Genomic DNA, 49,412 nt, shown 5'->3' on the forward strand with positions numbered 1-49,412 from the left:
AAGTACAACTAACAACTCCATCGACCGAATATTATTTAAATAATAATAGTATAATTGTAAGAGTTAATGATATAAATTTTGCTGTTCTACCTTTTGGGTCTCCCCTAAATCCTACTTATGGTTTAGTGGCAAGTACTGCTCCAGCAAATTATTATTCTTCTATTGAAGGTCTCTCTGGTCAAGCATTAAAATTAGGTTTACAAAATATTATTGCTAATCCAGCCGTAGTTCGTGCGCATGTATATGGCGATATATACGATATTTTAAATAAATCCGATCAAAATCCGGCAAATAGCAATCAAGTTTGGTTGATGTATGTAGAACAGCCACGTTCAAAAATTGATGCACAAGAGGGTAATAGTATAATTGGAAAATGGAATAGAGAACATATTTTTCCTCAATCTCGTGGTGGTTTCGCTGATGCTACTAGTGGTTTTCCTGCGGGAATAAATAATTGGACTACCACAGGCCCCGATGTAATTGCTACTGGTCATGGTGATGCACATCATATTAGAGCTGAAGACGGTCAAGAAAACACTTCAAGAGGGAATAAAAATTATGGAATTGATTATAAAGGACCAACTGGAAATAAAGGCACTTGGCGCGGTGATGTTGCTAGAGCATTATTTTATATGGCAGTTCGTTATAATGGATTGAGTGTTGTAAATGGAAATCCTTCTGTTAGTAGCATTGGTGAGATTGGTGATTTAGCCACTTTGTTAGATTGGAATCGATTTGAAAAAGTTGATGATTTTGAAATGAATAGAAATAACTACATTTATACTTGGCAAGTAAACAGAAACCCATTTATTGATTATCCTAGTCTAGCCGATTATATTTGGGGACCAAATGTTGGACAACCGTGGTCTTCATCATTATCAACAAATGTTTTTAATGATTTAAATATTGCAATTTTTCCAAATCCTGCAAAAGACTATTTAATGGTTTCGGGTTTAAAAAACGAAGGCACTATCGAAATTTATTCTGTCACAGGTTCATTACTATTAAGAAACCCAATACTTGATAGTACCAGATTAAATTTAAACTTAACTTCAGGAATGTATTTAGCAAAAATAACCTCTGAGGGTAAATCAGTTTTAAAGAAAATTATCATAAAATAATTCTATTTATTAAATGAACACAAACCATTGGAATCCTATTTTTCTGATGGTTTTCTTTTATTAGTTTTGAGTATGAAAATTACATTACCTATAAAACCAAATTCATTCAAAAATACTTTTTGCGTTTTTAAAGAAGTCCCTCTAATAGAGATTGAAAATATAAAAAGTAATTTTATAAGTTCATCTGGAAGCACTTACTATTATACTGAATTAGGAATGTACAGATTGTCCAATCATTGGGGAAGACTTGCCAATAGTAAGTGGCGTTTAGAATCTTTAGAGATAGAGAATCAATCAAAAACTAAACTAGGGTTTGCATTGTGGGAGGATTTCTATCCTGACAACTCAAAAGAGGAATTGTATTATATTACAACCGATTTTAAAACTAAAACGGTTAACTACCAACACAAAAATAATCCTTTATATGATAACAAAGCAGTACTCCGAAACAGTTTTGAAACTACTAAAAAGATAAAGCAAATTCGTAATCTTCTCAATTTAACCTCTTGGGCAAAACATTTTGAATATTACGATTTAGAAGTTTTACAAGAAAAAATAATAACAGATTTGATGTTTACTAATAAACCTTTAGAGGAAATAAAAAGAGATTTAAGATGAGTAGAAATAACGAAAAGAACATCAAAAAGCACAATGATAAATTGCACAAAGAGCAAGATAAAGCTAAAAAAGCAATCGTTGTCAGAAAAGAAAAATTGAAAGAAATTGTAAAAAAATTCAATGAAAATAACATATCAAAAAACAACTAAATTAAGAATATATGAAAAGTAATAAATTTATTGTTTTAAAAGAAAGTGTACAAGAAATAATAGATCTAATAGCCCTAAAAAATAATAAAGAAGCTAATAATAGATTAGTAGAAGTAAGCGAATTACTAGATGAACTTCTCGATTTTTCTGAAGAAGATGAAGATTTAATGCAAATAAGTCGCTATCAGGTTTTGCTGAATCAATTGCATCAAAAAATTAATTTTGGCGATTAGTAAAACAAATTCTTCTTCTTATATTATTTACCTCCGTAATTCTGTAATAAAGCATTGCATTTATGATGTTTTATTATTACAAAATAAATCTTTGTAACTTTACCGTTTTATTTACAATTTATGATTTTACAAGATACAATTGTTGCCTTAGCCTCACCATCTGGTGCTGGAGCAATTGCCGTAATTCGAGTTTCGGGTTTTGAGTCTATAACTATTGGGGCATTGATATTTCAATCAATTTCTGGGAAAGACTTAAACAAACAAAAAACACATACTTTACATCTAGGACATATTGTTGATGAAAATAAAGTCGTCGATCAAGTTTTAATTTCTATTTTTAAAGGCACTCAATCCTATACCGGTGAAAACACAATCGAAATTTCATGTCACGGTTCAACATATATTCAACAGCAAATCATTCAGTTATTGCTTAGAAAAGGATGTAGAATGGCGCAAGCGGGAGAATTTACATTACGTTCGTTCCTAAATGGAAAAATGGACTTATCTCAAGCTGAAGCAGTAGCCGATTTAATTTCATCCGATAACGAAGCGTCCCACCAAATTGCTATGCAACAAATGCGAGGTGGTTTCTCTAATGAAATTGCCAAACTGCGTGAAGAACTTCTCAATTTTGCTTCACTTATTGAATTGGAACTAGATTTTGCTGAAGAAGATGTCGAATTTGCTGATCGTACACAATTCGCAGCATTATTAAACAGGATTGAGTTTGTTTTAAAACGATTAATCGATTCTTTTGCTGTTGGTAACGTGATTAAAAACGGAATTCCTGTAGCGATTGTTGGTGAACCCAATGTAGGCAAATCGACTTTATTGAACGCATTATTAAACGAAGAACGAGCTATAGTATCTGAAATTGCAGGAACCACTCGTGATACTATTGAAGACGAATTGGTTATTGGAGGGATTGGTTTTCGATTTATTGATACTGCAGGAATTAGAGAGACCAAAGATATTATAGAAAGTATTGGAATTAAAAAAACTTTTGAAAAAATAGAACAAGCTCAAGTGATTTTATTTTTAATTGATAGTTTACAATTGATAATTGATAATGAGAATACTGTAAAAATTGAAATCGAAAAAATTAAAAATCAGTTTCCTCAAAAACCATTAATTGTTGTTACAAACAAGATCGATAAATTAAATTCTGAACAAAGAATTCTATTTGACAACCAATTATCAATTATCAATTATCCTTTATTAATCGAAATTTCAGCAAAAGAAAAACAAGGAATAGATGACCTTAAAAATCAATTACTGTCTTTTGTAAATACTGGAGCACTTCGCAATAATGAAACTATTGTAACCAACACGCGACATTATGATTCTTTATTAAAAGCTTTGGACGAAATTCAAAAAGTAAAATTTGGCCTACAATCTGATTTGCCTTCTGATTTAATGGCAATCGATATCAAACAAGCGCTTTATTATTTTGGTGAAATCACTGGAGAAGTAACAAATGATGAGCTTTTAGGAAATATTTTTGCAAATTTCTGCATCGGAAAGTAATTACCTTTTATTCAGGATACACTACTTCCCCATCCCACTGTATAAAACCACCTAATAAATTATAAGCGTTTTCAAAACCCAACTCGTTCATAATGTCACAGGCTTTTGCGCTTCGTACGCCAGACCTACAATACACATAATAATTTTTAGATTTATCTAACGATTCTATTTCATTAATAAAATATTGACCTTTATTAATATCAATCATAATAGCATTTTCAATAATCCCGTCGTTGCACTCATCTTCTGTTCTGACGTCTAATACAATGGCGTTTTCATCATTTTCTAGTTGCTCTGTCCAATCTTGTTGAGTCAAATTCATAATTTTTATTTTTAATCAAAAATAGTATTTTTAGCCTAATGATTTTTATGAAATTTTTTAATTATCATTTTTAACAAAAAAATAACGTAATATTTGTATATACAAATATAATTACTACTACATTTGTATATACAAATTTAATACTTTCAAAAATGAAAATTGAAGATGTTATAAAATCAAATGTCGAAATGGAAGTTTCTAAAAAAGTAGTTTTAAATATTATCTACACTCAAAATGTCATTAATGACCATTTTAATGACATTTTCAAGCCCTATGATTTGTCAGGAGAACAATACAATGTTTTACGTATTTTAAGAGGACAAAAAGGGTGTCCAGCAAATATGTGTCTGATTCAAGAGCGAATGCTAGCTAAAACCAGCAACACTACTCGACTTGTAGATAAATTGCTTTTGAAAGAATTAGTTACAAGAGAAGTTTGTCCAGAAAATCGAAGAAAAATTGAAGTTCAAATAACCCAAAAGGGTTTAGATGTTTTATCAGAATTAGATCCAAAAATAACTAAAAATGAAAATAAATTCTCTAATAACTTATCAAATACTGAATTGGAACAATTAAACGAATTACTAGAAAAATTTAGAACAAAAAATTAATATAATAATACACTATGAATACATTTCTCGAAAACCAAAACTGGCGTTATGCAACTAAAAAATTCGACGCTACAAAAAAAATCTCAACTGAAGATTTAAACACATTAAAAGAAGCAATAAGGCTTTCCTCCTCTTCCTATGGAATGCAGCCTTATAAAATTCTTATTATAGAAAATCCTGAATTAAGAGCTCAATTACAAGCAGCCGCATGGGGACAAAGTCAAATAGTAGATGCATCACATCTTATTGTTTTTGCCAACATTACTAATTTTGGAAATGACGATATTGATGCCGTTCTGAATATTTTTACAACTCAAAGAGCTCTTCCTGCAAACGCATTAGAAGGATATGGTGGTTTCATAAAATCAAAAATAGCTTCACTTCCTGAAGAAGTTAAAAACGTTTGGACTGCAAAGCAAACCTATTTAGCTTTAGGGAATCTTTTGAATGCTGCCGCAGAATTAAAAATTGACGTTACGCCTATGGAGGGTTTTGAACCTTCAGCGGTTAATGAAATCTTAGGTTTAGAAAAACTAGGACTTAATGCAGCATTGCTTGCAACAATTGGATATCGTCATGAAGAAGATGAAACACAACATTACAAAAAAGTACGAAAATCAAACGAAGATTTATTTATCACTCTATAATTAATACAAACACTTTAAAATTAAAAAAAATGAAAAATTTAAAAACAATTGCCATTGCTATTTTAGTAGCATTTTCAACAGTAACAGCAACTGCACAAACAAAAAATGTTGATGTTGCGAAAAGCACTATTAACTGGGTTGGAAAAAAAGTAACTGGAAAACATGAAGGAACAGTAAATATTAAAGAAGGCTCTTTAATTTTTAAAAACAAAAAACTAACAGGAGGTAACTTTATTGTTGATATGACTTCACTTGAAGCAACAGATTTAAAAGTTGGAGAAGGAAAAGAAAAATTAGAAGGTCACTTAAAATCAGACGATTTTTTTGGAACCGACAAATTTGCAACTTCTAAATTAGTTTTTAAAACAGTTAAGCCTAATGGTAAAAATTCATATACTGTAACTGGCGATTTAACTATTAAAAGCACAACAAATCCTGTTACTTTTACAATAACCATAAAAGGTAATACTGCTTCAACTAGCCTAAAAATTGATCGTACTAAATTTGATGTTAAATACGGTTCTGGAAGTTTCTTTGACAATTTAGGTGATAAAGCTATTTCAGATAATTTTGATTTGAATGTTGCTTTGCAATTCTAAAAAAAATTACATAGAAACCGTTCCGACACCTATCGGGACGGTTTTTTTATTACAATTATCTTCTAAATTCCAGCCACCGATTTTATCTCATCAATAATTCTAATCGCTAAATCATCTGCTTTTTGTTGCGTAGCAGCTTCTGTATAAATTCGGATAATAGGTTCTGTATTTGATTTTCGTAAATGCACCCAGTTTTCTGAAAAATCAATTTTAACTCCATCAATTGTTGTGATATCTTCATTTTTATATTTCTCAGTCATAGCACCAAGAATAGCGTCAACATCAATTTGAGGAGTTAATTCTATTTTGTTTTTGCTCATATAATATTCTGGATATGAAGCTCGCAAAGCAGAAACACTCACTTTTTTGTATGCCAAATGCGTTAAAAACAAAGCAACGCCTACTAAGCTATCTCGACCATAATGCAATTCTGGATAAATAATTCCCCCATTTCCTTCTCCACCAATAATAGCGTTGTTCTTTTTCATTAATTCAACAACGTTTACCTCGCCCACTGCACTAGCCTGATAATTTCCGTTATGATTGTTTGTAACATCTCGCAAAGCTCGAGAAGATGACATATTAGAAACGGTATTTCCTGGAGTTCTGCTCAAAACATAATCGGCACAAGCCACTAAAGTATATTCTTCACCAAACATTTCGCCGTCTTCGCAAATAAAAGCCAAACGATCTACATCAGGATCAACTACAACACCTAGATGAGCTTTTTCTTTAACGACTAATTCTGAAATGTCGGTTAAATGTTCTTTTAAAGGTTCTGGATTATGCGGAAAATGTCCGTTAGGTTCGCAGTATAATTTTACAACCTCAACACCCATCAATTCTAATAATTTTGGGATAATAATTCCGCCTGACGAGTTTACTCCATCAACAACTACTTTAAACTTAGCTGATTTCACTGCCTCAATATCTACTAATGGTAAATTAAGGACTTCATCAATATGAATATCCATATAGGCATCGTTTATGGTAATTTCGCCTAAATTATCAACATCTGAGAAATCAAAAGCTTCTTTTTCGGCAATTTCAAGAATTTTTTCACCTTCGGCACCACTTAAAAATTCTCCTTTTTCATTCAATAATTTTAATGCATTCCATTGTTTCGGATTGTGAGATGCAGTAAGAATAATACCCCCATCGGCATTTTCTAAAGGAACTGCGACTTCTACCGTTGGTGTAGTAGAAAGGCCTAAATCTATAACATCAATACCTAAACCAATTAACGTATTTACAACTAAATTATGAATCATTGGTCCAGAAATACGAGCATCACGACCAATAACTACGGATAACTTTTCTTTTTTAGAATAGTCTTTCAACCATGTTCCATATGCTGAAGCAAATTTTACGGCATCAACTGGTGTAAGGTTGTCCCCTACTTTACCGCCTATAGTTCCTCGAATTCCAGATATTGATTTTATTAAAGTCATCGTAAATAGTTTAAATGTTGTACTGTAAATTTTCAAATTGCTCACAAATATAATAATTGAAGCACAAAAAAAGTCTTTTGATATTTAAAATTGTTAAATTAGTCGAATGAACTTTCTTGCACATATTTATCTTTCTGGCGAAAATGATTTGGTTCAAATAGGCAATTTTATGGCTGATGGTATTCGAGGAAAACATTTTGAAACTTTTCCTAAAGATATTCAAAAAGGAATTTTCCTGCATCGTTCTATAGATACTTATACAGATGCCCATCCTATTTTTAGAAAAAGCACCAAGCGATTGCACGAAAAATACCATCATTATTCAGGGGTTATTGTTGACGTTTTTTACGATCATTTTTTAGCGAAAAATTTTCATAACTATTCTGATGAGACGTTAGAATATTTTGCAACTCGTTTTTATCAATCTTTACAAAATAATTATGAAATTCTAACCGATAAAACCAAAGGAATGATGACCTATATGATTCAGCAAAATTGGTTGGTAAGTTATCAAACTGTTGAAGGTATCGAACGAATTTTAACCCAAATGGATAATCGAATTAAAAACAATTCAAATATTCGCTTTTCTGTTCATGAACTAAGGCAATTTTACGCTGAATTTGAAGAAGAGTTTACCTTCTTTTTTGAAGAGTTGCGTAATTTTTCAAATCAGAAATTACTTTCGTTATGAGAAAAATAACATTCGTTTATTTCTGCTTCCTATTTGCATTAGTACATAAAACGGAAGCTCAATTGGGTTTAATAGCTTCAAAAGCAATGGTGGTTTCTGCACGTGAAGAAGCCTCTCAAATTGGTGTTGAAATCATGAAAAAAGGAGGCAATGCTTTTGATGCCATGGTTGCTACTGAATTAGCTCTTGCTGTAGCTTACCCAGTTGCTGGAAATATTGGAGGTGGAGGATTTATGGTTTTTAGAATGGCTAATGGTGAAATTGGTTCATTAGATTATCGTGAGAAAGCTCCGTTAAAAGCTTCAAAAGATATGTATTTAGACATAAATGGTAATGTAATTTCAAAATTAAGTGTTAGTGGAGCATTATCTATTGGAGTTCCTGGAACCATTGCCGGGGTTTTTGCCATTCATGAAAAATACGGTAAACTTTCGATGGAGGAAATTATAAAACCTGTTATTTTCTTAGCAAAAAAAGGAGTTGTAATAACAACAAAACAAGAAAAATACATTCAAAATTCAATTGATGAAATACGAAAAATTAGCGGAAACGAAACTCTAATGTCTAACAACTTTAAAACTGGCGATACTATAAAACAACTTGCATTAGCAGAAACCTTAACTCGGATAATGAAAAATGGAAAGGACGAATTTTATAAAGGAAAAACAGCAGAAAAAATAGTTGCATTTATCAATAAAAATGGTGGAATTATTTCGATGGAAGATTTATCAAAATATGAAGTAAAATGGAGAACTCCTGTAACTTTCAAATACAAAGATTTAAAAATTATTTCTATGGCTCCACCTTCGAGTGGTGGGATAACACTTCGGCAAATTATGAAAATGATTGAGCCTTATTCTATTTCAAAATACGGTCACAATTCTGAAAAAACCATTCAACTTATTACGGAGGCTGAGCGAAGAGCTTATGCAGATAGAAATTATTTTCTTGGCGACCCCGATTTTGTTAAAATACCTAAAAACGAATTGCTTAATAAAGAATATCTAAAACAAAGAATGAAAACATTTAGTTGGGAAAAAGCAACACTTTCTAGCGAAGTTTCACACGGTGAAATAGCATTTTCAGAAAGTGATGAAACAACACATTATTCTATTATAGATTCCGATGGAAATGTAGTTGCCGCAACCACAACTCTAAACGGGGCTTATGGTTCTAAACTATATTCAAACGAATTAGGATTCTTTTTTAATAACGAAATGGATGATTTTAGCGTAAAATCAGGAACTCCAAATTCGTATGGATTAATTGGTGCTAAAGCCAATAGCATTGCTCCTGAAAAAAGAATGTTGAGTTCGATGACTCCAACTATTGTAGAAAAAAAAGGAAAATTGTTTATGGTTGTTGGGTCACCTGGAGGATCTACCATAATTACATCTGTTTTACAAACTATATTAAATGTTTACGAATTTAATATGAACATGCAAGAAGCTGTAAATGCCCCAAGATTTCATCATCAATGGTTACCTGATGAAGTAATTCTTGAACCAAAAGGATTCTCTTCTGAAACCATATCAAATCTTTACAAAAAAGGTTATTTCATAAACGAAAAAACAACACCAGTAATAGGAAAAGTAGATGCAATATTGGTTTTACCAAATAATGAACTTGAAGGAGGGGCTGATTATAGAGGAGATGATAAAGCAGTTGGATTTTAAACTTAATTTGAAATGATTCATTTATAATTTTTATTGGATGTTAATTTTCTTCATAAAAAAATGAAGATTTTAGTAAAAAAGAAGCCTTTAAAAATTGAAATTAAACTCAAATATATAGTAAATTAGCACTTTTGTCAATTACCAATGTTTAGAAAATTAATATACAAATTTGAACAACTTATTGTTTGGGCTCAGAGTAAACTAACGAACAAACAATTCATTTTTTTGTCAAGTGTTTTAGTTGGTATTTCTGCTGCTTTGGCAGTAATTGTACTAAAAACTTTTGCGCATTGGGTTTTCCTATTTGCGACGTCGGTTAATGGAATTCTAAAATTGAGTTTTATAAATAGTCTTTTACCCGTAATTGGTATTTTGCTGACCGTTTTTGTTGTAAAAAGAGTTTTAGGAGGAACACTAGAAAAAGGAACCTCTCAAATTTTATATGCTGTTGCCAAAAAAGCAAGTATTATTCCCAGAAAACAAATGTATGCTCAAATTGTAACCAGCTCCCTAACAGTTGGACTTGGTGGTTCGGCTGGTTTAGAAAGTCCTATTGTAATTACGGGTGCAGCGTTTGGTTCTAATTATGCTCAAAAATATAAATTAAGATATAAAGATAGAACACTGCTAATAGGTTGCGGCGTAGCAGCAGGTATTGCTGCTGCTTTTAATGCGCCAATTGCTGGGGTTTTATTTGCCATAGAAGTTTTATTAGTAGATGTAAGCATTTCTGCTTTTACTCCTATTATGATTGCTGCTGCTACTGGAGCTTTAGTTTCAGTAGTAGCATTAGACGAAACCATTTTATTATCTTTCAAACAGCAACAAACTTTTAATTATCATAACATTCCATATTACATTCTACTTGGTGTTTTTACTGGATTAATTTCTGTATACTATTCAAGAAATCTTCAAAAAGTAGAACATTTTTTTGCTAGAATAAGATTTCAACCCTATAAAAAAGCGCTGTTTGGTGCATCAATTTTAGCAGTTATTATCTTTATTTTTCCAACTCTCTTTGGAGAAGGATATGAAAGTATTAAAACGCTATCCGAAAGCGATCCTGGAAAATTATTAGAGAACACTTTATTTAGTGATTTTAGAAATAATAGTTGGGCGCTTCTCCTTTTTGTAGGTTGTACTATGATGCTAAAAGTTTTTGCTACTGGAATTACAATGGGAAGTGGCGGAAACGGTGGTAACTTTGCTCCCGCCTTATTTCTAGGGTCTTACGTTGGCTTTTTCTTTTCAAAACTTTTAAATGTAGTTGGCTTAACTAAACTCCCTATTAGTAATTTTACAATGGTAGGAATGGCAGGCATTTTGAGCGGATTATTTCATGCACCCCTAACTGCAATTTTTCTTATTGCCGAAATCACCGGAGGTTATGATTTGATGATTCCATTAATGATTGTTTCATCAATTAGCTTTGCTATTTCTAAACGTTTTGAAAAACATTCCTTAGATGTAAAAAACCTAGCTAGAAAAGGAAATGCTTTTACAAGCAATAAAGACAGTAACATTTTATCTACAATTGAAACCGAAAAAATCATACAAACTGATTATCTAACTATTTTACCTGAAGAAAATTTAGAAAAATTAGTAGACTTAATTTCTCATTCTAACCAAGTGGTTTTTGCTGTAATAAATGCACAAAAACAACTACTTGGTGTTATCCATTTTAACGATGTTCGAGAAATTATTTTTAGTAATTTTAAAGTAAAATATACTTCTGTAAAAGAAGTTATGAGCGAACCAAAGGAAATTATTTATCCAATGGACAGTATGGAAACCGTAATGAATAAATTTGAAACTTCTAAAGTTGCTTTTCTTCCAGTACTAAAAAACGGAAAATATTACGGTTTTATTTCAAAATCTATTGCTCTCGAAGCCTATCGAAGTAAATTAAAATCAATGACAATTGATTAATTTTGAAAATAAATTTTTTAATCTTTCCCATTATCCTTTAACAAAATCTTGTTAACCGTTGTGTCAAAAGAACAAATCAAAATGTTAACTTTGCGTTTTGACCAAAATTATGCTAGAAAATAATAATACTATTGAGGTATTAGGAGCGCGAGTTCATAATCTAAAAAATATTGATATCTCTATTCCTAGAGAAAAATTAGTCGTGATTACTGGACTATCAGGTTCCGGCAAATCTTCATTGGCGTTCGATACCATTTATGCAGAAGGACAACGTCGTTATGTGGAAACTTTTTCAGCTTATGCAAGACAATTCCTTGGAGGATTAGAGCGTCCTGATGTAGATAAAATTGATGGCCTTTCGCCTGTAATTGCTATCGAGCAAAAAACGACAAGCAAAAGCCCTCGTTCTACAGTAGGAACTATTACTGAGATTTATGATTTTCTCAGATTACTTTTTGCTCGAGCAGGTGACGCTTACAGTTATAATACGGGTGAAAAAATGGTTTCCTATAGTGATGATCAAATTAAAGAACTCATTACCAAAGATTTCATTGGCAAGCGCATCAATATTTTAGCTCCTATAATTAAAGCTAGGAAAGGACATTATGGGGAATTATTCCAGCAAATTGCGAAGCAAGGATTCTTGAAAGTAAGAATCAATGGTGAAGTCAAAGATATTACAGCAGGCATGAAACTCGATCGTTACAAAACTCATGATATAGAAATTGTGATTGATCGGATAGTGATTGAAGATACTATTGACAATGAAAAAAGACTCACCGAAAGCATTAAAACAGCTATGTATCATGGCGAAAATGTATTGATGATTTTAGATCAGGATAGTAATCAGATTCGGTTTTTTAGTAGAAATTTGATGTGTCCTACAACAGGAATCTCATACCAAAATCCAGAACCAAATTTGTTTTCATTCAACTCCCCAAAAGGAGCTTGTAGCCATTGTAATGGTTTAGGAACAGTAAATGAAATTAATATTAAAAAAATAATTCCTAATCCTAAATTATCTATAAAAGCGGGTGGTTTTGTACCTTTAGGAGAATACAAATCGTCTTGGATCTTCAAGCAATTGGAAATTATTGGCGAAAAATATAACTTTAAATTAGCAGATACTATAGAAACCATTTCTGAGGAAGCAATGGAAATGATTTTGAACGGCGGAAAAGAAAAATTTACAGTAGAGTCTAAAACATTAGGAGTCACTAAAGAATATAAAATTGAATTTGAGGGCATTTCACATTTTATTAAAAATCAACATGATGAAAGCGGTTCTGCTACAATAAAACGTTGGGCAAAGGAATTCATGGATGAAATAAAATGTCCTATTTGTGAAGGTTCCAGATTAAAAAAAGAGGCCTTGTTTTTTAAAATAAACAACAAAAATATTACTGAATTATGTGATTTAGACATTTCAGATTTAACCATTTGGTTTCATGACTTACAAAATCATTTATCTGAAAAACAAAAGATTATAGCAAGCGAGGTCATCAAAGAAATTAAAGATAGATTAAACTTTCTAATGAATGTAGGTTTAGATTATTTGGCTTTAAGCCGAAGCTCAAAATCACTTTCTGGTGGAGAAGCACAACGCATTCGACTGGCTACACAAATTGGTTCACAATTGGTTGGCGTTTTATATATTTTAGATGAACCGAGTATTGGTTTGCATCAAAGAGACAATGAAAAATTGATTCATTCTTTAGAACAATTGCGTGACATTGGAAACTCAGTAATTGTTGTAGAACATGATAAAGATATGATTGAACGAGCTGATTATGTTATTGATATTGGTCCGAAAGCGGGAAAATATGGCGGAGAAATCATCAGCAAAGGAACACCTGCCGAAATCCTAAAAGAACATACTATGACAGCAATGTATCTGAATGGTGAAATGAAAATTGAAATTCCTAAAAAACGACGTATCGGAAACGGAAAATTTCTGAAATTATCTGGAGCAACTGGAAATAACCTTAAAAACGTTTCGATAGAATTACCTCTTGGAAAAATGATTTGCGTTACTGGGGTTTCTGGAAGCGGAAAATCGACTTTAATAAATGAAACACTCTACCCTATTTTAAATGAATTTTATTTTAATGGTGTAAAAAAACCGCAACCCTATAAAAAAATTGAAGGTTTAGAACATATTGATAAAGTTATAGATATCGACCAAAGTCCTATTGGCAGAACACCCCGCTCAAATCCAGCAACATATACCGAAGTTTTTACTGAAATTAGAAACCTATTTACGATGACTTCAGAAAGTATGATTCGTGGCTATAAAGCTGGACGATTTAGTTTTAATGTAAAAGGAGGGCGTTGCGAAACCTGTGAAGGCGCTGGCGTTAGAACTATTGAAATGAATTTTTTACCTGACGTTTATGTAGAATGCGAAACCTGTCAAGGCAAACGTTTTAACAGAGAAACTTTAGAGATTCGATACAAAGGAAAATCAATTTCAGATGTTTTGAATATGACCGTAGATGAAGCTGTTCCATTTTTTGAAAATATTCCTAAAATATACCGTAAAGTTAAAACCATTCAGGATGTTGGTTTAGGCTATATTACTCTAGGACAGCAAAGCACAACACTTTCTGGAGGCGAAGCACAACGAATTAAATTGGCTGGAGAATTATCTAAAAAAGATACTGGAAATACGTTTTATATTTTAGACGAACCCACAACTGGCTTGCATTTCGAAGACATTCGAGTATTGATGGAAGTCATCAATAAATTAGTAGATAAAGGCAATACAATTTTGATTATTGAACATAATATGGATGTAATTAAATTAGCTGATTACATCATAGATATTGGTCTTGAAGGCGGAAAAGGCGGAGGTGAAGTTGTTGCAAAAGGCACTCCTGAGGAACTCATTAAAAATAAGAAAAGCTATACTGCACAGTTTCTGAAAAAAGAATTACTTTAGCAGGCTGTTTTATAATTATTTTGAAACATTAAAATTAAAAGAATTTTTAGTATAAAGAATATGAAGTTACAAGATTTTGATCATGACGAAGAGAAAGTAATCCAAGATAAATTGAAGCGAAAAACTTGGAATGAAATACGAACAAATGATAGTTGGGCTATTTTTAAAATAATGTCTGAGTTTGTAAACGGTTATGAAACCATGTCTCGAATTGGCCCATGTGTTACTATATTTGGTTCGGCTAGGATAAAGCCAGAACATCCCTATTATCAATTAGCTGAAAAAATTGCTTATAAAATAAGTAAAGCAGGTTATGGAATAATAACAGGTGGTGGGCCTGGAATTATGGAAGCGGGCAATAAAGGGGCTAATCTTGGTGGGGGAACTTCTGTAGGGCTAAATATTGAGTTGCCTTTTGAACAACACTTTAATCCTTATATTGATAAAGATAAAAACTTAAACTTTGATTATTTCTTTGTCCGCAAAGTTATCTTCGTGAAATATTCTCAAGGTTTTGTGGTCATGCCAGGTGGTTTTGGAACATTGGACGAAATGTTTGAAGCAATAACATTAATTCAGACTAAAAAAATCGGAAAATTTCCAATCATTCTTGTAGGTTCTGAATTCTGGGCAGGTCTTATCGATTGGATTAAAACCGTTTTAATAGAAAAAGAAAAGACTGTTAAAATTGAAGATTTAGATTTATTTAAAATCGTTGACACTGAAGATGAAGTTGTTGAGGTCTTGAATAATTTTTATAAAAAATACAATTTAAGTCCTAATTTTTAAAAAAAATGCTTCCGAAATTGGAAGCATTTTTTTATATGACTCTAATTTTTAATTAAATTAGCATAAACTAACATATAATTTTAATGCGCGTATTTTCGTTTTAACTTTATTACAATTATTCCTAAAAGACTTGAGAAAAATTTATTCCTTTTTTATACTAATTGTTTTGTTTACTTCTATGAAACAATATGGTCAACATCATTCTAAAATGACAGTTGCCATAAATCCTGAAACTAAAATAATTACTGTTTTTCAAGAACTAACATTTTTCAATCAGACTTCAGATTCCTTGAGCACAATTATTTTAAACGATTGGAACAATGCTTTTTCATCAAAAAATTCACTTTTAGCAAAAAGGTTTTCAGATGAATTTATTCGAAACTTTCATTTGTCTAGCGAAAAACAAAAAGGATTTACAAAAAATATTACTGTTTTTGATGAAAACAAACTCTTTTTACTATGGAATAGAGATGAAAAAAATGTAGATTTAATAGAATTATGTTTGAATTCGAAATTGGCACCCGACCAAAAAGTAAAACTATATTTAACTTATACTGTAAAAATACCAAGTGATGAATTCACGAAATTTGGTTTTGGATCTAATAATAAAATGAGTTTAAAAAATTGGTTTCTAACTCCAGCTCGATATGAAAATAATACTTTTATAAAATACAGCAATGCCAATTTAGATGATATTGCAAATGCCATTTCCGATTATGAATTAGAAATTAAAATACCTTCTGATTTTGAGTTAACTTCTGATCTCAATCAAATTAAAAAAACAAATACTAAAGAAGATATAATCTATACTTTTTCAGGAAAAAACAGACTTGATTTTAATCTAATTTTAGAACATAAAACCAGTTTCAGCAGTTTTAAAAATGATGCAGTTGATGTTATTTGTAATTTAAAAGACAATAAGCTAAATGACATCCAGAAAGCGATTGTAATTGATGGAATTGTAAATTTTGTCAATTCTGAAATTGGTCAATATCCTCATGAAAAAATCACAGTCACCCAAGAAGATTATGAACGAAATCCTTTTTATGGTTTAAATCAACTTCCTGCATTTATAAGTCCCTTTTCTGACGAATTTTTATTTGAACTTAAATTTTTAAAAACCTATCTCAATAATTATTTAAAGAACACTTTAAATTTAGATAGCAGAAAAGACAATTGGATTTTTGATGGCATTCAGGTCTATACTATGATGAAATATATAGATCAAAATCATCCCGAAAGTAAAATGATGGGGAGTTTGGCAAAATTAAAAATACTCAAAAGCTTCAATTTAATCAATTTAAACTTTAACGAACAATACAGCTATTATTATATGCTTATGGCTCGAAAAAATTTAGATCAACCATTAAGCGAATCTAAAGAAAATTTAATTCGATTTAATGAAAAAATTGCTTCAAAATACAGAGCGGGATTAAGCTTGAAATACTTAGATAATTATTTAGACCAAAATATTGTCCCCAATGCTATTAAGCAATTTTATGCCGTAAATAAAGAAAAACAGACCTCTAGAATCACTTTCGAAGAAATTCTTAAAACCAATTCCAACAAAAATATTGATTGGTTTTTTAAAACAATTATCGATTCGCGAGATATAATTGATTATAAATTTTCAGATTTCTCTAAAACAAAAGATAGCATTACTTTTACTATCAAAAACAAAACGGGAACTACAGTTCCAATACCAGTATACGGAGTAAAAAAAGGAGGAATTGTTTTTAAAAAATGGTTCGAAAACATTCAAACTGACAGCACATTTACTTTAATAAGAAAAGAGGCTGATAAAATAGTTTTAAACTATAAAAATGAAGTTCCAGAATTTAATTTAAGAAACAATTGGAAATCCTTGAAAGGGTTTTCTCCAACAAATCGTCCTATAAAATTCATCTTTATGAAAGACTTAGAGGATCCTTATTACAATCAAATATTGTATGTACCCACGCTTTCCTACAATTTTTATGACGGAATTAGTTTAGGAATGCGGCTACACAATAAAACAATTCTTGACAAACCTTTTACTTTTGACATTAACCCGATATATTCAACAAAAACAAGTACACTTTCAGGGATATACTCCTTTGGAATTAATCAAAACTACAGAGAAGGAAGGTTATATAATGTAAGATATTCTATGAATGCTTCCTTCTTTCATTATGCACCTGATGCTACTTATTTAAAAATAAATCCAACTATTTCTATGTTTATAAGAGAACCTAATTTTAGAGATAATAGAAAACAGGGATTCTTTTTTAGATACAATATTGTTAACAAAGAAGCATCAATTATAACAAATAACACAAATGAAAATTATAGAATTTTCAGCGCAAAATATTTTAACTATAGAACAGAAGTTACCAATCACGTCAATTTTAATTCTGATGTACAATTGTCGAGCGGCTTTGGTAAATTAGCTGGTGAAATACAATATAGAAAACTTTTTAATGACAATCGTCAAATTAATTTAAGGCTATTTGCAGGTGCATTTATGTACAATAATAATAAAAGTAATGATTATGATTTTGGTTTAAGTAACCCAAAGGATTATCTTTTTGAATATAACTATTTAGGAAGATCAGAAACAACGGGACTATTAAGCCAACAATTTTTCCTTGCAGAAGGTGGCTTTAAATCAAAATTAAATCCTTCATTAATAAATCAATGGATGGTAACAACTAATCTAAGTTTTAATGTTTGGAATTGGATAGAAATTTATAATGATTTAGGAGTAATAAAAAACAAAAATAGCAACGAAAAGTTCCTATTTGATAATGGTATCCGACTAAATCTTGTTGCCGATTACTTCGAATTGTACTTTCCAGTCTACTCCAATAGAGGTTGGGAAATTTCAGATAAAAACTATTCTGATAAGATTCGATTTGTAGTAACTTTAAGTCCTAAAACTTTGATGAATCTTTTTACTAGAAAGTGGTTTTAAAAGCAAGCAAAATTTAAATCAAAAACTATTATTTTCAGATTGATGTGTTAAAAATTTTAGTGGAATGAAAACTCTGAATGTTATTATTTTAGTTCCATAAGAAATTATACAAAATAGATTATGAGTTAGATCTAATTTTGATAAATTTGCCTAGTCAGTTAGGCTAAAGCCTCAGGTGTTTTAGTCCCTAATTGGAGTGGGCACAGAATGCAATTCTGCGCTATCCAACCGAAAAAATTTATTGCATATCCGAGCAATTGGGTTTATATACATTTCTAGTGTTTGGATTTCAAGATGATAAAATTTACAGCTATCATAAACAAGAAACTTTAACCGTAATCACAGATTATTATGACATGCCTAAAAAATAATTATATTTTTTTTATCTGTATATTTTTTTCAAATTTAAATTATTCTCAAGAGGCAGAAAAGCTTTTTAAAAATGAATATTCAAAAATTAGTATAATTATACAGCCCGCAAAATTGAAAGGATTTAACGTCTCTACTGTTACAGCACCAATAATAAGTTTTAATAATACGTCATCAATTCAGTTTGGATTTTCTTATAATTTTGCACAAAGTAAAAATTTTAATTTCAAAACAGGTATCGTAGCAAAAGGATTTCGCCCATCATTTGATATTATTATACCTAAAGAAGATTTAAATTTTGGTTTTGACTATAGCAATGAACTAACTCAATTTGATTTGTCCAATCAATATGTAATTTCAGAAATATTTGCAACTGAATATTTTTACCCATTATCAAAAAAATTAAATGTTGTAATAGGTTTGGGAATCAGTTTAGACCTAAGAACAGGTGGAGGTAATAATCTATTATCAGTTGCAGTTTATGATTATAATACCAATGAATATAAAGATATCCTGTTAATTGATTCAATTGAACGACAGATTACTGGCTCAGCCGATGTATCACTTGGATTAAATTACAAAGCTAAATTTGGACTAATTCAATTTACAGTTTTTAATAATTCACAACAACTTTCTAAACCGAAGACAGGTGTTTATCAATTTAGTAACCTAACTAACAACAAAACAAGTATAGGAGTTTATAATGTAACAGGAAATTATTTTGGTTTTAGTTTATCGGTATCTCCTAAAAGATGGTGGCTAAAAGCTAAATAGATCGGCTCTATTTAAAGTGCCCAGATAGCTCGGATATGACAAAATACTTTCGTGAACGATAGCGCAGAATTGCATTCTGTGCCCACAAATAAAAAACAAAACAAATTAAAAAAGCTATATTTTAAGTGATATAGCTTTTTTTTTGTAAAGGAGTACTGAGAGTACTGCAAATTTCTAATGACTTTATGTTTTTTTAAATACCCTGATGGCGCGGATATGACAAAATAAAGTCGTGAACGCTAGCGCGGAAATGTTTTCCGTGCCCACAAACTAGAGCAACGAAAAATAATTCAATAAAAGCTATGTCAATAAAATGATATAGCTTTTTTTGTTTACGTTTATAGCTGGCTTCGCAAAAGGCTCAAGACTTTTCAGATTTTTTTTAAACTTGTAATGTTGTGAGCAAAAATAAATTTTTATAAAATTGCTCACAAAGTTGTGAGCAAAAAAAACATTTTTTAAAAAACGCTCACAAGTTTGTGGTAAAAAAAATAGAATTGAAAAACTTATCACAAGGTTGTGATAAAAAATAATTTTTTATAAAATCTATCACAAATTCAAATCGCAATCTATAATCACCACAAAATAAATGACAGCATAAAACTGAAATAAAGCACTAGAAGTTAGACTAAAAACGATTAAAATAGATATTTTACATTGCATTATGAATATCGTTACTTTTTAATTAAATTTGTTGCTTAAAGCTATACATTCTATTTATGATACAAGCAGAGACTAAAGCAGCATTAACTTTTGAAGATTTCAAAACGGAGGTATTGAATGATTACAAAATTGCTGTTACTAGTAGAGAATGTAGCCTTTTAGGAAGAAGAGAAGTCTTGACTGGAAAAGCAAAATTTGGAATTTTTGGAGATGGAAAAGAAGTGCCACAACTGGCAATGGCTAAATTCTTCAAAAACGGAGATTTTCGTTCTGGATATTACAGAGATCAAACTTTTATGATGGCCATTGGTCAACTTACGATACAACAATTTTTTGCAGGTTTATACGGTCATCCAGATGTGAATCACGACCCCATGTCAGCAGGTAGACAAATGGGAGGTCATTTTCAAAGTCATAACTTAAACGAAGATGGATCTTGGAAAGATTTAACAATACAAAAAAATTCGAGCACCGATATTTCGCCAACTGCCTCGCAAATGCCAAGATTATTGGGCTTAGCTCAAGCATCAAAAATATATAGAAATGTTGAAGGAATAGACAGTACTAATTTTTCTGTAGAAGGAAACGAAATAGCTTGGGGAACAATAGGCAACGCCAGTACTTCTGAAGGGTTGTTTTTTGAATCTATGAATGCAGCAGGAGTTTTACAAGTACCAATAGTACTAAGTGTTTGGGATGATGAATATGGCATTTCAGTTCATGCCAAATACCAAACAACAAAAGAAAGCATATCTGAAATCTTAAGCGGTTTTCAAAGAAATGAAGAGTTTAAGGGCTTTGAAATTTTAAACGTAAAAGGATGGGATTATGCCGAATTAATAGCAACTTATGAGAAAGCTGCCCAAATTGCTCGTGAAGAGCATGTCCCAGTTTTAATTCACGTTGACGAGTTAACACAACCTCAAGGACATTCAACATCAGGCTCACACGAAAGATATAAAAATGAAGAACGATTAAGTTGGGAGCGCGAATTTGACTGTAATAAAAAAATGAAATCATGGCTCTTAGAACATAATATAGCCACTGAAGAAGAGCTTGACAGAATTGTTGAAAAGGCAAAAATAGAAGTTCTTGAAGGCAAAAAAGCAGCTTGGGAAGCTTTCATAACGCCATTTAAAGAAGAAAAAGAAGATATAGTTGCTTTATTAGAAAAATTGGCAACCTCATCTATAAATAAAGTTTTTATTCAGAAATATGCTTCCGATTTAAATTCAATTAAAGAACCTATTCGAAAAGACATTCTTACCACTGCTCGCAAAGTATTGCGAATGATAGTAAAAGAAAACAACAAAAAGGAACTTTCTGAATGGATTACAAATTACATAAAAAAGACACAACCTAAATTTAGTTCTCATTTATTTTCAGAATCAAATAATACCGCTTTTTCTGTAAAAGAAGTGCTCCCAATATATGACGAAAATGCGGAGGAAGCAGATGCAAGAGTGATATTGCGTGATAATTTTGATGTCATTTTTACAAAATATCCTAACGCATTAATATTTGGTGAAGATGCAGGAAATATTGGTGATGTGAATCAAGGTTTAGAAGGAATGCAAAAAAAATACGGTATTCTTCGAGTGGCCGATGTTGGTATTAGAGAAGCATCCATTATTGGTCAGGGAATAGGTATGGCAATGAGAGGATTAAGACCAATTGCTGAAATTCAGTATTTAGATTATCTTTTATATGCTGTTCAAATTATGAGTGATGATTTGGCAACATTACAATATCGTTCACATGGTAAACAAAAAGCACCTTTAATTATTCGCACTAGAGGGCATCGATTAGAAGGGATTTGGCATTCAGGCTCACCTATGGGAATGATTATAAACGCTATGAGAGGCATTCATGTACTTGTGCCAAGAAATATGACTAAAGCTGCAGGTTTTTACAACACTTTATTAGAAGCTGATGAACCCGCACTAGTTGTAGAATGTTTAAACGGTTATCGATTTAAAGAAAAAATGCCTACTAATTTAGGGGAGTTTAAAACCCCTATCGGAGTAGTCGAAACCATAAAAGAAGGAACTTCAATAACATTAGTATCTTACGGCTCCACTTTACGCTTAGTAGAACTTGCCTCTAGAGAACTTTTAGATAGTGGTATTGATTGCGAAGTTATAGATGTTCAATCCCTTTTGCCTTTTGATATCAATCACGATATTGTAAAAAGCCTGATGAAAACCAATCGATTATTAGTCATTGACGAAGATGTCCCTGGAGGAGCTTCAGCTTATATATTACAACAAATTTTAGAGGTTCAAAATGGTTATGATTACTTGGATAGTAAACCTCAAACCTTAACGGCAAAACCGCATCGTCCTGCTTATGGCACTGATGGTGATTATTTTTCTAAACCTTCTATTGAAGATATTTATGAAAAAGTATACGCTATGATGAACGAAGTAAACCCTACCCAATTTCCAAGTTTATATTAAACTATTTTGAGATAAATACCAAAAAACCCCAATATCGGTTGGGATTTTTTTAGTATTACAAATAATCAAAATAATTTTTTTGTAAATCAAAACCAGCACTTTAAAATAAAAAAAGAACAAAAGTATAGAACTAATCAAAAAGTTTTATACCTCATTCTTAAATCAAAATTTAAAAAAACCATAGATAACTATTATACTTAATCTACTGTATTTAAATACTCTGTATTTAAAATTCTAAAAAGTACTGGTGTTTCAGAAAGGATGTTAATATAATTCACTGACAATTAGGCTATGCAATAAAAGACAAAAAAATTGCTCTTGATTTTTTGTATTCGTATATCATCCAAGCTTGAAAGATGAAGATTAAAGATTACTAAAAAAATAAAATATTAAGTTAAAAAAGCGACATAAAATGTTAATTTTAAATACCTTTATACTAATCCTTTAACTAAAAAAACATGAAACCATACAAATTATTAACTCCTGAAAAAATTGAAAAATTGCAATTAAAAAATAGAATTGTAATGGCACCAATGACAAGATGCAGAGCAATTAATAACATCCCAAACGATTTGATGGCAGAATATTACAAACAGCGTTCAAGTGCTGGATTAATAATAACGGAAGGAACATCTCCCTCCCCTAATGGTCTTGGATATGCACGAATTCCTGGAATTTTTAACGAAGCTCAAATTAAAGGTTGGGAAAAAACAACAAAAACAGTTCATCAAAATGGCGGGAAAATATTTGTTCAATTAATGCATTCAGGAAGAATCAGTCATCCACTAAATATGGCAGAAGGCACCCAAATACTTGCTCCTTCAGCAGTAATAGCATCAGGACAAATGTGGACAGATTCAAAAGGACTACAAGATTTTATAGTTCCAAAAGAAATGACTTCCGAAGATATTTTAAAAGCTAAAACCGAATATGTAACCGCATCAAAAAATGCTTTAATGGCAGGATTTGATGGAGTAGAATTACATTCTGCAAACGGTTATTTATTAGAGGAATTTCTTTCACCTATAAGCAATATTAGAAAAGATAATTATGGCGGAAATATTGAAAACAGATGTAGATTTGTGATCGAAGTGGTGACTGCTGTAGCACAAGCTATTGGCAAAGAAAAAACAGGTATCCGTTTGTCTCCTTATGGTGTGGCAAGCGATATGCCACATTATCCAGAGATTGACGCTACTTATGACTATTTATCTAAAGAACTCAACCAGCTAGATATTGCCTATATTCATCTTGTAGACCATACAGCTATGGGAGCGCCTGCAGTACCTTTAGAAATTAAAAAACGAATTCGCCATAATTTTAAAAACACTTTGATTCTCTGTGGTGGATATGATATGGAAAGTGCCGAAAAAGATATTGAAAATGGACTAGCTGACCTAATAGCATTTGGAAGACCATTTATAAACAATCCAGACCTAGTGGAAAGATTCGAAAACAATTGGCCCTTATCAAAAGATCTTGATATGGATTCATTTTATTCAGCTGATGAAAAAGGATATACGGATTATCCGTTTTATAAATGATTTTTAAGACTGTTAAGAAACGAAGTGTTGAAGATGAATTCATTCAAAACAAAAAAAATGAAGGATATATCTCAATTGTTAGATTTGCTTGGCAATGAAAAGGACTTTTTACTAAACCATATTTGTAAAACGATACCTAAACATGAAATATATACCCCAACCCCTACTCATATTGACACCCATTTTTTACAAAGTAATCGAAACGGACAAACAATTAGGAGCATAAACCAATTGTATCAACATGGTCGCCTTTCTGGCACAGGATATCTTTCTATCCTACCTGTAGATCAAGGAATTGAGCATACGGCTGGAAGTTCATTTTCTCCAAACCCAATTTATTTTGATCCTGAAAATATCGTAAAATTAGCTATTGAAGCAGGCTGTAATGCTTTAGCTTCATCTATGGGGGGATTGGCTATGTTGTCTAGAAAATACGCCCATAAAATTCCGTTTGTGGTAAAAATTAATCACAACGAAATGTTGACCTATCCAAATAATTACAATCAAATTATGTTTGCGAGTGTCCGAGATGCTTGGAACATGGGAGCTGTTGCCATAGGAGCAACCATTTATTTTGGCTCTGCTGAATCGGATAGGCAAATTATCGAAGTGGCAAAAGCTTTTGAAGAAGCACATAATTTAGGCATGGCTACTATTCTTTGGTGTTATTCTAGAAACGATGCATTTATAAAGAACGAAATCGACTATAATACTGCGGCAGATATTACTGGACAAGCCAATTACCTGGGTGTTTCTATTCAGGCTGATATTATCAAACAAAAATTGCCAACCAATAATGGTGGTTTTATGGCTGTGAAATTTGGCAAAACCAATCCTGATATGTACACTAAATTGTCTAGTGACCACCCCATAGATTTATGTCGCTATCAAGTACTAAATTGTTATTCGGGACGTATTGGCATGATTAATTCTGGAGGGGAAGCGAAAGGCAAAACAGATTTGGCAGAAGCCGTAAAAACAGCCATAATAAACAAACGTGCTGGTGGAGCCGGAATGATAATGGGACGAAAAGCTTTTCAACGACCTTTTAGAGAAGGAATAGAACTTATAAATGCCGTGCAGGAAATCTATTTAGCTAAAGAAATTATTTTAGCTTAATTCTTGATTTAAAATACTGGCTACAAATACTATATATATTACTAAAACAGGAATCAGGTAAGATAATTTTTGTAAATTTATACTACTTTTTAGCATAAATAGATAGATTCTTTTTTCTAAAAAGAAGATCATAATGGTAACAAAATAGATACTTTCCGGAATGAATACTGTTGATAGAAAGAAATACTTGTTTTCAAAAGGAATTGATTCTTATTTAGAGGGAGTTCACAAAGGCTATCAGTTTACTATTCGTTTTTTTAAACAAGCATTTACACTACCTTTTCACTGGCGCGAAATCGTCAATCAATGTTTTGAGATTGGATTAAAATCACTTTCGTTAATAACTCTGACAGGTTTTATTGTTGGGGTAGTTTTTACAAAACAATCTCGTCCCTCTTTAGAAAGTTTTGGAGCAGTTTCCTGGCTTCCTTCATTGATGGGAATAGCTATTGTAAGAGCCTTAGGGCCATTGGTGACAGCACTTATTTGTGCAGGAAAAGTTGGTTCTAGTATAAGTGCCGAACTAGGCTCAATGAAAGTTACTGAGCAAATTGATGCGATGGAAGTTTCTGCAATCAATCCTTTTAAATACTTGGTAGTAACTAGAGTAATTGCAACAACAATATCAATCCCAATTCTAGCGCTATATTGCAGTTTTATAGCATTAATAGGCTCATATTATAATGTTCATATCCTAGAAGCAACAAGTTTAGAAATCTTCTATAAAAATGCATTTTCAAACATTTCCTTTCTGGATATTTTTACATCATTAACAAAATCTATTGTCTATGGATTTACAATAGGAATTATTGGCTGCTATAAAGGATACTTTGCTACACAAGGAACTAGAGGTGTTGGTAAAGCAACTAATCAGGCGGTAATACTTGCCATCTTTCTAATTTTCTTTGAAGAAGTTGTTATTGTTCAAATTGCTAATTGGATTAGGTATTTCTAATCATGAAATAAGTAAAAATGCAAGATAGTATTAACAAAAAAGAATCAGTTATAACAATCAACGGACTGTGCAAATCCTTTGGCGAGCTTGAGGTTTTAAAAGGGATCGATTTAACTATTTACAGAGGTGAAAATGTTGCAGTACTGGGGAAATCTGGTTCAGGGAAATCTGTATTGATAAAAATTATTGCTGGTTTACTAAAACCTGATAAGGGTAAAGTAACAGTATTAGGAAAACAAATTGATAAATTAAATGGGAAAGAATTGGATAACCTTAGATTACATATTGGATTTTCTTTTCAAAGTAGTGCCTTATATGATAGTATGAGTGTGTATCAAAATCTGGCTTTTCCATTAACAATGAATGTAAAAAACCTTACTCGAAAAGAAGTCGATAACGCAGTTGAAGAAGCATTGGAGGCTGTTGGTCTAGAAGATAAAATACACGAACTTCCTGCAGATCTTTCTGGGGGACAACGCAAGAGATTAGGTATTGCTCGTACACTAATTTTAAAGCCAGAAATAATGCTCTATGATGAACCTACATCCGGGTTAGATCCAATTACTTGCACAGAAATTAATACTCTTATGATTGAAGTTCAAGAGCGGTATAAAACAAGTTCTTTAATTATCACACATGATCTTACTTGCGCAAAGAATACTTGCGACCGTATTGCCATGTTAATTGACGGGACTTTTTTAAAAATAGGAGTATTCGATGAAGTTTTAAACACTAATGAAGAACAGATAAAAAAGTTTTTTGCATATAATTTTATACAATGAATACATCATGAATGAATTGCCAAATAAACGCGCAGTAATGGTAGGCTTTTTTATCTTTTTGGGATTGCTTTTCCTATTTGGAGCAATTCTAATGGTAGGAAATCTTCACCAAACCTTCAAAAGAAAAATAAAGTTAGTCACCTTTTTTGATAATGTAAATGGCCTTCAAAAGGGTGCTAATATTTGGTTTTCTGGAGTAAAAATTGGAACAGTGGGCAGTATCAGCATCGATAAAAAAACCAGTGTTTTGGTAAACTTGAATGTTGAAAGAAATGCTCAGAATTACATACGTAAAGATGCCTTTGCTAAAATAAGTACTGATGGTCTTATAGGCAACAAAGTTATAATTATTTACGGCGGTACTAATAAATCAAATGCTATACTGGAAGGAGATACCCTAGCTGTTAAGCCTTCGTTTTCTATCGATAATATTTTGATTACTTTACAAAAAAACAATGAAAATCTTTTAGAGATTACATCTAATTTCAAAACGATAACCAAAAAAATGACTACAAACGAGGGAACGGTTGGAAAATTATTAAATGATAATACACTATACAACAACATCAATTCTGTAGCGTCATCGCTTAATGATGCTTCTGCAAAAGCAAAAAAATTAATTGGTTCACTTAATGATTATAGCGCAAAGTTTAACAATAAAGGAACGATTGCAAATGAATTGGTGACAGATACTATTGTTTACAGTTCGCTAAAAAAATCAGCATTACAACTACATCAAATGGTTGAAACTGCCAACGTGTTTATTAACAATCTTAAAGAAGCGAGTACAAACCCTAACACTGCTACTGGCGTTTTGTTGCATGATGAAGAATCTGGTACAAGCTTAAAAAAAACTATAAAAAACTTAGAGAACAGTTCCCAAAAATTAGAAGAGGATCTTGAGGCTGTCCGACATAATTTTTTATTTAAAAGTTACTTTAAAAATCAAGAAAAACAAGCTAAAAAGAAATCTTCAAGAAAATAAAACCATAAATTAATAGCAAGAATTTATAATCTATTTATACTTCATTTTATGCAAAATTTAGATACAAATAATTTTTGGCAATTTGATAGTATCTATTGGCTTCAAAAATTTAATAGTTCGGATGAAGGACTAACTAAAACCGTCTTTAATAAAATTCACCGCCAATCAGGGCATTTAGAAAAAAAGACATCAACTTTTCAGAATGATTTATTTTTATTTTTAGGACAGTTCAAAAGTCCTTTAATGTTATTACTAATCGGTGCCGTTATATTATCCGCTTTTCTTGGAGATACTTCAGATGTGTTTATTATTCTATTCATTGTTTTATCAACAAGTTTACTTAGTTTCTTTCAAGAGAGAAATGCTAGCCAGTTTGTAGAAAAATTACAATCTATGATTGCCTTAAAATGTAGGGTTTTAAGAAATGGACAAGAGCAAGAAATTCCTACCTCTGATATTGTGAAAGGTGATATTGTTTTATTGAAAGCGGGTGACATGTTATCAGCCGATTGCTTACTTATCGAATCGAATGAATTGCATGCCAATGAAGCAAGTTTAACAGGAGAATCCTTTCCTACCCTAAAACAAGTTGGTACTTTACCTGCTAAAACCGAATTATCTAAAAGAACGAATTGCCTTTGGGAAGGAACAAATATTGTGAGTGGCACAGCTAAAGCTTTAGTCATCAATATTGGAGAAGACACAATATTTGGAAATATTGCTAAAAGTGCTTCAACATCTGTAGAAACCACATTTGAAAAAGGCATCAAAGATTTTGGTTTTTTTCTTATGAAAACAACCTTGGCACTTTCCCTTTTTATTTTGGTAGTTAATTTATTAAATCATAAAAGTGTCATTGAATCGGCTTTGTTTGCTTTAGCCTTAGCAGTAGGAATGGCACCCGAACTGCTTCCTGCAATCACAACAATCGCCATGAGTGCAGGAGCAAAACGAATGTTAGAGAAGAAAGTAATCGTGAAGAAACTAGCTTCTATTCAGAACTTAGGGGAAATCAATTTATTGTGTACCGATAAAACAGGAACCATTACTGAAGGAGCCATAAAAGTGGCAGGGACAGTTGATGGTTTTGGTATCGAAAATGAATTTGTAAAAGAATTGGCCTATTGGAATGCAAAATTTGAAACAGGATATGCTAATCCAATTGATGAAGCTTTAAAGACACTTACTCTTGGAACAAAAATAGATCCTGTAAAACTTGGAGAAATTCCGTACGATTTTATCCGGAAACGACTTAGTATCGCCGTCATTGCTGATAAAGATAAAGTACTGATTAGCAAAGGAGCTTTTAATCAAATTTTCAGTATTTGCACCAAAGTGAGAGTAAGCAACGGAACTGTAGAAGATATTGTTACTCATAAAAAGGATGTAGAGAATAAATACAACCAATTTGGAATTGACGGATTGCGTTCCATTGGAATTTGTTACAAAAATATCGAAACCAATACCATTACAAAAAAAGACGAAACAGATATGATTTTTGCGGGCTTCATTTTACTTCAAGATCCTGTAAAGGCTGGAATTATCGAAACTATTGCTGAACTTAAAAAATTAAAAGTAAACCTAAAAATAATATCGGGGGATAACAAAAATGTAGCGAAATCAATCGCTTTAAATATTGGCATCAAAGACCCTGTGGTTATGACAGGTCAGGAGCTTTTTAGTGCAAGTACTGAAGCATTACATCATTTAGTAAAGAAAGTACACATCTTTGCCGAAGTGGAACCGCAACAAAAAGAACATATCATTCAAGCACTAAGAAAAACCTACTCTGTGGGTTATATGGGTGACGGAATTAATGATGTTTCAGCCATAAGTGCGGCAGATGTAGGAATATCGGTAGAGAATGCCGTAGATGTAGCTAGGGAAGCAGCCGACTTTGTTTTGATGGAAAAAAATTTAATAGTGATTGTTGATGGCATAAAAGAAGGTAGAAAAACGTTTGCCAATACCTTAAAATACATTTTCATCAATACGGGATCCACTTTTGGAAATATGTTTAGTGTGGCGATTGCTTCCTTAATACTTCCCTTTCTTCCTATGTTACCAAAGCAAATTTTATTAACCAATTTTATTACCGATTTTCCTTATCTAACGATTGCTTCAGATAACGTTGACCAAGAACAACTAGAGAAACCAGGAAAGTGGGACTTAAAATTTATTAGAAACTACATGGTGATTTTCGGAATTCATAGTTCTATTTTTGATATAATTACCTTTCTAACACTTCTATATGTCTTAAAAGTAAAAGAAACAGCCTTTCAAACCGCTTGGTTTGTAGAATCGATACTCACAGAGTTGTTTATACTTTTCATCATCCGAACCCATAAAAATTTCTTTAAAAGCACACCTAGTAAATACCTGTTTATTTTAAGCATTTTAGGATTGGTAATAACCATTTCACTCCCCTATTTGCCTTTTGCTGGCGAAGTAGGATTAACACCTTTACCGGTACTTAATTTAGGGATTATGCTAGTAATTGTAGTGTGCTATATTACTACTGCTGATATATTGAAGGTTTGGTTTTTTAAAAAATACAGGAGTAGTTGATACTTACTGGATATTGTACAATTTAATTCAAGTACGTATTAAAAAATATTTACAAAATCCCAATCATTCTCCATTCTATACCACAATTGCCCTTCTGAAACTTCAAGAGGACAATCGAAATTATTAGTATATAATGCACCCGTACCTAAACCTTGAGGCATTGTATTGTGTTGTAAAAACGTCCATTGAGCTATAGCATTTAGTCCAATATTACTTTCTAATGCAGACGTAATCCACCATCCGATTTGGTATTTATTTGCCAATGAAATCCATTCTTGAGTTCCTCTAAAACCACCAATAAAACTGGGTTTCAAAATGATGTATTGTGGCTTGATTTTTTGTAATAATTCTTCTTTTTCTTGTATCGAAAACACACCTATTAATTCTTCGTCTAAGGCAATAGGAATTGGGGTGATTTCACACAACTCTGCCATCCTGTCAGTATTATTTTTTTGAATAGGTTGCTCAATACTATGCAATTTAAATTCAGACAATTGAGATAATTTATCTAATGTATTAATTGTATCAAAAGCACCATTAGCATCTACTCGAATTTCGACTTGATCTGGAGTAAAATAATCTCTAATAAATCGCAATAATTGTAGTTCTTTCTCAAAATCTATTGCGCCAATTTTGAGTTTAATACAATGAAAACCATCAGCTATTTTTTCTTGTATTTGCTCCTTCATAAATGACTCGTCACCCATCCAAACCAAACCGTTAATAGGTATCGATTTTGAACCATTCGTAAAATCAGAAGGAAACAATAAATATGGAGTTTCACTTACTAAAGACTGAAACGCCATTTCTACTCCAAATTGTATAGAAGGGAACTCGATTAAGCTTTCCCAAAGCTTGTCTTTTCCTAAATGAATGTTAGCACAAGTCCATTGTAATTTTTTTTCATAATCAGGCCGGTCATCAATACTTAAACCTCTCAAAATACCGCACTCTCCTACTCCTTTTTTATCTTTATCTTCAAGAAGTATAAACCACGTTTCTTTTTCTAAAATAACTCCTCTAGAAGTTCCTGATGGTTTTTTAAAATTTAGAATATATTTATGATAAGTGGCTTTCAATGAAACTTTTATATTTAGGATTACTATTCTACTAGCTTTAAAACTCTATCAAAATCTTCGTCTGAAATTCCTAATTTTTTATAATTTTCAAAATCAAGTTTTATTTTTTGAGCCCAACTTAAACTATCGGTAACATTTTGATATTGGTATTTTTTATAAATTGACTTGGCTTGACTGTAATTATCATTTAATAAATAAGCGTGGGCTAAATTGAGTTTTATTAACAGCTCTGTATTATCAAGTCGCTCTCCTTCTTTTAAAAATTTAATGGCTTTTCCATATTGTTTGGTTAGAAGGTAACTGTTTCCTATTGAATTATAATCTACAGCTGTTGCGTTTTTACTTTCTATAATCGTAAGATATTTATCTATTGCATCGCCATATTTACCTTGCTTAATCAATTCAATTGCTTGATTTCGAATGGTTGTATATATTATATCAGAGCTCCCTGTTTCCTTAAAACAGCTTTTTCCAATATCTTTAATCGCTTTAGTTTTTTCAACAGAAAGTAAGTTTTCATAATCTTGATAGCGAAACTGTTTTTGTAATTTTTCTAATACACAAACACAATAATCATCTGAATCTGTAATTTTTTTTGCTAAATCAGTTGATTTACATAAACTTAAAATTAATTTCCTGTTTTCAATAGTCCAACCCCTGCTAAGTTTATTATCGACCCAAGGCACTACTTCTAACACAATTTTTTGATTCATAATCCAATTTTTGTTTTCAAAACCAAACCATAATGATTTTGATTTTAAACAAGCTGAGGAGGAAATGGAAAGTCGTTTCGCATCTTTATTTATTGGCTTTTCCTGAACATAACAAGCATTGGTAATCGTTCCTTTTTCGACATAAGGAGTAATAAATTTTTTATTAGAAAAAATAGCATACTTACATTTGTCATCACCTGAAATTTTTGATAATAATAAAATAGCACCAGCCGAGCCTTGACTAATTCCTGTGGGATCTGGAATGGCTTTTAAAACTGAAACGAGACTATTTGCCATTTGCTGATTTTCGTCAAGAAGCGTAATTCTAAAAACGACTTCTGTGGTGCCTATTGGCAAATCTTCAGTATTTATGACTATTCGTTTTCTAGCACTTAGGACTTCTGTTTTAGTAGTAGCGCGCTCTTTATCCCAATAGCCGTCTTGTTGAGCAAAACTTTGAAAGTAAATAAATAGAAAAGTTACAAAAATTAAGAGCTTATTTCGCATAAAATGATATTATAACTCAATACTTTGACCAATTTCTAACAACATCAAGTCTTTTCCTTTGTTAAAAAACTTACGAATGGCTTCTTCATGATTAATTTCGATATAACCAAAAGTATCATAATGACATCCTAAAACCTTATCACATTCAATAAAATCAGAGGCTAGAATGGCATCTTCAACATCCATAGTAAAGTTGCTTCCTATTGGCAAAATCGCTAAATCGAGTTTGGTTCGCATTGGTATCAATTTCATATCCATTGTTAACGCCGTATCTCCTGCAATATAAATATTTTTATGTTCGCCTTCTATAACAAATCCAGCAGGATTCCCTCCGTAAGAACCCTCAGGAAAAGAACTAGAATGAACTGCATTTACCATTTTTACAGTTCCAAAATCGAATTTCCAAGTTCCTCCATGGTTCATAGGATGGTTTTTAAAGCCTTTATTGCCAAAATAAGTCGCTACTTCATAGTTTGAAACGATAAGAGTATCTGGATTATTTTGTGCAACATAATCAACATCTAAAATGTGATCTTGATGAGCGTGAGTAAGTAAAATATAGTTTGGCTTTAACTCATTGATATTAATATGACTTGCTTTCGGGTTTGCAGAAATATAAGGATCAACTAAAACAAACTTACCACCCACATGAATACCAAATGAAGAATGACCGTAAAAAGTAATTTTCATAAATAGATTTGTTTAAGAATTATTAACGAGAACATCCGATAGAAAAAAAATGAGACACAAGGAAAGTAATACCGCTAGAAAAAAAGTACTTAAGGCTACTTTCTTTAATTCCGGGTCTAATAGTCTAGTATCCTTTGTTTTATACACAACAATTAAATGCTTAATTAAAGGGAAGTAAGCAACTATAAAAATATATTGATCAAAATGAAAATCATTTAAATACCCAAAAACAAGGACCAAAACCATTGCGGTAATGATTAAAAAGTAATGATATACTTTCGCTTTTTCAACTCCAATTTTTACTACCACTGTATTTTTTCCAGACTTTCTATCCGAAATTTCATCACGCATATTATTTAAATTTAATACCGCTACACTCAAAAAACCAATTGCAATTGCTGGCAAAAAAAGTAAATATCCATTTTCGAAAGTTTTAGCAAACATAAAATAAATGCCTAAAGTGCTTACCAATCCAAAAAATACAAAAACAAAGATGTCGCCATAACCTCTATATCCATAAGCACTTGAACCCACAGTATATCGAATTGCTGATGCAATGGCTAAAATACCAAGAACAAGGAAAAATAAAGAAAATAATAGATTATAATCTTTGAATGAAAAATAAATAAGCAATATTGCCGAAATTAATGTCAAGCCAGAAGTGATAATAATAGCGCGCTTCATTTCTTTTGGAGAAATCACACCGCTCTGAATGGCTCTTTTAGGACCAATTCGATCTTCATTATCAGTTCCTTTTATTCCGTCTCCATAATCATTGGCGAAATTAGAAAGTATCTGTAATCCTAATGTAGTTGAAAGTGCAAAAATCACAATTTTCCAATTAAACATCGATTGTGACATGGCGTAAAAACTGCCTAATAGTATTCCTGAAACTGATAATGGTAATGTTCGTAATCGTGCAGCTTGAATCCAATGTTTCATTTAATAAACTCTTTTATATTTGTTACCAAAATTAGTAATTATTTAGTTTATAAAATGATATTTGTGATACTTTTAAAACTAAGCATTTGTGTAAAGCACTAGGATTTATTATTTAAAAACCAAACAAACTGGAGCGCATAAATCGATTTTTTTTCCTGTGTTGAAAAGCTTTCCTGTAGTCGCATTTATTGAAAAAATAACTACATTATTAGAATATTGATTTGCAACTAAAAGAAATTTTCCTGTAGGATCAATAACAAAATTTCTTGGTCCAATTCCTTCTGTTGGAATCGTTTCTGCCAATTTCAATTGACCATTTTTTTGAATTTTAAAACACGAAATTGTATTGGCAGAACCTCTATTAGTAGCATATAGAAATTTTCCGTTAGGAGAGACATGAATATCGGCAGCTCCTATTTGTCCTTTAAAATCCGGAACAACAACACTTGCTTCCTGAATCATTTTCAACATTCCCTTTTTGTAACTAAATACGGTTAAACCTCCGTTTAACTCTTGTAATAAATAAACAAATTTGCCATCATTACTAAACGTTAAATGTCTTGGACCACTTCCAGCTTTCACAGCAACACTATCTTTAATTTCTAGAATTTTATTTTTTGAGTTTTGATTGTATTTGTAAATGTAAATTTTATCGGTTCCCAAATCATTAGCCAATACAAACTTTTTATCGGGCGTAAATTGTACCATGTGCACATGTGCACTTTCTTGCCTTTGAGCGTTGATACTTTTTCCTTTATGTTGAATAACTTGTTTGACTTGGGAAATTCCACCATCAGATCCTTTTCCAAAAACGGAAATGCTTCCACCAGAATAATTAGCAACAGTTACATTTTTTGAATCATTAATAATATAGCAAGGATCGGCTCCTTCAGAATCGTGCTGATTTAATAATTGTAATAATCCAAATTCTGAATCAAAAGAATAGACACTAACCATACTCTTTCCTCCGTTCTCATTTACAGTGTAAATAAATTTAGCATCATTTGAAACCGTTAAATAACTTGGATTTATTGCATTTTCAGAAGTAGATTTTAGTTTAAGATCAGCTGTTTTAGTATTGAAATCATACACATAAATTCCTTTACTTTCACAGGAATTGGTATAAGTTCCAATAATTAAATTGATGTTTTTATCTTGTGCAGTCATTTTGGAAACTAAAAAGACGGTTAACAGAATTAAATAAAATATTTTCATTTTTTTACTTTTATGAACAACAAAAATAGCTTTTAAAACCGAAGTATACTGTGAAAACATGTATTGAATTTATTCTCTAAAATTACTCCATCTAAATCATAAAAAGTAGTATTTTTGGCAAATGTAATTCAATGAACTTCTTAGAAATTTTAATTTGTGAAGTAAACTAAATTTAGAATGCAATTCAAACACCCTGAAATTCTCTACTTCCTATTTTTACTGGCAATACCAATTTTGGTTCATTTGTTTCAATTGCGTCGTTTCAAAAAAGAATACTTTACCAATGTTCGACTGCTTAAAGAGCTTTCTATACAAACCCGAAAAAGTTCACAAATAAAAAAATGGTTGTTGTTAGCAACACGATTGCTGCTATTAACATGTATCATATTAGCATTTGCTCAACCCTTTTTTAAAGCTAAAGACAGCATCAGCAGTACAAATGAAATGTATGTTGTTTTAGACAATTCATTCAGTATGCAGGCTAAAGGACAAAAAGGAGAATTATTAAAAAGAGCGATCGAAGATTTACTAGAACACGTTCCTGAAAATCAAAATTTTTCGTTGATTACTAATTCAGAAACTTTCTGGAATACCGATATAAAATCAATTCGATCTGCCTTACAAAACTTAAAATACAGTCCGTTACCTTTTCAATTAGAAAGTGCAATGGCAAAAATAAAGTCGCATAAATCAGCCTTTAATAAAGATGTAATTATTATATCGGACGCTGTTGGTTTAGAACAAAAGCAACTAAAAAGCATTAGCAAAGATTTGAATGCGTTATTTATTGTTCCGAAAGCAGAACAAAAAAATAATATTGCAGTTGATAGCGTTTATATCAAACAAACTTTAGATGATTTCTATGAAATTGCTATAAAATTATCAGGCTACGGAGAAGATTTTGAATCAATTCCAATAGCGTTATACAACAAAGAAAAACTCATTGCAAAAACTCTAGTTCCATTAGAATCAAAACAAAAAACCATCAATTTCACGATTCCAAAGGAAGATTTTCACGGTTATGTTGCTATTACTGATAATGCTTTACAATATGACAACAATTTGTTTTTCAGCATTTCAAAACCTAAAAAAATAGCTGTTTTAAGTATAGGAGATTATGAAAAAAGTAATTTCTTATCGCGAATTTACACCAAAGACGAATTTAACTATAACAACTTTACTTTAGAAAGTTTAGATTATAATATTCTAGAAAATCAAGATGCTATAATTCTTAACGAACTCAAAGAAATTCCGCAAGCATTACAAACTACATTGAAATCATTTATTGAAAAAGGAGGCAATTTGATATTTATTCCATCAAACGAAAGTTCAACCTCAAATATAAATACTGTCCTATCTAATTTTGGAAAAATACAATTCAAATCATTACAAAACTCAGAAAAACTGGTTACAAAAATTGCTTTTAACAATCCGTTATACCAATCGGTTTTTGAGAAGCAAATTGCCAATTTTCAATATCCAAACACAAAATTTTCTTTTCAGATTGATGGTTCAAACCCAGCCATTTTAAGTTTTGAAGATCAAAGTGTTTTCCTGACGGCATTGCCCAATCAGTTATCATCAGTTTATATTTTTACAGCAGCAATTAATAAAACAAATTCTAATTTTCAGAATTCTCCTTTAATTGTGCCTACATTTTACAACATGGCACAAAGCACCTCTAAAACAGGAGTTTCTTCTTTAATTATAGGAGAAAATAATCCAATTTTAGTTGATGTTACACTGGCAAAAGATGAAATTGTAAATGTAAGTAGCAATACCAAGATTACTTCTGGAGAAAAATTTATCCCCGTACAACAAATCCTAAATAATAAGGTAAAAATCTCGTGTAACGATTATCCTGAAATAGCGGGTAATTTTGGCATTTATAAAAAAGAAGAATTATTAAAAAATGTAAGTTTCAATTATAATCGTACTGAAAGTAATTTGGCTACAACAAATGAAAATTTGTTATCCGATTATAAAGTTATCAATTCTATTGAAACTGTTTTCGAAACTTTACAACAGGATCGCACCAATACCGAAATATGGAAATGGTTTGTTATTTTAACTTTACTGTTTTTAGTTACTGAAGTATTCATACAAAAATTTGTAAAATGAAAATCATAATTAGAGCTGCTAAAATTTTAAACCCGAAAAGCCCTTTTCATCATCAAGTTGTTGATATAAAAATTGATGGAGAAACGATTACTGAAATTGGAGAAAAGCTTGAAAATGAATCTAGTTTTGAAGAAATAAAGCTTAATAATCTTTATGTCTCTGAAGGTTGGTTTGACTCTAGTGTTTCTCTAGGAGAGCCAGGATTTGAAGAACGAGAAGCCATTGCAAACGGGTTGAATGTTGCTGCAAAAAGCGGATTTACAGCAATTGCCCTACAACCCAACTCTTACCCAATTATTGATAATCAATCTCAAGTTAATTTTGTAAAGGCAAAATCACAAGAGTTTACCTCCGAATTATTTCCGATAGGCGCTTTAACAAAAGAAAGTTTAGGCAAAGATTTAGCCGAATTGTTTGATATGAAAAATGCTGGAGCAATAGCTTTTGGAGATTATAATAAAAATACAAATAATCCTAATTTACTTAAAATTGCTTTACAATATGCTCAAGATTTTAATGGTTTAGTAATCGCTTTTTCAGAAAATACCGAACTAAAAGGAAACGGAGTTGCTAATGAAGGAGTAGTTTCGACCCGATTAGGTTTAAAAGGAATTCCTGCTATGGCAGAAGCTTTAGAAATAGCAAGAAACCTCTTTTTATTAGAATATGCAGGTGGTAAATTACATATTCCTACTATTTCATCGGCACAATCAGTAGAACTTATTAAACAAGCAAAGGCAAAAGGATTGGATGTTTCTTGTAGCGTTGCTGTACATCATTTGGTTTTGACAGATGAAACTTTAGAAGAATTTGATTCCAGATACAAAGTTTCCCCACCATTGCGAACAGAACTAGACAGACAAGCTTTGCTAAAAGGAGTTCAAGACGGAACTATAGACATGATAACATCCGATCATAACCCTATTGACATAGAGCATAAAAAAATGGAATTTGATTTGGCAAAAAACGGAACTATTGGATTAGAAAGCGCTTTTGGAACTTTAAGCAGCGTCTTGCCTTTAGAAACAATCATACAAAAATTGACCGAGAAAAAATCAAGATTTGGCATTGAAAATCATATAATTGATAAAGGCCAAAGGGCAAATATTACACTTTTTTCTGCTGAAGGGAGTTGGACATTTGAAAAGGAAAACATCTTATCAAAATCTAAAAACTCGGCTTTTTTAGGCACAAAAATGAAAGGAAAAGTATATGGAATTTACAATAAAGGAAAATTAATACTAGCATAAATAAACACTTTGTGATCTTAGCGTAAAACCTTTGCGGACTTTGTGATTAAACTAATAAATAAAAATGGAAAACAATAAAATCGAAGAAGGAAAAACAGCAGCCATAACCAGTTACATCCTAATTATTGGCGTACTGATTGCTATGTCCATGAATTCTGAAAATAAAAGTCCTTTTGCGTCTTTTCATATTCGGCAAGCATTAGGGTTGTCAGTTACGTTTATTTCGCTCGGACTTATTATTAGTAATTTTGATAGCATGATGATATCTGCAACAATGTGGATTTTCGTTTCGGTTCTATGGACTTATGGTATTTTTAGTGCCATAAGAGGAGAAACCAAACCGTTGCCCTTATTGGGTAATTTATTTCAAAAAGCCTTTAAAAGTATTTAGTTATGAATTTATCGTTACACCATCTCGTTAAAGAACCTAAAATAAAATTAGAAAAAAATCCACTATTACTATTGCTTCATGGTTATGGCAGTAATGAAGAAGATCTTTTTTCTTTTGCATCAGAATTACCAGAACACTATTATATTATATCGGCTCGAGCTCCTTACAGCCTTCAATATGGAAGCTATGCTTGGTATGCCATAAATTTTGATGCTGATGAAAATAAATTTTCAGATCACAATCAAGCTCGAACATCAAGAGATTTGATTGCTACTTTTATTGATGAGTTAATTGCAAATTATCCTATAGATCCTAATAATATTACACTAATTGGCTTTAGCCAAGGAAGTATTTTAAGTTATGCTGTGGCTTTGTCTTATCCCGAAAAGATAAAGCGACTAGTAGCTATGAGTGGATATTTAAATTTAGATATTGTTACTGAAAACTATAAAAACAACAACTTCTCTAACCTTAAAATATTTGCTTCACATGGCACTGTAGATCAAGTGATACCTGTATCTTGGGCAAGAAAAGCACAACCACTCTTAAAGCAATTGGGAATTGAATGTGTGTATAAAGAATATCCTATTGGCCACGGCATTTCTCCTCAAAATTTTTATGATTTTAAAAATTGGCTCCTTGAAAAATAATTTTCAGTATATACTTTTCTGGGTACTATTTCTGATACAATAATGTTTGAAAGTTCTCAAACGAAACCGTTTCATCATCATTAATAAAGTATTTTATTAATGATTCACCCCAATACTCTCCATCACTATAGTCCGCAATAATCCAGCGGTGATTGAGAATTTTAACTTTATTGATGATAAATTTTTGTTCTCCAATTTTATCCATACCTATATAAGGATTTCCGGCTGGATTTTCGTTCGCATCCATCAACTTTTCTTTTACAAAAGGAATTAATTTTTCGTAAGCAATGAGCTTTTCAGCATTAGCATTGTCAAAATAATTTTGCGCATTTTCATTATTCTCTAACGAAAAATAATTGGCTTCAGATAGTTTTGACGCAACTGCATTCAAGCTGTCTTTTAATTTAGTATTCGAAACTTTAAATCGAGTTTCTTCAGAAGTAGCTTTCTTGCTGTAATACATATAGGTAAATACATTCATTAAAACGGCTAAAATTAAAAGATAAAGAAACAAGGACTTTTTCATTGTGTAAATTATTTAAATATTAATTTCTAAATTATCGTAAGCTAAAAAAACATTTTCAGGCAATTGCTTTTGAATGTCATCATGAAATCCAAAAACATGACTAATATGTGTTAAATAAGCTTTCTCGGGTTGTATTAATGCTATAAATTGTAAAGCTTCTTCTAAATTAAAATGCGTTTTATGAGGTTCTTCTCGCAATGCATTCACCACTAAAACTTTTAAGCCTTTTAATTTATTTATTTCAGAATCTTCAATGGTTTTTACATCTGTTAAATAGGCAAAATCATCAATTCTATATCCAAAAACCTGAAGGCTTCCGTGATAAACATTAATCGGAATTGCTACTTTATTCCCCACGGGAAAAGGAAAATTATTAACGACCTCTCGGCAAGTAACACTTGGAGAACCAGGATATCTATTCTCCGTTTGAAAAACATAATCAAATCTTCTTTTCAAATTTTCGATAACTCTTTGATGTGCATAAATTGGAATCTCACCTTGCCTGAAATTAAAGGGTCGAATATCATCTAAACCTGCAGTATGATCAGAATGTTCGTGAGTATATAAAATACCGTCAATGCTTTGGCAATTTGAAACTAACATTTGTTGTCTAAAATCAGGACCACAATCAATTACGAAAGAAAATTCATCCCAAGAAAGCCAAACTGAAACTCGAAGTCTTTTATCTCTAATATCCAAGCTTTTACAAACTGGGTGATTGCTTCCAATTACTGGAATACCTTGGGAAGTTCCTGTTCCTAAAAAATAGATTTTCAAGTTCGTTAATTTTTTTACAAAAATAGCATTATTTCCCGTTTGTTAAAGTCCTATTTTGTTAACTTTGTAGTATATGTTGGATATAAAACAAATGGAAAAAGCTATAAAATTAAAAGGAGATAAAGTAATCGAGCAAATCCCTTCTACAAAAGATAAAGCCCTACGAATTAATTTAAACGAAAATATCTACGGAACCTTTGCCGAGATAGGTGCTGGACAAGAAACAGTTCGCCATTTTTTTAGATCAGGTGGATCTTCTGGAACAATTGCAAAGGCAATGTCGGCTTATGACAAAGATTTTAGTGATTCTATTTATGGTATTGAAGAAGACGGCAGATATGTAACAGAAAGTCGACTCAAAAAAATGCTTACTTTAGAAACTAACTTGATTGAGAAACGTTTAAGTAGAGACAAACATCCGCATAAAATGTTTTTTAGTTATGCCAATACAGTTGCTACTATAGATTTTGCCAAACAATTTAAAGGTCACGGTTGGGTAGGAATACGATATCAAATTGAACCAGGAGAGGAGTATAATGACATTATTATTCATATTAGATTTAAAGAAACCGATGCTAGATTGCAACAAGAAACTTTAGGAGTGTTGGGTGTAAACCTTATATACGGTGCTTATTATAAACACAATGATCCTAAAAAACTATTGCGTTATTTGTACGATCATTTAGATAAAGACCAACTAGAAATTGACACTATTAATTTCTCAGGACCTCGTTTTGCAGATGTTGATAATCGTTTGATGAGTTTGCAGTTGGTAAAAAATGGGATGACTGATGCTGTTATGTTTAATCCCGAAGGAAAAAACATCCTTCCTGCAGCTATTCTTTACAAAAAAAACATATTGGCGTTAAGAGGGAGCTTCCGTCCTGTTACGAGTGTAAATATTGATATGTACGAGAAGTCCTTAAAAATGTTTCTCGAGGAAAGTAAAGTTGAAAAAGATAATACTTTAGTCATTTTTGAAATCACATTATCCAATTTACGTTCAGAAGGAGAAATTGACGAGAGAGATTTCATGGATAGAGCGGAATTGCTTTGTTCCTTAGGCCAAACTGTTATGATATCTAACTTTCAAGAGTTTTATAAAGTAGTAGAATATTTCTCTAATTACACCAAAGCCCGAATGGGGCTGGCAATGGGAGTAAATAATTTAATTGATATTTTTGACGAAAAATATTATCGTCACCTTAGTGGAGGAATTCTAGAAGCTTTTGGAAAATTATTCTATCGTGATTTAAAAGTATTCTTGTATCCAATGATTGATGAAAATGGTGACATTATCACCTCGGAAAATTTGAAAGTACATCCAAGAATGAAAGAGTTGTATAAATTCTTTAAGTTCAACGGAAAAGTAATTGATATTGTTGATTATAATCCTAAGTTTCTTCATGTGTTTTCACGTGAAGTATTAAAAATGATTAATCAAGGGAAGTCAGGTTGGGAAAAAATGCTGCCTCAGGGCGTTGCTGATCTCATTAAAAAAGACCATTTATTTGGTTATAATCCAGATAAAGTACTTGAAAAAAACAAGTAATTAAATAATCTTAAAAAAACATCCATTTCGAATATCTTAATGGATGTTTTTTTTGAATCTTGTCTTATCTTTTAACCATTCGAATCGATTTGATTTTATTCCCTTGTGATACAATAACATTGTATACACCTGATGGATAATTGCGACCAATCTCTCTTGTACTCAATTCTGATACGGTCGCTTGGTTTGCTTCCAATTGTCTTCCTAGCATATCAAACACTTTAATCTCAACTACATCGTCGTTTGAACTTTCGATGTCTAAATTAAAGTGTGTCGCAAACGGATTCGGGAACGCTTTTACGTTAAATATGCTCTCAACCGAATTGGCATTCATTCTTGCAGTAGGTGTTGTAATTGTACAAACATCCCCTCCATAAGCTTCTTGCCATAATCCATTGTATTTAACAGCTATGTCAATTGAATACACTTTATTGAGTGCGTAACCGCCTGGTAATTCAGCGGCAGTCAATGCCGACATGTTTCCTGTAGTTTTTTCTACTACTCTAACGCTTGCACCATTCGTTACTCTAAATCGATACCCTTCAGCTAAGAAAACCGTAGCGGCAAAAATTGTAGGTGTCAAGTTCGTAACAGTGGTATTACACTGATTGGTTACTAATTTAGAAAACGGAAGGCTTGGTGTTCTTACAATACAAGAAGCTCCCCAAGGAGTTAGTGGTGTTACTCCTCCTACTCCTGTAAAGGTTCTCACTCGTATGCTATAATCTGTATCATATACAGCTCCTCCTACTAATCCTGTTAGGATATTAAAACCAATACTTGTTGATGATACTATAGGTCTCACACCAGATGCATCGGTTACTTCAAACTCATAACGTGTAGCAGTTGCCACTGGACTAGCTTGTACCACTGTACTTAAATTAGGTAGTATTTTACCACACTGTATTGGTCTAATCGTAGTTGTTGCTGCTGGAGTTGGCGGTGCTAGAGGCGCTTTAATATTACAAGTACTTCCGTAAGGAAACTCAGTAGCTCCTATAAAAGGTTTTACTCGTATGTCATATTCTTTACCATACGCTAAACCACCTCCAGGCACTACTGTAGTTGGATTGAAATAGTAGTTTGACCAAGTAAATTCTGTTCTCGTGTTAGGAAAAGTCTTCAACGTAATTTCAAAACGATATTGTGTGGCTCCAGGAACCGGATTTGCTTGAATAACGGTATCAATTGTTGGTAGATATTCACCACACTGCGATGGTCTAAGTTGAGTACATGTACCAGTAGTTACCGTAGCTGTTCCTGATTGTGCTTGAAAACAACCAGAATTGAGATCTTTTACGCTAATCAAAATATAATTTATGGCCCCTATAGCATTCGTTAATGCATTTACTGTAGCAGTACTACTACCTGGTGCAGAGGATACCGTTGTTGGAGTACCACTTGCTCCTATTTTATAGGTAAATTCATACTGTACAACACCTGAGCCATTTGCCCCAGTAAAGGTTATTAAAGCTACATCACCAACACAACTAGCTACAGTACCTGATACGATTGCTGTTGGAGATTGATTTACGGTTAATGTTCCATCATTATAAGTAATCGCATAGTTGCTTGCTCCTGGTGTTGCAAGACTAGGTCTGATTGGATAAGAACCTGATAATGAACCATCACCTCCTATTACGGTTGATGTTACGGATAGAATTTCACCTGCAATATCATAGTTTTTAGTAAACCCTACATTTAAATCGCCTGAACCGCTAAAGGCGCCTCCTGCACATTTAGATTGGTTGATTGCAGTAATAGTAAGTGTTCTTGGTGTAATGTTTGCAGTCGTAGCCGTTGGATTAATACTATAATTTGAAGCATTTGCACCACTAATAGTAAGTCCATTAATAGTTACCACTTTACCCGTACCAACATCTTTGGTATCAAAAGTACCTGTAGCACCAGCAGTACTTAATAGTACTCCTGCTGTTTCTCCAGATAAAACACCACTTAATGCGGCTCCACCTTTATTTATTGCAGCATCCGTGTTCCCATCATACTGTTTATTGTCTGCAGTAATTCCTGTTACAGTTAATGCTACTGGAGTAATGTTTTTATTCTCTGTAAATATAGGCTGCGTTAAGATGTAGTTTCCAGCTTCAGAACCTGTCAGTACCGTAGTAGACGTAATTGTCCAGTTTCCTACATTAGCACTAGCATAATATCCTGATGGTATAAAGGATACATTAGGAGCATCTACTGGATATTGACCTTGTAATTCGGTTACTCCTATAACATTTGTTACAATAGCCGTGTTCGTTTTATCATATACTTTGTCTTCTGTAGCAAGATTGATAATCGTTACTTCTTTTCGTGTAATACTGGCATTAGGCACATTAGGCTGCTGTGTCAAGAAATAATTACCAGCATCATCTCCTGTGATACGACAAGCTGCCGTTACAACGTAAGGACCTCCAGCATTATCAGTTGAGAATGTACCTTCTTGAATTAACAATACCTCATCTGAACCTAGTATTCCTACTAGACTTCCGTTGCTTATAGTAGCAGCCGTAGTTGTATCATACTCTTTATCAAAAGAAGTAGCACCTGTAATGGTTAATCCTATAGCAGTAATTTCGCCAACAGTACCATTTGTTGAAGTAGGTATGGTATAATTAGCTATGTCAGTACCAGCAATTGTTAGCCCAGTTACTGTAACAGTTTTACCAGTATCTACATTTTTATTGTCATACGAACCCGAAGTGTTGGTTACAATAACGTTTTCTAAAGGCACTAATCCTCCTAAAATGTAATTTCCAGATGTTAAAGTTGCACTAGTATTACCATCATAAGGTTTGCTTACTATACCAGTTAAACTAGGTATAAGATTAACTTTAGTTATTGTTCCAACATTACCATTAATTGAGGCTGGATTGCTTATACTATAGTTACCTGCAGCTAATCCTCCTAATGTTAAACCTGTTACGGTTACTGTTTTACCAGTTCCAAAATTTTTAGTATCATACATACCGCTTGTATTAGAAATTGTAACGTTTTCTGAACCTACAATTCCAACCAAGTTATAATTAGCAGAAGTTAATGTTGCACTAGTGTTACCATCATACGATTTACTTATTACTGTTGCCGCAATACTAGCCGTTAATGATTTGGCATTTATAGTACCTAAATTCATTGGTGTATAGGAAATAGAATAGTTATTACCACCATTACCATCATTAATTACTAAACCAATTGGTGTTAGTGTTTTAGTAACTCCTATGTCTTTCGTATCAAAAGATTGTGTAGGTGCAGTTGTAGTAGTGTCACCAGACTGTAACGTATAAGTAGGTACCCCAGAAGAACTAGTAGTTCCATTATATGTTTTAGTATTAGTAACAGCGGTAACTGTTATAGGTCTAACCGTGATATCTCCTGTTAATCCTGGAATTTGATTGGATGGAAGCGAATATCCTGATGCATTTGCTCCAGACAATGTTAAACCAGAAACAGTTACTGATTTACCAGTTCCTATATTTTTAGTATCAAAAGTATAAACAGCTGTACCGCTTAAAGTTACTATATCTCCTGGAGTGATACTTCCACTTAAAGTTGGAGTTCCTATAGCTGTAGCAATAGTGTTACCATTGTAAATCTTAGTATTAATTCCTGAAACTCCAGTGATAGACAACGGAATATTGTTTACTCCTAACGAAACGTCATTTGAAACAGTTGCAGCAGCAAAAGCGGTTGCATTTGTATAATTAGGAGAACTGTAATTAGTTGTATTAGCCGTAATAGTTACATTGTCTCGTCTTAAGATAACTACAGACGAACCTGAGGGTGCTGTATTACTTCCATCATTTAAGCCCACTCTATAGGCTACTCCTGTAGCTGATTGGGTTACATTCCAATAGCGACTGCCAAAAGTGGCCAAACTTGCTGCACTTGTAAAAGGAGTTCCTGTTTCAAATTGTTCGATAGTAACTGTTTTAGTTCCCGGTGCTGTAGCATAAGTAAATACTAAAGGTCTGTAAAAACCTCCTTTACCTAATGGGAAAGTAGTAGCTGCAGTTGTTGTAATCACTCTAGCCAATTTACCATCCACATAACTGTTTGCAGAGGCATTAATAATGCTTCCTCCAGAAGCAATTGTCATCGTATTAGCTCCTGTTGTTAGTAAACCATCTGTTAAATGTAGAGTTGTTGCAGTGGCATTGGCACCAAGGGTAACTCCTGTTCCAGTATTAGTATTATTAATTTTTAATGTTCTGTAAATTTCTCCTAAAGCTGTTTGAGGAACTGAACCTAAATATTCAACTGTAGCACTTGCACCGTTTAAATTCATAATAGTGTAACCAGTTAAATTAAAAGGTGTAGCACCCGTTAGTTTAAGTGTACCTGATTGTGCTCCAGTTTCCATAGAAAAAGTGCTAGGAAATAATAATGGTATTGGATTTGTTAATACTATCGAACCATTAACAGTAGTCACACCACTTTCAAGATTAAATGTTGCATAATTTACTCCTAAAGAATTATTATAATAACTGTTAATAGCTAAATTATTTGTAATGGTAATGGATGAAATGGTTGAAGTTAATTTTGTATTCCATGCGCTGGTATCAACAGGCGTCAATGTTGAACCAACAATAACATTGTTTGCAGATAAAGAACCTAAACCAGTTACCGAACAATCAACATTGGCTGAATTGTTACCATTTAAAGTAACTGTATCAGTAACCGCTAAAGTTTTTGAGCTACTCACTGATAAGGTACCTCCAGAAGCTGTAAAAGTTAAATCGTCTCCTACATTGGCATCTGTGTTTACAGATAAAGTACCAGCTGTTTTTGCAATAGTAATGTCATTAAAAGTAGTTACCGTGTTTCCAGCAATGGCTTGTGCTCCAGTACCATCAAAATTAATAGTCGAACCTATAGCAGTATACGTACCATCATTGGTCCAGTTACCAGCAACACTATGAATAAAACTACCACCTACAAATTTTGCAGTATTACCAATAGTCAAATTGCCATTCACATTAAGAGCTCCTCCAGCAGTTGCGCCACTAGCACTTGTGTTATTAATTCTTAAATTACCATAATCTAAAGCTATAGCATTAGTTGTTCCTCCTGAACCACTATTGGAAATACTAGTAGGGACAGTTTGAGCCACACTTCCTGAGTAATTAAAGGTTGAACCGCTATTTAAGGTAAAAACAACTTTCCCTGTAGCCAATGAAGTTTGACTGCTAATAGATATAGGATTAGTTCCTCCAGATAAATTTACTGTAGCTCCTGAGTTGGCATTGAAAGTGATAATTCTGCTCCCCCCATTTCCAGTTCCTGTTTGTATTAGAGCCAATTTACTTGCTGTTAAAACGCATGGTGAATTAATATTAACAGTCGGTTCATTCGCTTTTCCACCACCTTCATCATTATTATAAATCGTAAAATCTCCGGTAACATTTAGTGAGGTAATATTTAAATTAAAAGTATTTGTAGAATTAGCAGTATTATTTAATACTGTGACAAGTCCTTCATTAAGTGAACCCGCATTTAAAGTTCCTAAACCTCCAATTGTAGCAGAGGTGTTGGTTCCTAGGTCATAACTATCTAAAGTAACCGCTCCAGTAACAGTTAATGTTACTCCAGTATTTACAGATAATGTAGAAGCTGTTCCTATAAAATTAATAGCCGCACAAGTATCATTTGCCGCAACAGTAATATCGTGATTGGTGTTAATTCTTACTAAATCAAATAGATAAGGTTCTCCAGCTGGCGACCAAGTACCAGCAGTACTCCAAGGACCATCTGCAATTGAAATCTTAGTACCCGCTGTAACGGTTACTGGCGCACTCGTATTAGCAGTTTTGGTTCCGTCCGAACTATTAGTTGCTATAATGGTATAAGACCCAGGTGTTCTCAAAGTAATACTAAAACTTTGCGTTCCAGAAGATAAAGCTGCGTTAGCAGGTAATATTGCCCCACCGTCAGTAGAGGTAATAGCAATCGTGTTTGTTGGAGCCGAAGATACCACATTCCAAAAAGCATCTACTGCATTTACAGTTACTGTAAATGGCGTTGCTGTATTTTGAGCCGTTGGCGTTCCTGTTTTTCCGCTTCCAGTTCCTGGAGCGGCAGTTTCGCCTGGTAATAGAATTTGTAGTTTTGTGAATGAACCGGCTATAATAGTAATTGTTCCATTTGCTGGAGTAAAGTTATAATTCGTTGCTGTTAATCCTGTAACTACTGGAGTAATTGTTACCCCTGATGTTCCTACTGCTGTAGTAGCTGTATACGTTGTAGTATAAGTAGCACTACCTCCTATAACAGCAGCTGTATCTCCATTTAAAAATCCTGTAGGAGTATAACTACCTGCTCCAGTTACTGAAATAGCGGTTGAACCATAGGACACCGATTGATTGTTTGCAGTAATTGCTAAATTAGCTTTAGCTACAGTTCCGTTAAATGCGTTGAAAGTAATGTTATAATTCGCAGCTAAGAACCCGCCTGTTCCTGTTGGTGCTGATGGTGTAACCACATAGGCTAATCCCGCAGCTGTAGTTGCTGATAATCCTGCA

General features: G+C 32.3%; 37 protein-coding genes (1 of these 37 only partly in view). 27 read left to right on the plus strand and 10 right to left on the minus strand.

All coding sequences use genetic code 11. From position 1 onward, the window contains the following. The 5 genes from F6464_RS03655 to mnmE form a co-directional block, all read left to right on the plus strand. Nucleotides 1-1,121, plus strand: the 3' portion of a protein-coding gene (locus F6464_RS03655) for an endonuclease (protein ID WP_151106415.1). It extends 850 nt beyond the left edge of the window; only the last 1,121 of its 1,971 coding nucleotides appear in the window; its start codon lies off the left edge, out of view; its stop codon occupies nt 1,119-1,121. 72 nt (nt 1,122-1,193) lie between these two features. Further along, nucleotides 1,194-1,739, plus strand: coding sequence for a hypothetical protein (locus tag F6464_RS03660; RefSeq protein WP_151106417.1), 546 nt, complete (start codon nt 1,194-1,196; stop codon nt 1,737-1,739). Continuing rightward, nucleotides 1,736-1,888 (plus strand): hypothetical protein, encoded by a 153-nt coding sequence (locus F6464_RS03665; protein WP_151106419.1) that lies wholly within the window; start codon nt 1,736-1,738, stop codon nt 1,886-1,888. Before F6464_RS03660 ends, F6464_RS03665 begins: the two co-directional genes overlap by 4 nt. Nucleotides 1,889-1,899: 11 nt before the next feature. Continuing rightward, complete coding sequence (locus F6464_RS03670) at nt 1,900-2,121, plus strand: hypothetical protein (RefSeq protein ID WP_151106421.1); 222 nt, start codon at nt 1,900-1,902, stop codon at nt 2,119-2,121. Between the two features lie 120 nt (nt 2,122-2,241). Further along, nucleotides 2,242-3,648, plus strand: coding sequence for a tRNA uridine-5-carboxymethylaminomethyl(34) synthesis GTPase MnmE (gene mnmE, locus F6464_RS03675; protein WP_151106423.1), 1,407 nt, complete (start codon nt 2,242-2,244; stop codon nt 3,646-3,648). Nucleotides 3,649-3,655: 7 nt separating this feature from the next. Here the strand turns inward: mnmE and F6464_RS03680 are convergent, their stop codons facing one another. Then, nucleotides 3,656-3,970, minus strand: coding sequence for a rhodanese-like domain-containing protein (locus F6464_RS03680; RefSeq protein ID WP_151106425.1), 315 nt, complete (start codon nt 3,968-3,970; stop codon nt 3,656-3,658). A 152-nt stretch (nt 3,971-4,122) separates the two neighbouring features. On the opposite strand from F6464_RS03680, the gene F6464_RS03685 reads away from it, so the two are divergent. The 3 genes from F6464_RS03685 to F6464_RS03695 are packed head-to-tail and all read left to right on the plus strand — an operon-like array spanning nt 4,123 to nt 5,827. Beyond that, nucleotides 4,123-4,581 carry a MarR family winged helix-turn-helix transcriptional regulator gene (locus tag F6464_RS03685; protein ID WP_151106427.1) on the plus strand — a complete coding sequence of 153 codons (459 nt, stop codon included), beginning with the start codon at nt 4,123-4,125 and terminating at the stop codon, nt 4,579-4,581. 14 nt (nt 4,582-4,595) lie between these two features. Further along, nucleotides 4,596-5,228 (plus strand): NAD(P)H-dependent oxidoreductase, encoded by a 633-nt coding sequence (locus F6464_RS03690; RefSeq protein ID WP_151106429.1) that lies wholly within the window; start codon nt 4,596-4,598, stop codon nt 5,226-5,228. 29 nt (nt 5,229-5,257) lie between these two features. Next, entirely contained in the window at nt 5,258-5,827 is a 570-nt protein-coding gene (locus F6464_RS03695; protein WP_151106431.1) for a YceI family protein, read from the plus strand. A gap of 62 nt (nt 5,828-5,889) precedes the next feature. Here F6464_RS03695 and glmM read toward each other — a convergent pair whose 3' ends face one another. Further along, entirely contained in the window at nt 5,890-7,278 is a 1,389-nt protein-coding gene (glmM, locus tag F6464_RS03700; protein WP_151106433.1) for a phosphoglucosamine mutase, read from the minus strand. A gap of 106 nt (nt 7,279-7,384) precedes the next feature. Between glmM and F6464_RS03705 the strand changes: the two genes are divergently transcribed. The 14 genes from F6464_RS03705 to mgtA all read left to right on the plus strand — a co-directional run bounded on the left by F6464_RS03705 (nt 7,385) and on the right by mgtA (nt 30,475). Then, entirely contained in the window at nt 7,385-7,969 is a 585-nt protein-coding gene (locus F6464_RS03705; RefSeq protein ID WP_151106434.1) for an acyl carrier protein phosphodiesterase, read from the plus strand. Continuing rightward, nucleotides 7,966-9,645: a gamma-glutamyltransferase gene (gene ggt, locus F6464_RS03710; protein ID WP_151106436.1), complete on the plus strand. Its 1,680-nt coding sequence runs from the start codon at nt 7,966-7,968 to the stop codon at nt 9,643-9,645. Before F6464_RS03705 ends, ggt begins: the two co-directional genes overlap by 4 nt. 144 nt (nt 9,646-9,789) lie before the next feature. After that, on the plus strand, nt 9,790-11,574 hold the full coding sequence (locus F6464_RS03715) for a chloride channel protein (RefSeq protein WP_151106438.1): 1,785 nt from the start codon (nt 9,790-9,792) through the stop codon (nt 11,572-11,574). Nucleotides 11,575-11,683: 109 nt separating this feature from the next. Further along, complete coding sequence (gene uvrA, locus F6464_RS03720; protein WP_151106440.1) at nt 11,684-14,515, plus strand: excinuclease ABC subunit UvrA; 2,832 nt, start codon at nt 11,684-11,686, stop codon at nt 14,513-14,515. Nucleotides 14,516-14,575: 60 nt separating this feature from the next. Continuing rightward, nucleotides 14,576-15,304 (plus strand): LOG family protein, encoded by a 729-nt coding sequence (locus F6464_RS03725; protein WP_151106442.1) that lies wholly within the window; start codon nt 14,576-14,578, stop codon nt 15,302-15,304. A 130-nt stretch (nt 15,305-15,434) separates the two neighbouring features. Next, entirely contained in the window at nt 15,435-18,257 is a 2,823-nt protein-coding gene (locus F6464_RS03730) for an aminopeptidase (protein ID WP_317132226.1), read from the plus strand. 483 nt (nt 18,258-18,740) lie between these two features. Further along, nucleotides 18,741-19,400: a hypothetical protein gene (locus F6464_RS03735; protein WP_151106444.1), complete on the plus strand. Its 660-nt coding sequence runs from the start codon at nt 18,741-18,743 to the stop codon at nt 19,398-19,400. Nucleotides 19,401-20,119: 719 nt separating this feature from the next. Continuing rightward, nucleotides 20,120-22,522: an alpha-ketoacid dehydrogenase subunit alpha/beta gene (locus F6464_RS03740; protein ID WP_151106446.1), complete on the plus strand. Its 2,403-nt coding sequence runs from the start codon at nt 20,120-20,122 to the stop codon at nt 22,520-22,522. 458 nt (nt 22,523-22,980) lie between these two features. Then, nucleotides 22,981-24,066: an alkene reductase gene (locus tag F6464_RS03745; RefSeq protein ID WP_151106447.1), complete on the plus strand. Its 1,086-nt coding sequence runs from the start codon at nt 22,981-22,983 to the stop codon at nt 24,064-24,066. Nucleotides 24,067-24,123: 57 nt separating this feature from the next. Continuing rightward, entirely contained in the window at nt 24,124-25,185 is a 1,062-nt protein-coding gene (locus F6464_RS03750) for a class I fructose-bisphosphate aldolase (protein ID WP_151106448.1), read from the plus strand. Between the two features lie 160 nt (nt 25,186-25,345). Further along, nucleotides 25,346-26,140 carry an MlaE family ABC transporter permease gene (locus F6464_RS03755; RefSeq protein ID WP_151106449.1) on the plus strand — a complete coding sequence of 265 codons (795 nt, stop codon included), beginning with the start codon at nt 25,346-25,348 and terminating at the stop codon, nt 26,138-26,140. Between the two features lie 17 nt (nt 26,141-26,157). Beyond that, entirely contained in the window at nt 26,158-26,922 is a 765-nt protein-coding gene (locus F6464_RS03760; RefSeq protein WP_151106450.1) for an ABC transporter ATP-binding protein, read from the plus strand. A gap of 7 nt (nt 26,923-26,929) precedes the next feature. Next, nucleotides 26,930-27,907 (plus strand): MlaD family protein, encoded by a 978-nt coding sequence (locus F6464_RS03765; protein ID WP_151106451.1) that lies wholly within the window; start codon nt 26,930-26,932, stop codon nt 27,905-27,907. A gap of 48 nt (nt 27,908-27,955) precedes the next feature. Then, nucleotides 27,956-30,475: a magnesium-translocating P-type ATPase gene (gene mgtA, locus F6464_RS03770; protein WP_151106452.1), complete on the plus strand. Its 2,520-nt coding sequence runs from the start codon at nt 27,956-27,958 to the stop codon at nt 30,473-30,475. Nucleotides 30,476-30,513: 38 nt separating this feature from the next. Here the strand turns inward: mgtA and F6464_RS03775 are convergent, their stop codons facing one another. The 5 genes from F6464_RS03775 to F6464_RS03795 all read right to left on the minus strand — a co-directional run bounded on the left by F6464_RS03775 (nt 30,514) and on the right by F6464_RS03795 (nt 35,621). Beyond that, nucleotides 30,514-31,554, minus strand: a complete 1,041-nt coding sequence (locus F6464_RS03775; protein ID WP_151106453.1) for an o-succinylbenzoate synthase — start codon at nt 31,552-31,554, stop codon at nt 30,514-30,516. A 23-nt stretch (nt 31,555-31,577) separates the two neighbouring features. Continuing rightward, nucleotides 31,578-32,774: a tetratricopeptide repeat protein gene (locus F6464_RS03780; RefSeq protein ID WP_151106454.1), complete on the minus strand. Its 1,197-nt coding sequence runs from the start codon at nt 32,772-32,774 to the stop codon at nt 31,578-31,580. Nucleotides 32,775-32,783: 9 nt separating this feature from the next. Beyond that, nucleotides 32,784-33,464, minus strand: coding sequence for a metal-dependent hydrolase (locus tag F6464_RS03785; protein ID WP_151106455.1), 681 nt, complete (start codon nt 33,462-33,464; stop codon nt 32,784-32,786). A gap of 12 nt (nt 33,465-33,476) precedes the next feature. Continuing rightward, on the minus strand, nt 33,477-34,406 hold the full coding sequence (gene menA, locus F6464_RS03790; RefSeq protein WP_151106456.1) for a 1,4-dihydroxy-2-naphthoate octaprenyltransferase: 930 nt from the start codon (nt 34,404-34,406) through the stop codon (nt 33,477-33,479). A gap of 108 nt (nt 34,407-34,514) precedes the next feature. Further along, on the minus strand, nt 34,515-35,621 hold the full coding sequence (locus F6464_RS03795; RefSeq protein ID WP_151106458.1) for a lactonase family protein: 1,107 nt from the start codon (nt 35,619-35,621) through the stop codon (nt 34,515-34,517). A gap of 177 nt (nt 35,622-35,798) precedes the next feature. Between F6464_RS03795 and F6464_RS03800 the strand changes: the two genes are divergently transcribed. The 4 genes from F6464_RS03800 to F6464_RS03815 all read left to right on the plus strand — a co-directional run bounded on the left by F6464_RS03800 (nt 35,799) and on the right by F6464_RS03815 (nt 40,033). After that, the gene (locus F6464_RS03800; protein ID WP_151106459.1) at nt 35,799-37,742 is read left to right on the plus strand and encodes a vWA domain-containing protein; all 1,944 of its coding nucleotides are present in this window, start codon (nt 35,799-35,801) and stop codon (nt 37,740-37,742) included. Continuing rightward, the gene (locus F6464_RS03805; protein WP_151106461.1) at nt 37,739-38,992 is read left to right on the plus strand and encodes a dihydroorotase; all 1,254 of its coding nucleotides are present in this window, start codon (nt 37,739-37,741) and stop codon (nt 38,990-38,992) included. The genes F6464_RS03800 and F6464_RS03805 overlap by 4 nt, the downstream gene beginning before the upstream one ends. A gap of 64 nt (nt 38,993-39,056) precedes the next feature. After that, nucleotides 39,057-39,383, plus strand: a complete 327-nt coding sequence (locus F6464_RS03810; protein WP_151106462.1) for a hypothetical protein — start codon at nt 39,057-39,059, stop codon at nt 39,381-39,383. A gap of 2 nt (nt 39,384-39,385) precedes the next feature. Then, nucleotides 39,386-40,033, plus strand: a complete 648-nt coding sequence (locus F6464_RS03815; protein ID WP_151106463.1) for an alpha/beta hydrolase — start codon at nt 39,386-39,388, stop codon at nt 40,031-40,033. Nucleotides 40,034-40,058: 25 nt separating this feature from the next. Here F6464_RS03815 and F6464_RS03820 read toward each other — a convergent pair whose 3' ends face one another. Then, the gene (locus tag F6464_RS03820) at nt 40,059-40,559 is read right to left on the minus strand and encodes a hypothetical protein (RefSeq protein ID WP_151106464.1); all 501 of its coding nucleotides are present in this window, start codon (nt 40,557-40,559) and stop codon (nt 40,059-40,061) included. A 12-nt stretch (nt 40,560-40,571) separates the two neighbouring features. Further along, nucleotides 40,572-41,336, minus strand: a complete 765-nt coding sequence (locus F6464_RS03825) for an MBL fold metallo-hydrolase (RefSeq protein WP_151106465.1) — start codon at nt 41,334-41,336, stop codon at nt 40,572-40,574. Nucleotides 41,337-41,427: 91 nt separating this feature from the next. Here F6464_RS03825 and F6464_RS03830 point away from each other — a divergent pair, with 91 nt between their 5' ends. Further along, nucleotides 41,428-42,888, plus strand: coding sequence for a TonB-dependent receptor (locus tag F6464_RS03830; RefSeq protein WP_151106466.1), 1,461 nt, complete (start codon nt 41,428-41,430; stop codon nt 42,886-42,888). A gap of 64 nt (nt 42,889-42,952) precedes the next feature. On the opposite strand, the gene F6464_RS03835 is transcribed toward F6464_RS03830, so the two are convergent. After that, nucleotides 42,953-49,412, minus strand: a 6,460-nt coding sequence (locus F6464_RS03835; RefSeq protein ID WP_151106467.1) for a YDG domain-containing protein, incomplete at its 5' end; no start/stop codon positions are given.

Origin of the sequence: Flavobacterium luteum, assembly GCF_008806775.1 — a bacterium.
Taxonomy (GTDB): domain Bacteria; phylum Bacteroidota; class Bacteroidia; order Flavobacteriales; family Flavobacteriaceae; genus Flavobacterium; species Flavobacterium luteum.

Coding starts and splice junctions, on each gene's coding strand:
- F6464_RS03660 (WP_151106417.1), top strand. CDS start 1,194: ATGAAAATTACATTACCTATAAAACCAAATTCATTCAAAAATACTTTT.
- F6464_RS03665 (WP_151106419.1), top strand. CDS start 1,736: ATGAGTAGAAATAACGAAAAGAACATCAAAAAGCACAATGATAAATTG.
- F6464_RS03670 (WP_151106421.1), top strand. CDS start 1,900: ATGAAAAGTAATAAATTTATTGTTTTAAAAGAAAGTGTACAAGAAATA.
- mnmE (WP_151106423.1), top strand. CDS start 2,242: ATGATTTTACAAGATACAATTGTTGCCTTAGCCTCACCATCTGGTGCT.
- F6464_RS03680 (WP_151106425.1), bottom strand. CDS start 3,970: ATGAATTTGACTCAACAAGATTGGACAGAGCAACTAGAAAATGATGAA.
- F6464_RS03685 (WP_151106427.1), top strand. CDS start 4,123: ATGAAAATTGAAGATGTTATAAAATCAAATGTCGAAATGGAAGTTTCT.
- F6464_RS03690 (WP_151106429.1), top strand. CDS start 4,596: ATGAATACATTTCTCGAAAACCAAAACTGGCGTTATGCAACTAAAAAA.
- F6464_RS03695 (WP_151106431.1), top strand. CDS start 5,258: ATGAAAAATTTAAAAACAATTGCCATTGCTATTTTAGTAGCATTTTCA.
- glmM (WP_151106433.1), bottom strand. CDS start 7,278: ATGACTTTAATAAAATCAATATCTGGAATTCGAGGAACTATAGGCGGT.
- F6464_RS03705 (WP_151106434.1), top strand. CDS start 7,385: ATGAACTTTCTTGCACATATTTATCTTTCTGGCGAAAATGATTTGGTT.
- ggt (WP_151106436.1), top strand. CDS start 7,966: ATGAGAAAAATAACATTCGTTTATTTCTGCTTCCTATTTGCATTAGTA.
- F6464_RS03715 (WP_151106438.1), top strand. CDS start 9,790: ATGTTTAGAAAATTAATATACAAATTTGAACAACTTATTGTTTGGGCT.
- uvrA (WP_151106440.1), top strand. CDS start 11,684: ATGCTAGAAAATAATAATACTATTGAGGTATTAGGAGCGCGAGTTCAT.
- F6464_RS03725 (WP_151106442.1), top strand. CDS start 14,576: ATGAAGTTACAAGATTTTGATCATGACGAAGAGAAAGTAATCCAAGAT.
- F6464_RS03740 (WP_151106446.1), top strand. CDS start 20,120: ATGATACAAGCAGAGACTAAAGCAGCATTAACTTTTGAAGATTTCAAA.
- F6464_RS03745 (WP_151106447.1), top strand. CDS start 22,981: ATGAAACCATACAAATTATTAACTCCTGAAAAAATTGAAAAATTGCAA.
- F6464_RS03750 (WP_151106448.1), top strand. CDS start 24,124: ATGAAGGATATATCTCAATTGTTAGATTTGCTTGGCAATGAAAAGGAC.
- F6464_RS03755 (WP_151106449.1), top strand. CDS start 25,346: ATGAATACTGTTGATAGAAAGAAATACTTGTTTTCAAAAGGAATTGAT.
- F6464_RS03760 (WP_151106450.1), top strand. CDS start 26,158: ATGCAAGATAGTATTAACAAAAAAGAATCAGTTATAACAATCAACGGA.
- F6464_RS03765 (WP_151106451.1), top strand. CDS start 26,930: ATGAATGAATTGCCAAATAAACGCGCAGTAATGGTAGGCTTTTTTATC.
- mgtA (WP_151106452.1), top strand. CDS start 27,956: ATGCAAAATTTAGATACAAATAATTTTTGGCAATTTGATAGTATCTAT.
- F6464_RS03780 (WP_151106454.1), bottom strand. CDS start 32,774: ATGCGAAATAAGCTCTTAATTTTTGTAACTTTTCTATTTATTTACTTT.
- F6464_RS03785 (WP_151106455.1), bottom strand. CDS start 33,464: ATGAAAATTACTTTTTACGGTCATTCTTCATTTGGTATTCATGTGGGT.
- menA (WP_151106456.1), bottom strand. CDS start 34,406: ATGAAACATTGGATTCAAGCTGCACGATTACGAACATTACCATTATCA.
- F6464_RS03795 (WP_151106458.1), bottom strand. CDS start 35,621: ATGAAAATATTTTATTTAATTCTGTTAACCGTCTTTTTAGTTTCCAAA.
- F6464_RS03800 (WP_151106459.1), top strand. CDS start 35,799: ATGCAATTCAAACACCCTGAAATTCTCTACTTCCTATTTTTACTGGCA.
- F6464_RS03805 (WP_151106461.1), top strand. CDS start 37,739: ATGAAAATCATAATTAGAGCTGCTAAAATTTTAAACCCGAAAAGCCCT.
- F6464_RS03810 (WP_151106462.1), top strand. CDS start 39,057: ATGGAAAACAATAAAATCGAAGAAGGAAAAACAGCAGCCATAACCAGT.
- F6464_RS03815 (WP_151106463.1), top strand. CDS start 39,386: ATGAATTTATCGTTACACCATCTCGTTAAAGAACCTAAAATAAAATTA.
- F6464_RS03820 (WP_151106464.1), bottom strand. CDS start 40,559: ATGAAAAAGTCCTTGTTTCTTTATCTTTTAATTTTAGCCGTTTTAATG.
- F6464_RS03830 (WP_151106466.1), top strand. CDS start 41,428: ATGGAAAAAGCTATAAAATTAAAAGGAGATAAAGTAATCGAGCAAATC.